The sequence below is a fragment of the Ensifer meliloti genome (assembly GCF_030064585.1).
Taxonomy (GTDB): Bacteria; Pseudomonadota; Alphaproteobacteria; order Rhizobiales; family Rhizobiaceae; genus Sinorhizobium; species Sinorhizobium meliloti.
This window is the reverse complement of record NZ_CP120365.1, coordinates 57672-113574: the sequence shown is the minus strand read 5'-3', so window position 1 is coordinate 113574 and position 55903 is coordinate 57672. Positions and strand designations below refer to the sequence as shown.

At 61.1% G+C, this 55903-nt stretch carries 55 protein-coding genes and 4 tRNA genes (2 of these 59 only partly in view); 16 read left to right on the top strand and 43 right to left on the bottom strand.

Annotation, left to right across the window (positions count from 1 at the left end; genetic code table 11):
- The 13 genes from rplP to rpsL all read right to left on the bottom strand — a co-directional run.
- Nucleotides 1-5: the 5' end (the start) of a 50S ribosomal protein L16 gene (gene rplP / locus PZL22_RS07590; RefSeq protein WP_003536531.1), read on the bottom strand. Its footprint begins 409 nt before the window's first position; the window shows 5 of its 414 coding nt (coding positions 1-5); it begins with the start codon at nt 3-5; the stop codon falls past the left edge of the window.
- Between the two features lie 38 nt (nt 6-43).
- Nucleotides 44-757, bottom strand: coding sequence for a 30S ribosomal protein S3 (gene rpsC / locus PZL22_RS07585; protein WP_003536533.1), 714 nt, complete (start codon nt 755-757; stop codon nt 44-46).
- Nucleotides 757-1146: a 50S ribosomal protein L22 gene (gene rplV, locus PZL22_RS07580; RefSeq protein ID WP_003536535.1), complete on the bottom strand. Its 390-nt coding sequence runs from the start codon at nt 1144-1146 to the stop codon at nt 757-759. The genes rpsC and rplV overlap by 1 nt, the downstream gene beginning before the upstream one ends.
- A gap of 2 nt (nt 1147-1148) precedes the next feature.
- A complete protein-coding gene (gene rpsS, locus PZL22_RS07575; RefSeq protein ID WP_002964358.1) occupies nt 1149-1427 on the bottom strand; it encodes a 30S ribosomal protein S19 in 279 nt (92 codons plus the stop codon).
- Nucleotides 1428-1442: 15 nt separating this feature from the next.
- The gene (gene rplB / locus PZL22_RS07570) at nt 1443-2279 is read right to left on the bottom strand and encodes a 50S ribosomal protein L2 (RefSeq protein WP_003536619.1); all 837 of its coding nucleotides are present in this window, start codon (nt 2277-2279) and stop codon (nt 1443-1445) included.
- Nucleotides 2280-2322: 43 nt separating this feature from the next.
- Nucleotides 2323-2616, bottom strand: a complete 294-nt coding sequence (locus PZL22_RS07565) for a 50S ribosomal protein L23 (RefSeq protein WP_003536621.1) — start codon at nt 2614-2616, stop codon at nt 2323-2325.
- Nucleotides 2613-3233: a 50S ribosomal protein L4 gene (gene rplD / locus PZL22_RS07560; RefSeq protein ID WP_003536623.1), complete on the bottom strand. Its 621-nt coding sequence runs from the start codon at nt 3231-3233 to the stop codon at nt 2613-2615. The genes PZL22_RS07565 and rplD overlap by 4 nt, the downstream gene beginning before the upstream one ends.
- A 12-nt stretch (nt 3234-3245) precedes the next feature.
- Complete coding sequence (rplC, locus tag PZL22_RS07555) at nt 3246-3932, bottom strand: 50S ribosomal protein L3 (protein WP_010969195.1); 687 nt, start codon at nt 3930-3932, stop codon at nt 3246-3248.
- Nucleotides 3933-4054: 122 nt separating this feature from the next.
- Nucleotides 4055-4363, bottom strand: a complete 309-nt coding sequence (gene rpsJ / locus PZL22_RS07550; protein WP_003507767.1) for a 30S ribosomal protein S10 — start codon at nt 4361-4363, stop codon at nt 4055-4057.
- Between the two features lie 142 nt (nt 4364-4505).
- On the bottom strand, nt 4506-5681 hold the full coding sequence (gene tuf, locus PZL22_RS07545) for an elongation factor Tu (RefSeq protein ID WP_010969189.1): 1176 nt from the start codon (nt 5679-5681) through the stop codon (nt 4506-4508).
- 71 nt (nt 5682-5752) lie between these two features.
- Nucleotides 5753-7852, bottom strand: coding sequence for an elongation factor G (gene fusA / locus PZL22_RS07540; protein ID WP_003536200.1), 2100 nt, complete (start codon nt 7850-7852; stop codon nt 5753-5755).
- Between the two features lie 29 nt (nt 7853-7881).
- On the bottom strand, nt 7882-8352 hold the full coding sequence (gene rpsG, locus PZL22_RS07535) for a 30S ribosomal protein S7 (protein ID WP_003536198.1): 471 nt from the start codon (nt 8350-8352) through the stop codon (nt 7882-7884).
- A 57-nt stretch (nt 8353-8409) separates the two neighbouring features.
- Nucleotides 8410-8781: a 30S ribosomal protein S12 gene (rpsL, locus tag PZL22_RS07530; protein WP_003507760.1), complete on the bottom strand. Its 372-nt coding sequence runs from the start codon at nt 8779-8781 to the stop codon at nt 8410-8412.
- Between the two features lie 685 nt (nt 8782-9466).
- Between rpsL and PZL22_RS07525 the strand changes: the two genes are divergently transcribed.
- Nucleotides 9467-9763, top strand: coding sequence for a hypothetical protein (locus PZL22_RS07525; RefSeq protein ID WP_003536197.1), 297 nt, complete (start codon nt 9467-9469; stop codon nt 9761-9763).
- A gap of 342 nt (nt 9764-10105) precedes the next feature.
- Here the strand turns inward: PZL22_RS07525 and rpoC are convergent, their stop codons facing one another.
- The 14 genes from rpoC to PZL22_RS07455 all read right to left on the bottom strand — a co-directional run bounded on the left by rpoC (nt 10106) and on the right by PZL22_RS07455 (nt 26644).
- A complete protein-coding gene (gene rpoC, locus PZL22_RS07520) occupies nt 10106-14311 on the bottom strand; it encodes a DNA-directed RNA polymerase subunit beta' (protein WP_003536196.1) in 4206 nt (1401 codons plus the stop codon).
- 185 nt (nt 14312-14496) lie between these two features.
- A complete protein-coding gene (rpoB, locus tag PZL22_RS07515; protein ID WP_003536195.1) occupies nt 14497-18639 on the bottom strand; it encodes a DNA-directed RNA polymerase subunit beta in 4143 nt (1380 codons plus the stop codon).
- A gap of 265 nt (nt 18640-18904) precedes the next feature.
- Nucleotides 18905-19285, bottom strand: a complete 381-nt coding sequence (rplL, locus tag PZL22_RS07510; protein WP_003536194.1) for a 50S ribosomal protein L7/L12 — start codon at nt 19283-19285, stop codon at nt 18905-18907.
- Between the two features lie 58 nt (nt 19286-19343).
- Nucleotides 19344-19862, bottom strand: a complete 519-nt coding sequence (gene rplJ, locus PZL22_RS07505; protein WP_003536192.1) for a 50S ribosomal protein L10 — start codon at nt 19860-19862, stop codon at nt 19344-19346.
- A 332-nt stretch (nt 19863-20194) separates the two neighbouring features.
- Entirely contained in the window at nt 20195-20893 is a 699-nt protein-coding gene (rplA, locus tag PZL22_RS07500) for a 50S ribosomal protein L1 (protein ID WP_003536190.1), read from the bottom strand.
- A gap of 4 nt (nt 20894-20897) precedes the next feature.
- On the bottom strand, nt 20898-21326 hold the full coding sequence (gene rplK, locus PZL22_RS07495) for a 50S ribosomal protein L11 (protein WP_003536188.1): 429 nt from the start codon (nt 21324-21326) through the stop codon (nt 20898-20900).
- A 216-nt stretch (nt 21327-21542) separates the two neighbouring features.
- A complete protein-coding gene (nusG, locus tag PZL22_RS07490; protein WP_003536182.1) occupies nt 21543-22073 on the bottom strand; it encodes a transcription termination/antitermination protein NusG in 531 nt (176 codons plus the stop codon).
- 16 nt (nt 22074-22089) lie between these two features.
- On the bottom strand, nt 22090-22290 hold the full coding sequence (secE, locus tag PZL22_RS07485; protein WP_003536180.1) for a preprotein translocase subunit SecE: 201 nt from the start codon (nt 22288-22290) through the stop codon (nt 22090-22092).
- Nucleotides 22291-22472: 182 nt separating this feature from the next.
- Nucleotides 22473-22548 (bottom strand) — tRNA-Trp (locus PZL22_RS07480).
- Nucleotides 22549-22992: 444 nt separating this feature from the next.
- The gene (locus PZL22_RS07475; protein WP_003536178.1) at nt 22993-23886 is read right to left on the bottom strand and encodes an NAD-dependent epimerase/dehydratase family protein; all 894 of its coding nucleotides are present in this window, start codon (nt 23884-23886) and stop codon (nt 22993-22995) included.
- A 125-nt stretch (nt 23887-24011) separates the two neighbouring features.
- Entirely contained in the window at nt 24012-24677 is a 666-nt protein-coding gene (locus PZL22_RS07470; protein WP_003536176.1) for a hypothetical protein, read from the bottom strand.
- 347 nt (nt 24678-25024) lie between these two features.
- Nucleotides 25025-26200 (bottom strand): elongation factor Tu, encoded by a 1176-nt coding sequence (gene tuf / locus PZL22_RS07465; RefSeq protein WP_010969189.1) that lies wholly within the window; start codon nt 26198-26200, stop codon nt 25025-25027.
- A 262-nt stretch (nt 26201-26462) separates the two neighbouring features.
- Nucleotides 26463-26536 (bottom strand) — tRNA-Gly (locus PZL22_RS07460).
- Nucleotides 26537-26559: 23 nt separating this feature from the next.
- Nucleotides 26560-26644, bottom strand: a tRNA-Tyr gene (locus PZL22_RS07455).
- A 216-nt stretch (nt 26645-26860) separates the two neighbouring features.
- Here PZL22_RS07455 and PZL22_RS07450 point away from each other — a divergent pair.
- Entirely contained in the window at nt 26861-27736 is an 876-nt protein-coding gene (locus PZL22_RS07450; protein WP_003533098.1) for a TrmH family RNA methyltransferase, read from the top strand.
- Here the strand turns inward: PZL22_RS07450 and PZL22_RS07445 are convergent.
- Complete coding sequence (locus PZL22_RS07445; protein WP_003533097.1) at nt 27726-28010, bottom strand: hypothetical protein; 285 nt, start codon at nt 28008-28010, stop codon at nt 27726-27728. The two genes, PZL22_RS07450 and PZL22_RS07445, sit on opposite strands and share 11 nt — an antisense overlap.
- A 108-nt stretch (nt 28011-28118) precedes the next feature.
- Nucleotides 28119-28739 carry an FMN-dependent NADH-azoreductase gene (locus PZL22_RS07440; RefSeq protein WP_003533096.1) on the bottom strand — a complete coding sequence of 207 codons (621 nt, stop codon included), beginning with the start codon at nt 28737-28739 and terminating at the stop codon, nt 28119-28121.
- Between the two features lie 207 nt (nt 28740-28946).
- On the opposite strand from PZL22_RS07440, the gene PZL22_RS07435 reads away from it, so the two are divergent.
- Both PZL22_RS07435 and PZL22_RS07430 read left to right on the top strand, forming a co-directional pair.
- Entirely contained in the window at nt 28947-29888 is a 942-nt protein-coding gene (locus PZL22_RS07435) for a LysR family transcriptional regulator (protein ID WP_003533095.1), read from the top strand.
- Nucleotides 29889-30003: 115 nt separating this feature from the next.
- On the top strand, nt 30004-30429 hold the full coding sequence (locus tag PZL22_RS07430) for a bleomycin resistance protein (protein WP_003533094.1): 426 nt from the start codon (nt 30004-30006) through the stop codon (nt 30427-30429).
- Nucleotides 30430-30602: 173 nt separating this feature from the next.
- Here PZL22_RS07430 and PZL22_RS07425 read toward each other — a convergent pair.
- Nucleotides 30603-30678 (bottom strand) — tRNA-Thr (locus PZL22_RS07425).
- 194 nt (nt 30679-30872) lie between these two features.
- On the opposite strand from PZL22_RS07425, the gene PZL22_RS07420 reads away from it, so the two are divergent.
- Together PZL22_RS07420 and PZL22_RS07415 are read left to right on the top strand one after the other, a co-directional pair.
- Nucleotides 30873-31646, top strand: coding sequence for an NAD kinase (locus PZL22_RS07420; protein ID WP_003533093.1), 774 nt, complete (start codon nt 30873-30875; stop codon nt 31644-31646).
- A gap of 86 nt (nt 31647-31732) precedes the next feature.
- Complete coding sequence (locus PZL22_RS07415) at nt 31733-32233, top strand: hypothetical protein (protein ID WP_003533092.1); 501 nt, start codon at nt 31733-31735, stop codon at nt 32231-32233.
- A gap of 500 nt (nt 32234-32733) precedes the next feature.
- Here the strand turns inward: PZL22_RS07415 and prfB are convergent.
- The 3 genes from prfB to PZL22_RS07400 all read right to left on the bottom strand — a co-directional run bounded on the left by prfB (nt 32734) and on the right by PZL22_RS07400 (nt 38014).
- A protein-coding gene (gene prfB / locus PZL22_RS07410; protein WP_100208899.1) for a peptide chain release factor 2 occupies nt 32734-33865 on the bottom strand; the annotation gives its coding sequence in 2 pieces (ribosomal slippage) (nt 32734-33795 and nt 33797-33865; 1131 coding nt in all).
- Nucleotides 33866-33963: 98 nt separating this feature from the next.
- Nucleotides 33964-36417 carry a penicillin-binding protein 1A gene (locus tag PZL22_RS07405; RefSeq protein ID WP_284718585.1) on the bottom strand — a complete coding sequence of 818 codons (2454 nt, stop codon included), beginning with the start codon at nt 36415-36417 and terminating at the stop codon, nt 33964-33966.
- 364 nt (nt 36418-36781) lie between these two features.
- Entirely contained in the window at nt 36782-38014 is a 1233-nt protein-coding gene (locus tag PZL22_RS07400) for an N-acetylmuramoyl-L-alanine amidase (protein WP_003533086.1), read from the bottom strand.
- 757 nt (nt 38015-38771) lie between these two features.
- On the opposite strand from PZL22_RS07400, the gene PZL22_RS07395 reads away from it, so the two are divergent.
- Together PZL22_RS07395 and PZL22_RS07390 are read left to right on the top strand one after the other, a co-directional pair.
- Nucleotides 38772-41543, top strand: a complete 2772-nt coding sequence (locus PZL22_RS07395) for an Rne/Rng family ribonuclease (protein WP_003533083.1) — start codon at nt 38772-38774, stop codon at nt 41541-41543.
- 160 nt (nt 41544-41703) lie between these two features.
- The gene (locus PZL22_RS07390; protein WP_003533081.1) at nt 41704-41919 is read left to right on the top strand and encodes a hypothetical protein; all 216 of its coding nucleotides are present in this window, start codon (nt 41704-41706) and stop codon (nt 41917-41919) included.
- A gap of 472 nt (nt 41920-42391) precedes the next feature.
- On the opposite strand, the gene PZL22_RS07385 is transcribed toward PZL22_RS07390, so the two are convergent.
- On the bottom strand, nt 42392-43549 hold the full coding sequence (locus PZL22_RS07385) for a pyridoxal phosphate-dependent aminotransferase (RefSeq protein WP_003533080.1): 1158 nt from the start codon (nt 43547-43549) through the stop codon (nt 42392-42394).
- A gap of 228 nt (nt 43550-43777) precedes the next feature.
- Here PZL22_RS07385 and PZL22_RS07380 point away from each other — a divergent pair, with 228 nt between their 5' ends.
- From PZL22_RS07380 to aat, 5 genes are all read left to right on the top strand, one after another.
- Nucleotides 43778-44545 (top strand): DsbA family protein, encoded by a 768-nt coding sequence (locus PZL22_RS07380; protein WP_003533078.1) that lies wholly within the window; start codon nt 43778-43780, stop codon nt 44543-44545.
- 139 nt (nt 44546-44684) lie between these two features.
- A complete protein-coding gene (gene aroQ / locus PZL22_RS07375; RefSeq protein ID WP_003533076.1) occupies nt 44685-45131 on the top strand; it encodes a type II 3-dehydroquinate dehydratase in 447 nt (148 codons plus the stop codon).
- Nucleotides 45132-45154: 23 nt separating this feature from the next.
- Nucleotides 45155-45631, top strand: coding sequence for an acetyl-CoA carboxylase biotin carboxyl carrier protein (gene accB / locus PZL22_RS07370; RefSeq protein WP_003533074.1), 477 nt, complete (start codon nt 45155-45157; stop codon nt 45629-45631).
- Nucleotides 45632-45643: 12 nt separating this feature from the next.
- Nucleotides 45644-46987 carry an acetyl-CoA carboxylase biotin carboxylase subunit gene (gene accC, locus PZL22_RS07365; protein ID WP_003533072.1) on the top strand — a complete coding sequence of 448 codons (1344 nt, stop codon included), beginning with the start codon at nt 45644-45646 and terminating at the stop codon, nt 46985-46987.
- A 9-nt stretch (nt 46988-46996) separates the two neighbouring features.
- Nucleotides 46997-47611, top strand: coding sequence for a leucyl/phenylalanyl-tRNA--protein transferase (gene aat / locus PZL22_RS07360; RefSeq protein ID WP_003533070.1), 615 nt, complete (start codon nt 46997-46999; stop codon nt 47609-47611).
- Nucleotides 47612-47705: 94 nt separating this feature from the next.
- Here the strand turns inward: aat and PZL22_RS07355 are convergent, their stop codons facing one another.
- The 4 genes from PZL22_RS07355 to gatB form a co-directional block, all read right to left on the bottom strand.
- Entirely contained in the window at nt 47706-48158 is a 453-nt protein-coding gene (locus PZL22_RS07355) for a DUF2155 domain-containing protein (RefSeq protein WP_284718584.1), read from the bottom strand.
- Nucleotides 48159-48276: 118 nt separating this feature from the next.
- A complete protein-coding gene (locus PZL22_RS07350) occupies nt 48277-48672 on the bottom strand; it encodes an NADH:ubiquinone oxidoreductase subunit NDUFA12 (RefSeq protein ID WP_003533066.1) in 396 nt (131 codons plus the stop codon).
- A gap of 167 nt (nt 48673-48839) precedes the next feature.
- Nucleotides 48840-49337 carry a GNAT family N-acetyltransferase gene (locus PZL22_RS07345; RefSeq protein ID WP_003533058.1) on the bottom strand — a complete coding sequence of 166 codons (498 nt, stop codon included), beginning with the start codon at nt 49335-49337 and terminating at the stop codon, nt 48840-48842.
- 2 nt (nt 49338-49339) lie between these two features.
- Entirely contained in the window at nt 49340-50842 is a 1503-nt protein-coding gene (gene gatB, locus PZL22_RS07340; RefSeq protein WP_003533056.1) for an Asp-tRNA(Asn)/Glu-tRNA(Gln) amidotransferase subunit GatB, read from the bottom strand.
- A gap of 334 nt (nt 50843-51176) precedes the next feature.
- Between gatB and PZL22_RS07335 the strand changes: the two genes are divergently transcribed.
- A complete protein-coding gene (locus tag PZL22_RS07335; RefSeq protein ID WP_003533053.1) occupies nt 51177-51431 on the top strand; it encodes a YjhX family toxin in 255 nt (84 codons plus the stop codon).
- 103 nt (nt 51432-51534) lie between these two features.
- Here the strand turns inward: PZL22_RS07335 and gatA are convergent, their stop codons facing one another.
- The 3 genes from gatA to PZL22_RS07320 form a co-directional block, all read right to left on the bottom strand.
- Nucleotides 51535-53016, bottom strand: coding sequence for an Asp-tRNA(Asn)/Glu-tRNA(Gln) amidotransferase subunit GatA (gene gatA, locus PZL22_RS07330; RefSeq protein ID WP_003533052.1), 1482 nt, complete (start codon nt 53014-53016; stop codon nt 51535-51537).
- A 49-nt stretch (nt 53017-53065) separates the two neighbouring features.
- A complete protein-coding gene (gene gatC / locus PZL22_RS07325; protein ID WP_003533050.1) occupies nt 53066-53353 on the bottom strand; it encodes an Asp-tRNA(Asn)/Glu-tRNA(Gln) amidotransferase subunit GatC in 288 nt (95 codons plus the stop codon).
- Between the two features lie 104 nt (nt 53354-53457).
- Complete coding sequence (locus tag PZL22_RS07320; RefSeq protein WP_003533048.1) at nt 53458-54162, bottom strand: metal-dependent hydrolase; 705 nt, start codon at nt 54160-54162, stop codon at nt 53458-53460.
- A 123-nt stretch (nt 54163-54285) separates the two neighbouring features.
- Here PZL22_RS07320 and ruvX point away from each other — a divergent pair, with 123 nt between their 5' ends.
- The gene (ruvX, locus tag PZL22_RS07315; protein WP_003533046.1) at nt 54286-54783 is read left to right on the top strand and encodes a Holliday junction resolvase RuvX; all 498 of its coding nucleotides are present in this window, start codon (nt 54286-54288) and stop codon (nt 54781-54783) included.
- Here ruvX and PZL22_RS07310 read toward each other — a convergent pair.
- Both PZL22_RS07310 and PZL22_RS07305 read right to left on the bottom strand, forming a co-directional pair.
- Nucleotides 54717-55052: a DUF6105 family protein gene (locus PZL22_RS07310; protein ID WP_003533044.1), complete on the bottom strand. Its 336-nt coding sequence runs from the start codon at nt 55050-55052 to the stop codon at nt 54717-54719. The two genes, ruvX and PZL22_RS07310, sit on opposite strands and share 67 nt — an antisense overlap.
- Nucleotides 55049-55204, bottom strand: coding sequence for a hypothetical protein (locus PZL22_RS07305; protein WP_010969169.1), 156 nt, complete (start codon nt 55202-55204; stop codon nt 55049-55051). The genes PZL22_RS07310 and PZL22_RS07305 overlap by 4 nt, the downstream gene beginning before the upstream one ends.
- A gap of 205 nt (nt 55205-55409) precedes the next feature.
- On the opposite strand from PZL22_RS07305, the gene PZL22_RS07300 reads away from it, so the two are divergent.
- Nucleotides 55410-55903: the 5' portion of an AEC family transporter gene (locus PZL22_RS07300; RefSeq protein ID WP_003533040.1), read on the top strand. 442 nt of this gene lie beyond the right edge of the window; 494 of the gene's 936 nt are visible here — the first part of the coding sequence; the start codon lies at nt 55410-55412; its stop codon lies off the right edge, out of view.

Sequence of the window (55903 nt, the reverse complement as noted above, 5' to 3'; positions counted from 1 at the left end):
AACATTTTTTTACTTCTCCGATATTGGCTGCCACGCGCGAATGTTACGCGTTCTCGCGGCGACGCTCTCTGCCGCTACCGCCCTGGTTGTCACTCTCGGTCGCGCGACGCTCGGAAGCCATCGGATCGTGCTCAAGGATTTCGCCCTTGAAGATCCAGACCTTGACACCGCAGATTCCGAAAGCGGTTTCGGCTTCGGCCGTACCGTAGTCGATGTCGGCGCGCAGCGTATGCAGCGGAACGCGGCCTTCACGATACCATTCGGTACGGGCGATTTCCGCACCGCCGAGACGGCCGGCGCAAGTGATCTTGATGCCTTCGGCGCCGAGCCGCATCGCCGACTGAACGGCACGCTTCATCGCACGACGAAACGCTACGCGGCGCTCGAGCTGCTGAGCGATCGACTGCGCAACGAGCGTTGCGTCGACTTCCGGCTTCCGCACTTCGACGATGTTGAGGTGCGTTTCCGAATTGGTCATCTCGGAAAGCTTCTTGCGAAGCTTTTCGATGTCGGCGCCCTTCTTGCCGATGATCAGGCCCGGGCGAGCCGAGTGGATCGTCACGCGGCACTTCTTGTGCGGACGCTCGATCACGACCTTGGCGATACCGGCCGACTTCAGCTCTTCCATCAGATAGGCGCGGATCTTCAGGTCTTCGTGAAGAAGCTGGCCGTATTCCGCGTTATCCGCGAACCAACGGCTATCCCAGGTCCGGTTGATGCCGAGACGGAAACCGATCGGATTAATCTTCTGGCCCATTATGCGGCCTCCCCTTTGGCTTCCACTTCACGAACAACGATCGTCAAGTGCGCGAACGGCTTTTCGACGCGCGATGCACGGCCGCGACCACGGGCGTGGAAGCGCTTCATCACGATCGACTTGCCAACAAAAGCTTCTGCGACGATGAGCGAATCAACGTCGAGATCATGGTTGTTCTCTGCGTTGGCGATCGCAGATTCAAGCGTCTTCTTGACCGTGCCTGCGATGCGCTTGCGCGAGAACTCGAGTTCGGCCAGAGCCCGGTCGACCTTCTTGCCGCGGATCAGCGCGGCAACGAGGTTGAGCTTCTGGGGGCTGACGCGGATCGTGCGCGCAACTGCCTGCGCCTCATTATCCTTCAGCCGGCGTTCGGCTTTTGCCTTGCCCATCGTTACTTCCTCTTCGCTTTCTTGTCCGCGCCATGACCATAATAGGTCCGGGTCGGAGCGAATTCACCGAACTTGTGACCGACCATTTCTTCGGACACCGAGACGGGAACATGCTTGTTGCCGTTGTAGACGCCGAAGGTCAGACCGACGAACTGCGGAAGGATCGTGGAGCGACGGCTCCACATCTTGATCACTTCGTTGCGGCCGCCTTCGCGGACCTTCTCAGCCTTCTTGAGAAGATAACCGTCAACAAACGGACCTTTCCATACTGAACGAGCCACTTGAGACTTCCTCTCTTACTTCTTGCGCTGGTGACGCGAGCGCATAATGAACTTGTCGGTCGACTTGTTGGAGCGCGTGCGCTTGCCCTTTGTGGGCTTGCCCCATGGCGTGACCGGATGGCGACCACCGGAGGTGCGGCCTTCACCGCCGCCGTGCGGATGGTCAACCGGGTTCATGACGACGCCGCGTACGTGCGGACGCTTTCCGCGCCAACGCGAACGGCCGGCCTTACCATCATTGATGTTGCCGTGATCGGGGTTCGATACAGCACCGATCGATGCGAGGCAAGAGCCGTGCACCAGACGCTGCTCGCCCGAGTTCAGGCGCAGGATCGCCATGCCCTGGTCACGGCCGACGAGCTGAGCGTAAGTTCCGGCGGAGCGGGCGATCTGACCGCCCTTGCCCGGCTTCATCTCCACATTGTGGATGATGGAGCCGACCGGAATGAACTGCAGCGGCATCGCATTGCCGGGCTTGACGTCGACGGCCTTTTCCGAGGCAATCACCTTGTCGCCGACAGCCAGGCGCTGCGGCGCCAGGATATAGGCCTGCTCGCCGTCCGCGTAGTTGACGAGCGCGATGAACGCCGTGCGGTTCGGGTCATATTCCAGACGCTCGACCGTGCCTTCGACGTCGAACTTGCGACGCTTGAAGTCGACCAGACGGTAGGTCCGCTTGTGACCACCGCCCTGGAAACGAACGGTGATGCGACCCAGGTTGTTGCGACCGCCCTTGGAGGACAGGCCTTCGGTCAGCGTCTTGACCGGCTTGCCCTTGTAGAGGCCAGCCCGGCTGACGATGACCAGTTGACGCTGGCTCGGCGTCGTCGGATTGAAACTTTTCAATGCCATTTTCTTGTTCCCTTTTGGGTTTTTACCCTAATGGGCCTATCCGTTAGAGACCGGTGGAAACGTCGATGGACTGACCGTCGGCGAGCGTTACGATCGCCTTCTTCACGTCCTTCTGCTTTCCGGCGAAGCCGCGGAAGCGCTTCAGCTTGCCCTTGCGGACGAGCGTGTTCACGGCCGTAACCTTCACCCCGAACAGCGCTTCGACGGCAGCCTTGATCTCAGGCTTCGAAGCACCCTTGGCGACATTGAAGACGACCTGGTTCTGTTCGGAGACCAGCGTCGACTTTTCGGTGATCGAGGGAGACACGATCACGTCGTAGTGGCGAAGATCCGTCATTTGAACCGCTCCTCCAGAGCTTCCACAGCAGCCTTGGAAAGCACGAGCTTGCCACGGCGCAGAATGTCGTAAACGTTGATGCCCTGAACCGGCAGAACGTCCACATTCGGGATGTTCTGGGCGGCGAGCTTGAAGTTGCCTTCGATCTCGGCTCCGCCGATGATCAGGGCGTTGGTGAGGCCGAGCGAGGCGAATGCACCGGCGAGCGCCTTCGTCTTTGCTTCGTTGGCTACGAGATCGTCGATGACGATGATGTCCTCGGCCTTCAGCTTGGCCGACAGCGCATGGCGCAGGCCCAGCGCGCGGATCTTCTTCGGAAGATCGTGCGCATGGCTGCGGACCACCGGACCGTGAGCCTTGCCGCCACCGCGGAACTGCGGAGCACGAGCCGAATGGTGGCGGGCGCGGCCCGTACCCTTCTGCTTGTACATCTTGGCGCCGGTGCGGGAGACTTCCGCACGGCCCTTGGACTTGTGCGTACCCTGCTGGCGCTTTGCGAGCTGCCAGCGAACGACGCGGGCAATGATGTCTTCACGAGGCTCGAGACCGAAAATGGCGTCGGAAAGGGAAACCTTTCCCGCGTCCTTGCCCTCGAGGGTTTTGACGGTGAGATCCATTATTCGGCTCCCTTACTTCGATTCTGCGGCGCGCACTGCGGCAGGGCGCGGTGCGCCTTCCGGAGTACCCGACTTGATGGCGTCACGGACGACGATCCAGGAACCCTTGGAGCCGGGAACTGCACCCTTGACCAGGATCAGACCGCGGTCTTCATCGGTCGATACGACTTCGAGGTTCTGCGTGGTGACGCGCGTCTGGCCCATGTGACCAGCCATGCGCTTGCCCTTCCAGACGCGGCCCGGGTCCTGGTTGGAACCTGTCGAACCATGCGAACGGTGCGATACGGACACGCCGTGCGTTGCACGCAGGCCGCCGAAGTTGTGGCGCTTGATCGCGCCGGCAAAACCCTTACCGATGGTGGTGCCGGTAACGTCCACGAGCTGCCCGGCGACGAAATGGCCCGCCGTAAGCTCGGCGCCAATGTCGATCAGGTTGTCGGCGCTCACGCGGAACTCGACCAGCTTTGCCTTCGGCTCAACGCTGGCAGCGGCAAAATGGCCGCGCATGGCCTTCGGCGTATTCTTGACCTTCGAACGGCCGGCACCCAGCTGAACTGCGGTATAACCGTTCTTCTCTTCGGTGCGGTGGGAAACTACCTGGCAGTTCTCCAGCCGCAATACTGTTACCGGGATATGCTCGCCGGCGTCGTTGTAGACGCGGGTCATTCCCACCTTCTGTGCAATCACACCTGAACGCATCGGTTCACGCCTCTTGTTTAGGGTTCCCGTCCGGTGCTTCACACACCTTCCGGTTTCCTGTTCCTGGAAGCCGTTGGAGAAACTCCACGTACCTTCCTTGTTATTTCGGCTTGCGCCGGGTCTTACAGCTTGATCTCGACGTCTACGCCGGCGGCCAGATCGAGCTTCATCAGCGCGTCCACCGTCTGCGGGGTCGGATCAACGATATCGAGAAGGCGCTTGTGCGTGCGCATCTCGAACTGTTCGCGGCTCTTCTTGTCGACGTGGGGCGACCGGTTGACCGTGAATTTCTCAATCCGGGTCGGAAGCGGCACGGGCCCGCGCACACTCGCACCGGTGCGCTTGGCCGTCGACACGATTTCGCGCGTGGAGGCATCGAGGATCCGGTGATCAAACGCCTTGAGGCGGATGCGGATATTCTGGCCGTTCATTCGACTTGTCCTTGCTCGTGTTTTCCGGTGTGCTCACGAAGCACACACTTGAAGTATTCGTTTCGCTTAGCCGCTTCTTTTCAAAAATCGCAGGGACATGGCGGACCATGTCCCTGCCGAAACGGCTCAAGCCGTTTTCTTGTTACTCGACGATGGAGGCGACGATGCCTGCGCCGACGGTGCGGCCGCCTTCGCGGATAGCGAAGCGCAGCTTTTCTTCCATCGCGATCGGCACGATCAGCTCGACGTCAACCGTGACGTTGTCGCCCGGCATGACCATTTCCGTGCCTTCCGGAAGCGTCACGATGCCGGTCACGTCCGTCGTGCGGAAGTAGAACTGCGGACGGTAGTTGGTGAAGAACGGCGTGTGACGGCCACCCTCTTCCTTCGTCAGGATGTAGGCTTCAGCCTTGAACTTGCGGTGCGGCTTGACCGAACCCGGCTTGCACAGAATCTGACCGCGCTCGACGCCGTTGCGGTCGACACCGCGAAGCAGCGCGCCGATGTTGTCGCCGGCCTGGCCCTGGTCGAGCAGCTTGCGGAACATTTCAACGCCCGTGCAGGTCGTCTTCGTCGTCGGACGGATGCCGACGATCTCGATTTCCTCACCGACCTTGACGATGCCGCGCTCGACGCGACCGGTCACGACCGTACCGCGGCCCGAGATCGAGAACACGTCTTCGATCGGCATCAGGAACGGCTGGTCGATCGGACGCTCAGGCGTCGGGATGTAGGCGTCGACCGCAGCCATCAGCTCGCGGATCGCGTCTTCGCCGATCTTCTTGTCCGAATCTTCAAGCGCGGCCAGAGCCGAACCCTTGACGATCGGAATGTCGTCGCCCGGGAATTCGTAGGACGACAGCAGTTCGCGCACTTCCAGCTCGACGAGCTCGAGCAGTTCCGCGTCGTCGACCTGGTCGACCTTGTTCAGGAACACGACGATCGCCGGAACGCCGACCTGGCGGGCCAGCAGGATGTGTTCGCGCGTCTGCGGCATCGGGCCGTCAGCGGCCGAAACAACCAGGATCGCGCCGTCCATCTGCGCCGCACCGGTGATCATGTTCTTGACGTAGTCGGCGTGGCCGGGGCAGTCGACATGCGCATAGTGACGGTTCGGCGTCTCGTATTCGACGTGCGCCGTCGAAATGGTGATGCCGCGGGCCTTTTCTTCCGGCGCAGCGTCGATCTGGTCATACGCCTTGAACTCGCCGAAATACTTCGTGATCGCTGCCGTCAGCGACGTCTTGCCATGGTCAACGTGGCCAATCGTGCCAATGTTGACGTGCGGCTTATTGCGCTCAAATTTGCTCTTTGCCATTTCCGGCTCTCCGTTTCCTGTCCCCTAGAGGGGAAATCTTTTCATTCTGTTTCAGCGCGAGGCTATTCCGGTCACTTCTGACCGGAATACTTCGCCTGGATTTCCTGCGCGACGTTCGACGGAACCGGCGCGTAGTGATCGAACAGCATCGTGTACTGAGCGCGGCCCTGCGACATCGAGCGCAGGTTGTCCACGTACTTGAACATGTTCGCGAGCGGCACGTGGGCATTGATCACAACGGCGACGCCGCGCGCTTCCTGACCCTGGATCTGGCCACGGCGAGAGTTCAGGTCACCGATAACGTCACCGACGTAATCTTCCGGCGTCACGACCTCGACCTTCATGATCGGCTCGAGGAGCTGAGCTCCAGCCTTCTTCGCGGCTTCACGGAAGCATGCACGGGAAGCGATTTCGAAGGCCAGGACCGACGAGTCGACGTCGTGGAATGCACCGTCGATCAGCGTCGCCTTGACGCCGAGCATCGGGAAGCCCGCGAGCGGACCCGAGGACAGGACGCTTTCGATACCCTTCTGAACGCCGGGGATATATTCCTTCGGAACAGCACCACCGACAATCTTCGATTCGAATGCGAAGTCTTCGCCTTCCGGGTTCGGTTCGAAGACGATCTTGACGCGCGCGAACTGGCCGGTACCACCGGACTGCTTCTTGTGCGTGTAATCTTCCTCGTGCTTGCGCGTAATGGTCTCGCGGTAGGCAACCTGCGGAGCACCGACCGAAGCTTCGACCTTGAACTCGCGACGCATGCGGTCGACGATGATGTCCAGGTGAAGTTCGCCCATGCCGGCGATGATCGTCTGGCCGGACTCCTCGTCGGTCTTGACGCGGAAGGACGGATCCTCGGCAGCCAGGCGGTTGAGCGCGAGGCCCATCTTTTCCTGGTCGCCCTTGGTCTTCGGCTCGATCGCGATCTGGATGACCGGCTCCGGGAATTCCATGCGCTCGAGGATAACCGGCTTCAGCGGATCGCAAAGCGTATCGCCAGTGGTGGTTTCCTTGAGGCCGGCCAGAGCAACGATGTCGCCAGCGAAGGCTTCTTCGATGTCTTCACGCGAGTTGGAGTGCATCTGCAGCATGCGGCCGACGCGCTCGCGCTTTTCCTTGACCGTGTTCATCACCGACGTGCCCTTTTCGAGCTTGCCGGAATAGATGCGTGCGAAGGTCAGCGAACCGACGAAGGGGTCGTTCATGATCTTGAACGCGAGCATCGAAAGCGGCTCGTTGTCGTCGGCCTTACGGGTGATCTCGCCTTCGGTCTTGACGTCGATGCCCTTGATCGCCGGAATGTCGATCGGCGACGGCAGGTAATCGACGACGGCGTCGAGCAGAGGCTGAACGCCCTTGTTCTTGAAGGCGGTGCCGCAGAACATGGGGTGGAACTTGACGTCGATCGTACCGCGGCGGACCAGTTCACGGATCTTGTCGTTATCCGGGTAGGTACCTTCCAGGTAGGCTTCCATTGCCGCTTCGTCGATCTCGACAACCGTCTCGATCAGCTTCTCGCGGTATTCTTCCGCCTTTTCCTTCATGTCGGCCGGGATTTCGACGACATCCCACTGGGCGCCGAGCGATTCGTCGCGCCATACGAGAGCATTCATCTCGATCAGGTCGATAACACCCTTGAAGTCGCTTTCAGCGCCGATCGGCAGCTGCATGACGACGGCCGTCGCGCCGAGGCGCGTCTTGATCATCTCGACCGAGCGGTAGAAGTCCGCACCGGTCTTGTCCATCTTGTTGCAGAAGATCATGCGCGGAACATGATACTTCTCGGCCTGGCGCCAGACGGTTTCCGTCTGCGGCTCGACACCGGCATTGGCGTCGAGAAGCGCGATCGCACCGTCGAGAACGCGCAGCGAACGCTCGACTTCGATGGTGAAGTCGACGTGGCCGGGAGTGTCGATGATGTTGAAGCGGCGCGTCTTGCCGTCGCGGCCCTTCCAGAAGGTCGTCGTCGCAGCAGACGTGATCGTGATGCCGCGCTCCTGCTCCTGCTCCATCCAGTCCATGGTCGCGGCGCCGTCATGGACTTCGCCGATCTTGTGGGACTTGCCGGTGTAGTAGAGGATACGCTCGGTCGTCGTCGTCTTGCCGGCGTCGATGTGCGCCATGATACCGAAGTTTCGGTAGTCTTCGATTTTATATTCGCGAGCCATGAGAGACTGCCTTTCGGAACCTGTTCTGATTACCAGCGGTAGTGCGAGAACGCACGGTTGGCATCAGCCATCTTGTGGGTGTCTTCGCGCTTCTTCACTGCGCTGCCGCGGTTGTTCGCTGCGTCCATGAGTTCGCCGCACAGGCGATCGACCATGGTCGTTTCATTGCGCTTACGGGCAGCTGCGATCAGCCAGCGGATAGCGAGAGCCTGACGGCGCTCCGGACGAACGTCGACCGGAACCTGGTAGGTAGCACCACCGACGCGGCGCGAACGCACTTCGACATGCGGAGCGATGTTGTCGAGCGCGGAATGGAACACGGCGACCGGCTCCTGCTTCAGCTTCGACTGGACCGCATCGAATGCACCGTAGACGATGCTTTCCGCAACGGACTTCTTGCCGTGCAGCATGATTGCGTTCATGAACTTCGTGACAACCAGATCACCGAACTTCGGATCCGGGTTGATCTCACGCTTTTCTGCTCTGTGACGTCGGGACATACTTCTCGTCTCTCAACTTTAAATCTTATGACCAGCGAAATGGCGCCGGTTGCGATGTTATTTCGGACGCTTCGCGCCGTACTTGGAGCGGCGCTGCTTACGGTTCTTCACACCCTGCGTATCGAGAACGCCGCGGATGATGTGGTAACGAACACCCGGAAGGTCCTTCACGCGGCCGCCGCGGATCATGACCACGGAGTGCTCCTGAAGGTTGTGACCTTCACCCGGAATGTAGCCGATCACTTCGAAGCCGTTCGTCAGGCGGATCTTGGCAACCTTACGCAGAGCCGAGTTCGGCTTCTTCGGGGTCGTCGTGTAGACGCGGGTGCAAACGCCGCGCTTCTGCGGGTTCTCCTGCAGTGCAGGAACCTTGTTGCGCTTTACCTGTGCCTGACGTGGCTTGCGGATCAGCTGGTTTACGGTAGGCATCTAACCATCCCTTACAAAAACTTGTCTCGTTACCCTTTCGGGCGGATCGCTTGCCGTCGCCGGCAACAACGAACGCCTGTGAAATGCGCAAAACGAGGGCCGATCCGCTTTTCCGCAGATGGCCCCACAAAAAGCAGAGGACGCACTATCTCGCGCGTCTTGCGTGCAGCATTATGTCGTCAGCGTACGTTTTGAACCTTGTTTGAGGCGAACTCCAGAACGCGTCGTTCCGAACCAGCCAGCCTCACATGGGCTCTGATGCGGCGGGGTGTACTGATTTCGGGGCGATCCGTCAAGGGCAATTAGGAAATAATCTGGGCGTTGCAGCCCTGATATGCCCGAGAAACAAGGCTTTGCGCGCTCGCTATGCCCGCGGGCTGGCCCGACGCCGGTTCGTGCCGCCGCATATTCCTTCGCACTTAAGGAATCAGCAACCTCTTTCTGTCGTTTTCCACGACCGCGAGTCGCGCCGTGCCGATGACCGAAAATGTTCAAGCGATCTGGCTGATTCTGGAACGGGTTTCGATCTGGCGCAATATGCAGTAGAGCAGGATGAAGGCAAAGTGTATCCGGTTTCCCCGCATCCCGCGTCTCAACGCTTGAGAATCGATCGCGACGGTTTCGGCCTCTTTCGACCTAAAATGAACGCGATCGCCCGCTACTATTCTTCAAAGAGGATGTTTCCATGTCTGTCACACCGGATAACGACAACGCACCCGACGAACCGCTGATCTTCATCGTTATCGGCAAAGCCTACGAGACCGACGGCGATGCCGAGGGCGTCGACATCCATGTGATGCTGCGGGCGCCGGATGACGATACGGCCGTGCGCGAAGCGCTGAATGCACTGGCCGAGGAGGGCTTCCTTGAAGCCGATCTCGACCAGATCGGCACCTTGGACGGCATACCGGAAGAGGAGCCGCACGCTTCCGCCTATCAGGGCGCACTCGAGGGCGAAGTCGCCATCATTCGCTTCGGTTGAGCGATCCGGCGGCGTCTGGTGCCGCCTTGGATCACGATGGTTTTTAGGTCGGGTCGACCTAAAAACATGAACGTGAACGACTAAGAAGTTAGCGGGATGCGGGCGGAAAACCGCACACACTTTTCCTCATCCCGCTCTACTGCATGTTTCCTTTAATCCTATCCGATCAAAGGACAAAAACATGCGGCAGATCAAAGTGTTACAGCGACCTTTGCGCGTCTGATAAGACGCGCGGCGCTGTAGCGCATCGACGCCAAACACATCGACCTGAAAAAGCCGCCCGGATCGCTCCAGGCGGCTTTATTGTTTCACCAGGGAGGGCAGATACCCTCCCCTTTCCGCTTATTCCGCCGCGGCGGGATCGTTCGCCATGTCGGCGAGCATCGGCGTGGCGCTTTCCGCACCGGTGCCCTTGCGTCGCTCTTCAAGGATCAACTCGTCGCGGGCCGTAGCGATGCGGCGGATCTGTGTCATCGTGCCGCCCGTACCGGCCGGGATGAGACGACCGACAATGACGTTCTCCTTCAGGCCCTGCAGATTGTCCGTCTTGCCTGCGACCGCAGCTTCGGTGAGGACCTTGGTGGTCTCCTGGAACGAAGCGGCCGAGATGAAGGACGGGGTCTGCAGCGATGCCTTGGTGATGCCGAGCAGCACCGGCTCGCCAAAGGCGGGCTTCTTGCCTTCGGCAAGCAGAGAGTCGTTGACGTCCTCGAGCTCGATGCGATCGACGTTGTCGCCGACGATATACGTCGAGTCACCGGCGTCGGTGATTTCGACCTTCTGGAGCATCTGCCGGACGATCACCTCGATGTGCTTGTCGTTGATGACAACGCCCTGCAGTCGGTAGACTTCCTGGATCTCGTTCACGAGATAGGAAGCAAGTGCTTCCACGCCCTTGATCGCCAGGATGTCATGCGGCGCCGGATTGCCGTCGAGGATGTAGTCGCCCTTCTCGATGTAGTCGCCATCCTGAAGATGGAAGGGCTTGCCCTTCGGGATCAGGTATTCGACCGGCTCGACACCGTCTTCCGCCGGCTCGATCATCACGCGACGCTTGTTCTTGTAATCGCGGCCGAAACGGATCGTGCCATCGATCTCAGCGATGATGGCGTGATCCTTCGGACGACGTGCCTCGAACAGTTCGGCAACGCGCGGCAGACCACCGGTGATGTCCTTGGTCTTGGCGCTTTCGAGCGGCGAACGGGCAAGAACGTCGCCCTGGCTGACCTTCTGTCCCGGCTCGACGGAAAGGATCGCGTCGACCGAGAGCATGAAGCGGGCTTCGCCGCCGCGGGCAAGCTTGGCGATGTTGCCGTTCTTGTCCTTGATGACGATCGCCGGCTTCAGGTCGGTACCGCGTGGCGTCGAACGCCAGTCGATGACCTGGCGCTTGGTGATGCCGGTCGACTCGTCGGTCGATTCCAGAACCGAGATGCCGTCGACCACGTCTTCAAAGTGAACGGTACCTTCCACTTCCGTCATCATCGGACGGGTGTAGGGGTCCCACTCGGCGAAACGCTGTCCGCGCTTCACCTTGTCGCCATCGTCGACGAAGATCTTCGAACCGTAGGCAACGCGCTGCGAGGAGCGCTCGACACCGCGTTCGTCGAGGATCTGGATCGCCATGTTGCGGCCCATGGCGACGAGTACGCCATCGGAGTTGCGCAGCATGTTGCGGTTCTTGATCTGAACCGTGCCCTCATAAGAGGCTTCCAGGAACGACTGGTCGACCACGGTTGCCGTACCACCAAGGTGGAACGTACGCATGGTCAGCTGCGTGCCCGGCTCGCCGATCGACTGAGCCGCGATGACGCCGACGGCTTCGCCCATGTTGACAGGCGTACCGCGAGCGAGGTCACGGCCGTAGCAAACGCCGCAGACGCCGGTCTGGATCTCGCAGGTCAGAGCCGAGCGAATCCGGACGGACTGGATACCGGCCTTCTCGATCGCGACGACGTCCGGCTCGAGAATCATCTTGCCGGCATCGACGATACGCTCTCCGGTGACCGGGTTGTCGATGTTGTCGAGCGCCGTACGGCCGAGGATACGCTGGCCGATCGAGGCCACGACCTGACCGGCATCGACGATCGCAGTCATGGTGAGGCCCTTGTCGGTGCCGCAATCCGTATGCGTGACGATGCAGTCCTGCGCCACATCGACGAGACGACGGGTCAGGTAACCGGAGTTCGCAGTCTTCAAGGCGGTGTCGGCGAGACCCTTACGGGCACCGTGCGTCGAGTTGAAGTACTCGTTCACGGTTAGGCCTTCCTTGAAGTTCGAGATGATCGGCGTTTCGATGATCTCGCCCGAAGGCTTTGCCATGAGGCCGCGCATGCCGCCAAGCTGACGCATCTGGTTCGGCGAACCGCGGGCGCCCGAGTGCGACATCATGTAGATCGAGTTCATCGGCTTCTGGCGGCCGCTGTCGTCGAACTCGACGGCCTTGATGCGCGCCATCATCTCTTCGGCGACCTTCTCGGTCGCCTTGCCCCAGGCGTCGACGACCTTGTTGTACTTTTCGCCCTGGGTGATGAGGCCGTCATTGTACTGCTGCTCGTATTCCTTCACGAGCGCTTCGGTGTCGCCGACGATCTTCACCTTCGTGTCCGGAATCACCATGTCGTCCTTGCCGAACGAAATGCCGGCGCGGCAGGCATGCGAGAAGCCGAGCTGCATGATCCGGTCGCAGAAGATGACCGTGTCCTTCTGACCGCAATGGCGATAGACCGTGTCGATCATCTTGGAGATGTTCTTCTTGGTCATTTCCTGGTTGCAGGTTTCGAAGGGGACGTTCGGGTTCTTCGGCAGGAGTTCGCCGATGATCATGCGGCCAGGCGTCGTTTCATAGATCTTCGAAACCGGGTTGCCCTCGGCATCGACGGTCTTGTAACGGCCACGGATCTTGGCGTGCAGGGTGACGGCCTTGGTCTCCAGCGCATGGTGCAATTCGCCCATGTCGGAGAAGGCCATGCCTTCGCCCGGCTCGTTCTGGTTCATGATCGAGAGATAGTACAGGCCGAGAACCATGTCCTGCGACGGCACGATGATCGGGGCACCGTTTGCCGGATGCAGGATGTTGTTCGTCGACATCATCAGCACGCGTGCTTCGAGCTGTGCTTCGAGGGACAGCGGCACGTGAACGGCCATCTGGTCGCCGTCGAAGTCGGCGTTGAAGGCCGTGCAGACGAGCGGGTGCAGCTGGATCGCCTTGCCTTCGACCAGGATCGGCTCGAAGGCCTGGATGCCCAGGCGGTGCAGGGTCGGCGCGCGGTTCAGAAGAACCGGGTGCTCGCGGATGACCTCGTCGAGGATATCCCAGACTTCCGGCTTTTCCTTCTCGACCAGCTTCTTCGCCTGCTTGACGGTCGAGGAGTAACCCTTGGCGTCGAGGCGGGCGTAGATGAACGGCTTGAAGAGCTCGAGCGCCATCTTCTTCGGCAGACCGCACTGGTGCAGCTTGAGTTCCGGACCGGTCACGATGACCGAACGGCCGGAATAGTCGACGCGCTTGCCGAGCAGGTTCTGACGGAAGCGGCCCTGCTTGCCCTTGAGCATGTCGGAGAGCGACTTCAGCGGACGCTTGTTCGCACCCGTGATGACGCGGCCGCGGCGGCCGTTGTCGAACAGCGCGTCCACGGATTCCTGCAGCATCCGCTTTTCGTTGCGGATGATGATGCCGGGCGCACGCAGTTCGATCAGCCGCTTCAGGCGGTTGTTGCGGTTGATGACGCGGCGGTAGAGATCGTTGAGGTCCGACGTTGCGAAACGGCCGCCGTCAAGCGGCACGAGCGGACGCAGGTCCGGCGGGATCACCGGAACGACCTTCATGATCATCCATTCCGGACGATTGCCGGATTCCATGAAGTTCTCGACGATCTTCAGCCGCTTCATCAGCTTCTTCTGCTTCAGATCGGACGTCGTCTCGGCCATCTCCGAACGCAGATCGCCCGCGATCTTCTCGAGATTCATCGATGCGAGCATCTCGTAGATCGCTTCGGCGCCGATCATCGCGGTGAACTGGTCCTCACCGAACTCGTCGACCGCGATCATGTATTCTTCTTCGCTCAGGAGCTGGTTTTCCTTGAGCGACGTCAGACCCGGCTCGGTGACGATGTAGTTCTCGAAGTAGAGGACGCGCTCGATATCCTTGAGCGTCATGTCGAGCAGCGTTGCGATGCGGCTCGGCAGCGACTTCAGGAACCAGATGTGAGCAACGGGCGCGGCGAGCTCGATATGGCCCATGCGCTCGCGGCGAACGCGCGACAGCGTGACTTCGACGCCGCACTTTTCGCAGATGATGCCCTTGTACTTCATGCGCTTGTACTTGCCGCACAGGCACTCGTAGTCCTTGATCGGACCAAAGATGCGGGCGCAGAAAAGACCGTCGCGTTCCGGCTTGAAGGTACGGTAGTTAATCGTCTCCGGCTTCTTGATCTCACCGTAAGACCAGGAAAGAATCTTCTCCGGGGACGCTATCGAAATCCGGATGGAATCGAAGGTCTGTGCAGGCACCTGCGGATTGAAAAGATTCATGACCTCTTGGTTCATGCCTGTCTCCTTTGCGGGCATTTAAGCCCTGAGCTTGGCGAGGGTGCCGGCAAATCCCGGGCGCCGGCCCCTGCCCCATAAACAGCTAAAACCGCATCGGGTGCGGCCCTGTTCCTGCCGCGGACAATCAGGTGCCCGACGGCGGAAACGGTGCGCGCCGCTTAGCGGCACGCACCTGATGACTCTTATTCGGCCGCGTCCGGCAGCTGCGCCGTGCTACCGACGTCGTCGACCTTGGAGTTCTCCAGCTCGACCGAAAGGCCCAACGAGCGCATTTCCTTGACGAGAACGTTGAAGCTCTCCGGAATGCCCGCTTCGAAGGTATCGTCGCCGCGGACAATCGCCTCGTAGACCTTGGTGCGGCCGGCCACGTCGTCCGACTTGACCGTCAGCATTTCCTGCAGCGTGTAGGCGGCACCATAGGCTTCCAGAGCCCAGACCTCCATTTCGCCGAAGCGCTGACCGCCGAACTGCGCCTTGCCGCCCAGCGGCTGCTGGGTAACGAGCGAGTAAGGACCGATCGAACGGGCGTGGATCTTGTCGTCGACCAGGTGGTTGAGCTTCAGCATGTAGATGTAGCCCACGGTCACCTGACGGTCGAAAGTCTCGCCGGTACGGCCGTCATAGAGCGTCGACTGACCGGTTACCTTCAGGCCAGCCTGCTCCAGCATCTCGTTGACGTCCGCTTCGACGGCACCGTCGAAGACCGGTGTCGCGATCGAAACGCCGCGGCGGGTCTGCTCGGCAAGCCGGACGATCGATTCATCGTCGTACTGCTTGATCGGCTCGCCCTTCGGGCCAGATCCGATGACGCTGTCGATGGTATCGCGCAGCGGCTGGATATCAGCGCCCGCCTTGTATGCATCGAGCATCGCTCCGATCTTCTTGCCCATGCCGGCGCAAGCCCAACCGAGATGGGTCTCGAGGATCTGACCGACATTCATGCGCGACGGCACGCCGAGCGGGTTCAGAACCACGTCGACATGCGTACCGTCTTCCAGGAACGGCATGTCTTCGATCGGCACGATCCGCGACACGACACCCTTGTTGCCGTGACGGCCGGCCATCTTGTCGCCCGGCTGGATCTTGCGCTTCACGGCGACGAAGACCTTGACCATCTTCATGACGCCCGGAGGCATCTCATCGCCGCGCTGAACCTTCTCGACCTTATCCATGAAGCGCTGTTCAAGGCGCGACTTGGATTCGTCGTACTGCGCGCGAAGCGCTTCGATCTCGCCCTGAGCCTTCTCGTCCTCGATAGCGAACATCCACCACTGCGAGCGGGGATATTCACTGATGACGACGTTGGAGAGCTCGGTGCCCTTCTTGAAGCCCTTCGGACCGGCAACGGCGACGTGGCCGCGAAGCATGTCGACCAGACGCGCATAGACGTTGCGGTCGAGGATCGCCTGCTCGTCGTCGCGGTCCTTCGCGAGACGCTCGATTTCCTCGCGCTCGATCGCCATCGCGCGCTCGTCCTTCTCGACGCCATGGCGGTTGAAGACGCGCACTTCGACGACCGTGCCGAAGGTGCCCGGGGGCATGCGCATCGACGTGTCGCGAACGTCCGACGCCTTCTCGCCGAAGATGGCGCGCAGAAGCTTTTCTTCCGGCGTCATCGGGCTCTCGCCCTTCGGCGTGATCTTGCCGACGAGGATGTCGCCCGGCTGAACTTCGGCGCCGATGTACACGATACCGGCTTCGTCCAGGTTTTTCAGCGCTTCTTCCGAAACGTTCGGAATGTCGCGGGTGATTTCTTCCGGACCAAGCTTGGTGTCGCGCGCCATCACTTCGAATTCCTCGATGTGGATCGAGGTGAAGACGTCGTCACGCACGATCCGCTCGGAGAGCAGGATCGAGTCTTCGTAGTTGTAGCCGTTCCAGGGCATGAACGCGACGAGGGCGTTGCGGCCGAGCGCCAGATCGCCGAGGTCGGTCGACGGACCGTCCGCGATGATATCGCCCTTGTTGATCACGTCACCGACGGTGACCAGCGGGCGCTGGTTGACGCAGGTGTTCTGGTTGGAACGCTGGAACTTCTGCAGGCGGTAGATATCGACGCCCGACTTGGACGGATCCAGGTCTTCGGTGGCGCGGATAACGATACGGGTCGCGTCCACCTGGTCGACGATACCGCCGCGGCGGGCAGCGATCGCAGCACCGGAGTCACGCGCGACGACCGGCTCCATGCCGGTGCCGACGAAGGGAGCTTCCGCACGCAGCAGCGGCACGGCCTGACGCTGCATGTTCGAGCCCATCAGCGCGCGGTTGGCGTCATCGTTCTCGAGGAACGGAATGAGCGCGGCCGCGACCGAGACGAGCTGCTTCGGCGAAACGTCCATCAGGTTGATGTTGTCGCGCGGCGCCAGCATGACTTCGCCGGCGTGGCGGCAAACGACGAATTCTTCAGAGAAGGAGCCGTCGTCATCCAGCACCGAGTTTGCCTGTGCAACGTGATACTTCGCTTCTTCCATCGCCGACAGATAGACGACGTCGTTCGTCACCTTGCCGTCGACGATCTTGCGGTACGGGCTCTCGATGAAGCCGTACTTGTTGACGCGGGCGAAGGTCGCAAGCGAGTTGATCAGACCGATGTTGGGGCCTTCCGGCGTTTCGATCGGGCAGATACGGCCGTAATGCGTCGGATGCACGTCGCGCACTTCGAAGCCGGCACGTTCGCGGGTCAGACCGCCCGGACCCAGTGCCGAAAGGCGGCGCTTGTGGGTGATTTCCGAAAGCGGGTTCACCTGGTCCATGAACTGCGAGAGCTGCGAGGAACCGAAGAATTCGCGAACGGCTGCGGCAGCCGGCTTCGCGTTGATCAGGTCCTGCGGCATCACGGTGTCGATCTCGATCGAGGACATGCGCTCCTTGATCGCACGTTCCATACGCAGGAGACCCAGACGGTACTGGTTCTCCATCAATTCGCCGACCGAGCGGACGCGGCGGTTGCCGAGGTTGTCGATGTCGTCGATCTCGCCCTTGCCGTCACGCAGTTCCACGAGCATCTTGACCACGGCCAGGATGTCTTCCTTGCGCAGCGTGCGAACCGTGTCCGGAACGTCCAGATCGAGGCGCATGTTCATCTTCACGCGGCCGACGGCCGAGAGATCGTAGCGCTCGGCATCGAAGAAGAGCGCATTGAACATGGCTTCGGCCGAATCCATGGTCGGCGGCTCACCCGGACGCATGACGCGGTAGATGTCGAACAGCGCGTCCTGACGGTTCTCGTTCTTGTCGGCCGAAAGCGTGTTGCGGATATAGGCGCCGATATTGATGTGGTCGATGTCGAGCACCGGGATCTCATCGAAGCCGGCGGAAAGAATGACCGGAAGCGTCTTCTCGTCGATCTCGTCACCGGCCTCGAGATAGATCTCGCCGGTCTCGAAGTTGACGACGTCCTCGGCGAGATAGTTGCCGTAGAGATCGTCGTCGGTCGCCTTGAGCGCCTTCAGGCCCTTTTCCTGCAACTGCCGGAGCAGGCGCGGCGTCAGCTTCTTGCCGCTCTCGACAACGACCTCGCCGGTATCGGCGTCGATCATGTCTGCCAGTGTCTTCTGGCCCTTCAGCGCATCCGGCTGGAACGGCACGCGCCAGCCCTCGCCGTCGCGCTGGTAGAGCGACTTCGTGTAGAAGGTGTCGAGGATTTCTTCGCCGTCCATTCCGAGCGCCATCAGAAGCGACGTCACCGGAATCTTGCGGCGGCGGTCGATACGCGCATGGACGATGTCCTTCGCGTCGAACTCGATGTCGAGCCACGAACCGCGATAGGGGATCACGCGCGCGGCGAAGAGCAGCTTGCCGGACGAGTGGCTCTTGCCCTTGTCATGGTCGAAGAAGACACCCGGCGACCGGTGCATCTGCGAGACGATGACGCGCTCCGTGCCGTTGACGATGAAGGTACCGTTGTCCGTCATGAGCGGCATGTCGCCCATGTAGACGTTCTGTTCCTTGATATCCTTGATGGACTTGGCGCCGGTGTCCTCGTCGATATCGAACACGATCAGCCGCAGCGTCACCTTGAGCGGCGCCGCATAGGTCAGGTCGCGCTGACGGCACTCCTCGACGTCGAACTTCGGTGCCTCGAATTCGTAGGAAACGAACTCGAGCATCGAAGCGCCGGAGAAATCCTTGATCGGAAATACCGATTTGAAAACGGCTTGAAGCCCCTCATCCGGCCGTCCGCCTTGGGGCTCGTCCACCATGAGGAACTGGTCGTAAGACGCCTTCTGAACCTCGATGAGGTTCGGCATCTCCGCGACTTCGGGAATTTTACCAAAAAACTTGCGTACGCGCCTACGACCGTTAAACGAAAGGGTCTGAGCCATCGTCGCTCCTTGTCAATCTTGCATCCGGGCCTGCAACGGACGGGAACCGATGGCCAGTCGACCCCGTCAATCAATGGGTAGTTCAATCTCGTCCAGCATTCGAAAGACGCCAGCGCGGAATGCTGTGCTGTCCTTCGATCGGGACCATCCTCTTGAAGAACCCATTACCCAAAAGCCGTTTTCGACAGGCTTTTGGGTAATATGTTCTAAAAACGGTCAAAGAGAGGCGGCCACGAGGGCCACCTCCCTTTCGCATTTCGTCGAATTACTTGACGTCGACCTTCGCGCCAGCGTCTTCGAGCTTCTTCTTGAGGTCAGCAGCTTCAGCCTTGGAAACGGCTTCCTTGACAGCCTTCGGAGCGCCTTCGACGAGGTCCTTGGCTTCCTTGAGGCCGAGACCGGTGATAGCGCGGACTTCCTTGATGACGTTGATCTTGTTCGCGCCGGCATCCGTCAGGATGACATCGAACTCGGTCTTTTCTTCTTCGACCGGAGCAGCAGCGCCAGCAGCACCACCGGCAGCAGCAACGGCTACCGGAGCAGCGGCGGAAACGCCCCACTTTTCTTCGAGAAGCTTGGAAAGCTCAGCAGCTTCCAGGACGGTCAGCGAGGAGAGGTCTTCAACGATCTTTGCGAGATCAGCCATTTTACTTTTCCTTTTGTTCGGTTCGAACTGGTTTTAAATACAACAGCGAAATTCCGCCTCAGGCGGCTTCGTCCTTCTTGGCATAGGCCGAGAACACGCGGGCAAGCTGGCTTGCCGGTGCTGCGACAACCGTCGCGACGCGGGTTGCCGGGGCGTTGATGAGGCCCAGCAGCTTCGCGCGCAGCTCGTCGAGCGAAGGCAGGGTCGCAAGCGACTTGACACCTTCGGCGTTGAGCGTGGTTGCCCCCATGGCGCCGCCCAGAACAACGAGCTTGTCGTTGGTCTTTGCGAAATCCATGACGACCTTCGGAGCCGTTACGGGGTCTTCGCTGAAAGCGATCAGCGTCTGCCCCTTGAAGAGATCGGTCATCCCTTCAGACTCCGTGCCCTGAAGAGCGATCTTGGCCAGGCGGTTTTTCGCGACTCTGACGGTGCCGCCAGCAGCGCGCATCTTCGAACGGAAGTCGTTCATCTGCGCAACTGTGACACCAGCATAGTGGGCCACGACAACCGAACCGGAAGCCTTGAAGACTTCGTTCAGCTCCGTGACGAATTCGCGTTTTTCCGCTCTTTCCACTGTCTGTCTCCAGTTGGCAGGGTTGCTCATCGCAGCCCTGCCGGGTTTGCCTTTGTCACCCGGGATCATTCTCGATCCCAAGCAACGCTTGAGGATCCTGTCCCTTGGCGTTCCCGGGGAGCCGGGTCTGACACAAGGCAAGCGAGGTTCGAACCGAATTCCGACGCGTCCGCGTCTTCGTGAAATTCAGATCTTACCCGTCTCATGCGGGCCAGGTGATTAAGGTAAAACCACCCGCAATCTCGGACAGGAGTTCCGGGCGGTAGGCCCGGAATTTCCGGCCCCGAAAGGCCGGAAATCTGGTTACGGGCCGAAGCCCGTCAAACTATCTATCAGGCAGCGCTGATCGTTGCCGGGTCGACCTTGAGGCCGGGGCCCATCGTCGAAGAAACAGCTACGCGCTTGACGTAGTTGCCCTTGGCGCCGGTCGGCTTTGCCTTGATCACGGCATCTGCGAAGGCACGGATGTTCTCTTCGAGCGCCTTGGCGTCGAAAGAAGCCTTGCCGATGCCGGCGTGAACGATACCTGCCTTCTCCACGCGGAACTCGACCGCGCCGCCCTTCGAAGCCTTCACGGCTCCGGTGACGTCCATGGTGACGGTGCCGACCTTCGGGTTCGGCATCATGCCACGGGGGCCGAGAACCTTACCGAGACGGCCGACGAGCGGCATCATGTCGGGGGTCGCAATGCAGCGATCGAAGTCGATCTTGCCGCCCTGGACGATTTCGACGAGCTCTTCCGCACCGACGACGTCGGCGCCGGCAGCCTTGGCTTCGTCAGCCTTCGCGCCACGGGCGAAAACGGCGACGCGAACCGACCGGCCGGTGCCGTTCGGCAGATTGACCACGCCGCGGACCATCTGGTCGGCATGGCGCGGATCGACGCCGAGGTTCATCGCGACTTCGATCGTTTCGTCGAACTTGGCCGTCGCACGCTCCTTGACCAGCGTTACGGCTTCGGTGAGGCCATAGAGCTTCGTCGGATCGACGCCCTCGCGGGACTTCTGTACACGCTTTGCAATCTTCGCCATGGTCTTAGCCCGTCACTTCCAGGCCCATGGAGCGGGCCGAGCCCTCAACCATCGCCATTGCGCCATCGATATCGGCCGCGTTGAGGTCCTTCATCTTGGCCTCTGCGATCGTGCGGATCTGAGCCTTGGAGATCGAGCCGGCCTTGGCCTTGCCCGGGGTCTTGGAGCCCGCCTGGACCTTCGCTTCGCGCTTCAGGAAGTAGCTGACCGGCGGCTGCTTCATGACGAATGTGAAGGACTTGTCCTGGTAATAGGTGATGACGACCGGGATCGGCATACCCTTTTCCATTTCCTGCGTGGCGGCGTTGAACGCCTTGCAGAATTCCATGATGTTAATGCCACGCTGACCAAGCGCAGGACCGATCGGCGGCGACGGATTCGCCGAGCCGGCCTTTACCTGCAGCTTGAGCTGGCCTGCAACTTTCTTAGCCATTTCTCTCTGCCTTTCACTGCTCCTTTGCGGCGAGGCCGAAAAGGGAGCTCATCAGCCGGTTGCCCGGCCATTTGCCGATCGATCGATCGGCGGCTGCGGTTGCGTGGTGCGGATGAACCGACCCGGCTTAAGGTCGGAAACCTCCCACGCGATGCGGATCGCTCCGCCGAACAGGCCGATGAATCGACCTGCCCATTCCTATTGGCTTACGCTCTATCAGACCTTTTCGACCTGGCCGTATTCCAGCTCGACAGGCGTCGCGCGGCCAAAGATCGACACCTCGACCTTCAAGCGCGACCGCTCTTCATCGACATCCTGAACGGTGCCGTTGAACGATGCGAAGGGGCCGTCGGAAACGCGGACCTGCTCGCCGATCTCGAACGAGACCGAAGGCTTCGGGCGCTCGACGCCGTCCTGCACCTGACCGAGAATGCGATCGGCCTCATGATCAGGAATCGGCACCGGCTTGCTGTCCGTACCAAGGAAACCCGTCACTTTCGGCGTGTTCTTGATAAGGTGATAGGCCTCGTCGGTCAGATCGGCGCGAACGAGAACATAACCCGGAAAGAACTTCCGCTCCGCATCGACTTTTCGTCCGCGACGGACCTCGACCACCTTCTCGGTCGGCACGAGAATCTTCTCGAACAGATGTGTGAGACCCTTCTGCTTGGCCTTCTCCTCGATCGATTCGGCGACCTTCTTTTCAAAATTCGAATAGGCGTGAACAATATACCAGCGCGCAGCCATGCTACTCTCCACCCAATCAAGCGCCAACGTTGAGGATCAGGCTCATCACCCAACCCAGCAACTGGTCCGCACCAAAGAAAAAGGCGGCGGCAAAAGAGACCATGACGAAAACCATCAGCGTCGAGATCGTCGTCTCGCGCCGTGAAGGCCAAGTCACTTTCGACGTTTCAGCGCGCACCTGCTGCAGAAACGCAAATGGATTTGTTTTGGATGCCATATAATGCTCACGCCATTACGGCGCGTAAAGCCGACGTGTCAGCCCCACGCACCGCGTGTCTGTTTGGACCCTACATAAAGACCGATTGCGAAAACCACAAGAGCCAATCAGCCTTTTTTGTGAATATACAAAGACGGCCGTGCCGCCTTCCCACGCATCCCAACACGGCAGGATCGGGAGAATGGCAGGGGCAGAGGGGCTCGAACCCCCGACCTGCGGTTTTGGAGACCGCCGCTCTACCAACTGAGCTATACCCCTACGGTGCCGCGACGCAACCCGAACCGGCTGCGTCCCAAGTCAGCGGCTTAATATTCAGTTTGCCGGACGCTTTCAAGCGCATTCGCAGCAAAAGCCAAAAAAGATTCGACAAAATTTCAGCGGACGCTCGATCGGCGGCAGCGACGCAGAGTGTGTGCGGTTTTCCGCTGCACCCGCGTCTCAACGTAACAGAATCGATCACCTTCATGATTTTGAGTCGACCCGACCTAAAATCCTCATCCCTGTGCTCGTCACAGGGATCCAGCCAGACCAAGTCCTTGGGCTGAAAGAACGCTTCCCGCGCCGCAGACGCGGCGCTGCTCTCATCTCTGTGACAAGCACAGAGATGAGGAGAGATTGCAGGCGACAAAACCCACTAGAGCGCCAACGCCATTATCCATCTCGCAGCAGCCGTCATAAACTCAAGATGAATCTCAACATACCCTAGTCGTTCAGCCGCACATATTTACGCCAATCATGCTCTTCCTTGAAACCAAGGACCTCGCGGATCTTGCGATTGGAAAGCAGCCCTTCGAATTCGCCGATCTCGCGCGTGAAGGGAACATTCGGATAGAACTGCCTGGCCAATTCGCGCGAAGGCGTGTTGGCCGAGACCGTGTCGTTCGCGGCGTTGAATATCGCGAAGCCCAGGCCGTCCTTCTCAACGCAGAGCTTCACGATCTGGCCGAGGTCGCGGGCATCGATATAGCTCCAGGCGATCCTTTTGCGGATCTCCGGATGGGCGAAATAATGCGGGAAGTCTGCATATTCATGCGGCTCGATCACGTTGCCGATGCGCAAGGCGTAAATATCGAAGCCGGAGCGCTCCGCGAAGGCCCTCGCCGTCTTCTCGTTCACCACCTTGGAGAGCCCGTAGGAATCCATCGGATCGACATCGTAATCCTCTTCGAGAGGAAAATGATGGAAGTCACGGTGCCCCTCCGCAAAGCAGACGCCATAGGTCGTCTCGCTGGAAGCGACGATGATCTTTCGGATGCCGAGCTTCACCGCCGCCTCGATGACGTTGTAGGTCCCCATCACGTTGACCCGGAAGGTTTCGTTGTCGGGCTTGATGAGGATGCGCGGAATGGCCGCGAAATGCACGACGGCATCGAAGGGCTGCGTGCCGCGGTCGAGATCGGGGAAGTCCCGGTGCATCGACAGCGCATTGAACATCTGGCCGCTGTCGGTGATGTCGGCGATCAGATTGGTGACGCCGGGGCTGTCGAGCGGCACGAGATCGACATTGTGCACGTCATAGCCGGCCTCGACGAGATAGGGCACGGCGTGCCGCCCGGCCTTCCCCGAGCCGCCGGTAAACAGAATTCGCTTTTTCATGATATATCCCCACGCAGAAGAAGACGTGCTGCAGCGACTGTACTGTATGCGCCGCTCCGTAGGTTAGGTACTTTGCGCCTTTGCGCAAGATCGATCGTGCGTGCCACCGGGTGTTCCTGCCGGATTCACCACTTCAGACTATAGCGGACATCGACCACGCTCCGCGGCGCCAGCAACGGATCGGCGACCGCCGCGCCGAGGCGCAGATTTCCGAAATTCTGTTCCACCCCAATCCGGCTCACACCACTGATGCCGTCACGCGAAACCTGGCTCTGCACGGTGAGCGACGTTCGGCTTGCGGGAGACACGAGCTTGGCGGATTGCGTCAGCCTCGGTTCGCTGCACCGGTTCTCATAGGCGTTGCATTGGAGAGCGATGCTCCTGTGGACCTCCGCATCAAGCGTGGGCGTGACGATCCAGCTGCGCGCGGTACCGGCGCCGAAGTTGCCGGTCCCTCGCAAGGCATTGTAATCCACGCTGACCTGAGAGGAACGCGTGACCGCCCCTCGCCCGCTCCCGCGCGAAACCGTTCCCCAGAGGCGGACCGGCGTGCCGGGCGGATTGATCTTGCCCGAGCGTGTGGCGTCCATCGAGACTTCGGCGCCGGCGGACGTGTTCCATCGCCCCGTCCGGCGAACGCCGAACCGGAATTTGTAGGCGTTGGCTCCGGTCTTGGAGGGCGACCAGATAAGCGGGCGGTCATCGGCGGCCGAGGCGAATTGCGGGGACTTCCCGACGCAGATCAAAACGATGCCAGCCGCGGCAAGCCGCGTGGAAATACGTCTTCTCATTGGATTCCGATCCTGCTGCATATGTCCTTTGACCGGAACCGATCGAAGGACAAGACATGCACCAATTTCAACGCGCTACGGTGAAACCTTTGCGCGTTTGGCAAAGACGCGCGGCGCTGTAGGCCGCAACCGTTGCCATTCGCAAGTCGTCAGGACCGGAAGGTAACACGGACCGGCGGCAAGGTCCCGTGATAATCGGACGTCGCGTGTGGGACTATGCAAACACTGTTGCAGACATCACACGCGAAAGAGATCGCCCCACCGCTTCAAAAAGCGTTGATTTGGTAATCCGCCATAAAAAAACCCCGCGGTTGCCCGCGGGGTTGGAAGTCCGATCCGAACCGGAATTACTCGACGATGGAGGCGACGATGCCTGCGCCGACGGTGCGGCCGCCTTCGCGGATAGCGAAGCGCAGCTTTTCTTCCATCGCGATCGGCACGATCAGCTCGACGTCAACCGTGACGTTGTCGCCCGGCATGACCATTTCCGTGCCTTCCGGAAGCGTCACGATGCCGGTCACGTCCGTCGTGCGGAAGTAGAACTGCGGACGGTAGTTGGTGAAGAACGGCGTGTGACGGCCACCCTCTTCCTTCGTCAGGATGTAGGCTTCAGCCTTGAACTTGCGGTGCGGCTTGACCGAACCCGGCTTGCACAGAATCTGACCGCGCTCGACGCCGTTGCGGTCGACACCGCGAAGCAGCGCGCCGATGTTGTCGCCGGCCTGGCCCTGGTCGAGCAGCTTGCGGAACATTTCAACGCCCGTGCAGGTCGTCTTCGTCGTCGGACGGATGCCGACGATCTCGATTTCCTCACCGACCTTGACGATGCCGCGCTCGACGCGACCGGTCACGACCGTACCGCGGCCCGAGATCGAGAACACGTCTTCGATCGGCATCAGGAACGGCTGGTCGATCGGACGCTCAGGCGTCGGGATGTAGGCGTCGACCGCAGCCATCAGCTCGCGGATCGCGTCTTCGCCGATCTTCTTGTCCGAATCTTCAAGCGCGGCCAGAGCCGAACCCTTGACGATCGGAATGTCGTCGCCCGGGAATTCGTAGGACGACAGCAGTTCGCGCACTTCCAGCTCGACGAGCTCGAGCAGTTCCGCGTCGTCGACCTGGTCGACCTTGTTCAGGAACACGACGATCGCCGGAACGCCGACCTGGCGGGCCAGCAGGATGTGTTCGCGCGTCTGCGGCATCGGGCCGTCAGCGGCCGAAACAACCAGGATCGCGCCGTCCATCTGCGCCGCACCGGTGATCATGTTCTTGACGTAGTCGGCGTGGCCGGGGCAGTCGACATGCGCATAGTGACGGTTCGGCGTCTCGTATTCGACGTGCGCCGTCGAAATGGTGATGCCGCGGGCCTTTTCTTCCGGCGCAGCGTCGATCTGGTCATACGCCTTGAACTCGCCGAAATACTTCGTGATCGCTGCCGTCAGCGACGTCTTGCCATGGTCAACGTGGCCAATCGTGCCAATGTTGACGTGCGGCTTATTGCGCTCAAATTTGCTCTTTGCCATGGGTACGCTTCCTGTGGTCAAATCGGATGGATCAGCCGGCGGGGCCGGTTTGTCGAGCCGTTTAAGGGTTTCGTCGCATTTGCGCAAGACTTAATTGCGTGCGCCGGAACGGCAAGGTCTCGCCTCCTTAGAAAGGCAGCGGCAAGCGGCGGCAGAAGCACCCAAAGCGCAACGCCTCAGGCCGGAAAACAGAACGTAAACAGGCGCATGCGGCACAAACCTAAAGTGCAGCGGAATTTTTGTTATGCTTTGAAAAAGAAGCTGGAGCGGGTAGCGGGAATCGAACCCGCGTATTCAGCTTGGAAGGCTGCTGCTCTACCATTGAGCTATACCCGCGGGCCTTCGATCCTGAAGCAGAATGGTGGAGGGAGTTGGATTTGAACCAACGTAGGCTGAGCCAACGGATTTACAGTCCGTCCCCTTTAACCACTCGGGCATCCCTCCATTTTTCTGTCGGGATCAATCGACCAAGCATTTGAGATCGCGTAAGAACCGGCGCCGTTTGTCGCCGCCCCTCGATCTGCGCCGGGTATATGACCGCCTGCATTCGTCCTGTCAACACGGCGAAATGCAAATTTTCAGAATTTCTCCACAGGCGGCCGCAGCGGCGATTTTCCGAAATCAGTTTCAACCCGGGGCGAAGCTCACTATAAGACCGGCATGAGCAAGGACAAGACCGGCGACAAGAGCGCCAGAGACACCCATTATGCAAATCTCCGCCGTGCGCACCGGGACGCAAGGCGCGAACGCGGGGAGATTCCAACCCCGCGTCAGGACAAGCGCGGAAAGCCCCCCGCCGACTGGAAGCCGCCGGCACTCGCCCCGGACCAGGTGCTCCTCTACGGCCTGCACACGGTCCGCGCAGCCCTCGACAATCCGGAACGCCGCATCATCCGCCTCTCGGTCACGCAGAACGCCGCCGCACGCCTGGATCTCGGAGATCTCACGGCGCTCCCTTTTCCGACCGAGACCGTAATGCCGCAGGAACTCGACCGGATACTCGGGCCCGATGCCATTCACCAGGGCGTGATGCTGGAGACGCAGCCTCTGCCGCACCGCAAGCTCGAGGCTCTTCGCGACTGCCCCTTGATTCTCGTTCTCGATCAGGTGACCGACCCCCACAATGTCGGAGCGATCATGCGCTCGGCGGTCGCCTTCGACGCAGGCGCACTCATTACGACGATGCGCCACAGTCCGACCGAATCGGGTGTTTTGGCGAAATCGGCCTCGGGTGCGCTGGAACTCATTCCTTATATCCAGATCACCAATCTCGCCGACACCCTCGAAGAGCTCCACGAACTCGGCTTCATGACGATCGGCCTCGATTCCGAGGGGCCGCAGCCGCTCGAAGGCACATTCGCCGGCGACAAGATCGCGCTCGTGCTCGGATCGGAGGGCAAGGGCCTGCGCCAGAAGACGCGGCAGACGGTCAAGGCGCTCGCCCGGCTCGACATGCCCGGCGCGATCAAGTCGCTGAACGTGTCGAATGCCGCCGCCATCGCGATGTACGCGGCGAGACATCATCTTAAGGGATAGGAGCCGACGGGACGATCGTCACGGCGAGCCCCGCCGTCGGGCAGCCGTCCTGCAATCTTTTCCATGTCGTGACGTTGAGGTTCATTTCGCAGCGCGCGAGATAGGAGATATCGCCGATGCGGATGCAGGCAGTCTGCCCGAGTTCGTATTTCGCTCCGTCGCGGTGTCGGCAGGTGCAACGCCCGCCCGGCGCAGACGCGGAAACACTTCCGGCCACCAGGGCGACGGCCGCGAGCGACAACGCCAGAAACCGCAGGGCGCGCACGCATTTCATGCCCGACAGAATAGCGCAGTTTCGACCCGATCAGAAACGGAGAATGCCGGCTGATCGCTCGGCCGGCATCCTCCGCAACGAACCGGCGCCACAGCGCCGGCCGAATGGTTAGCTCGCGAGCTTCAGAACGTTGCCCTCGGCAATCGTCTTTTCGGCTTCGGCGATGGCGAACTGCTTCTGGTCGGGGCCGAGATTCAGGCCCTCTGCGCGGATGAACTCGATGTCCGTTATGCCGAAGAAACCGAAGACCGACCGCAGATAGGTTTCCTGGTGGTCCATGGCGGAAGCCGGGGCGACCGAATAATGACCGCCACGGGTGGAGGCGACGATCAGCTTCTTGCCCTTGGCGAGGCCTTCCGGTCCTGCTTCGGTGTAGCGGAAGGTTTTGCCGGCAACGGCCAAGCGGTCGATCCACGCCTTGAGCTGGCTCGGGATCGAGAAGTTGTACATCGGCGCACCGACGACGACCGTGTCGGCAGCCAGGAATTCCTCGAGCATCTGGCGGCCGATGCGAACATCAGCGGCCAAAGCGGCGTCGACACCTTCGAGATCTGCAGGCGCCATGATCTGTGCGCCGGTCAGGTGCGGAACGCGTTCGGATGCGAGATCCCGATAGGTGATCTCCGCATCGGGCCGGTCGGCCTTGAGCTGCGAGACAATTGCCGATGTCAGGCGGCGGGAGACGGAGTGTTCGCCGAGAATGCCGGAGTCGATGTGAAGGATTTTCATGGGAAGCACCTTTGCTTACGTTGCGGTGCATCACATATGATCTGCAAACAATCCTTCGATAAGTCAGCGAATATTTGACATTCCGTTTCCCCAGGGAAACAATTCGGCATATATCGCGAACAGGTGGCCGCCTGGGCTCCAATCGTCGCCCTCCAATGGACGACGAGCTGCACCGATCGTCGATACCGCCTTTGATGGGAGGCACTCATGCAGGATCTCAACGATATCGCGCTCTTCGCCGCAGTCGTCAAACACAACGGCTTCAGCGCCGCCGCGCGCGACCTGAACGTGCCGAAATCCAAGCTCAGCAAACATGTCGCACGCCTGGAGGAGCAATTGGGCGTGCGCCTGCTCGAGCGCTCGACGCGCAAGCTTCGGATGACCGAGGTCGGCCGCATCTTCTACGAGCACGCCCAGGGGTTGCTCGACGGCGTGGCCGCAGCCGAAGCCGAGATCGCCGCAGTGCGCGCCGAGCCGACGGGCGTCGTCCGGCTCGCCTGTCCTATCGGCTTCACACCGATGCTCGCCGACATCCTGCCCGCCTTCCACCGCCGATATCCGGGCGTCCGCCTGCTGATCACCGCCTCCAACCGGCGGATCGATCTCATCGAGGAACGGATCGACGTGGCCTTGCGCGCGCGCGACCAGCTCGACACCGACAGCCAGCTGATCGTCCGCAAATTCGGCGAGGTGCGCCAACGCCTCGCCGCCAGCCCGACGCTTCTCGCGCGCCTCGGCGGGATCACGACCGACAATCTTTCGCAAATGCCGACGCTGTCGATGAACGAACAGCACCCCAATGATGTCTGGCGGCTCGTACACGCAACCGGGGGAGCGATCGAGATCGCTCACCGGCCCGTCGTCGGCTGCAGCGATTTTCTCATCCTCGAGCGCGCGGCCATCGAAGGCATGGGCATAGCGCTGCTGCCCGACCATATTTGCGAGCGCGCCTTCCGAACCGGCGCCCTGGTTCCGGTCCTGCCGGAGTGGACCTCCGGCAACGTTATGGTCCACCTCGTCTTCCCCTCGCGCCACGGCCTGCTGCCCGCGACCCGCGCCCTCATCGACTTTCTGGCGGAAAATCTGATCAAGGCGCTGGAGCGCTGCCGCGAGGTCGATCCGAGGCCAGCGGCATCGTTCGAGATTTGATGATATTGCTTCGTACCTCCCGCCCGTATCCGCCTCGAAGCCAAGGCATTCTCAAGGCGCAGAGGGCGCCGGTGATCGGTATGGGGAGGCATTTGGGAAACCCGGAGACTTCAAGATGAGCAACGCGCTGGTGCCAGAGTTCGCTGTCTCCGATTGGCAGGCTTCCAAAGAACTCTACTGTAATATCCTCGGTTTCTCGTGCGACTACGAACGGCCGGAAGAGGGCTTTTGTTATCTAAGTCTGGACGGCGCGGAACTCATGATTGATCAGATCGGCACGGGGCGTACCTTCGAGGACGGCCACCTTCCGCAGAGTTATCCCTTTGGAAAGGGGCTGAACGTCCAAATTCGGGTTGCCTCAGCCGACGCCCTGGTCCGAGCATTGACCGACAGGGGAATCGCGCTCTACCTCCCCCTCGAAGAACGCTGGTATCGAAGGGGTGAGGAAGAGGTCGGCAATCGCCAGTTCGTGGTCGCGGATCCCGACGGATACTTGCTACGGTTCTATGAGCCTTTGGGGCGCCGCCCCCGAACTTCATGAGGCTGCTTCTCATCTTGGCCCGCTGAAGCGGAGTTCAGCAGGGCCATATGAGAGCCTGTTGGCCCTAGTACGCAGCCGAACCAGACAAATCGGCGAAACGATTTGCCGCATCTCCAATTCCGAGTGCGGATCAACACCAAAACCGAAGCAAAAATAACCGCGAAAAAGAGATATGGTGCCCCCAGAGAGACTCGAACTCCCGACCTACTGATTACAAATCAGCCGCTCTACCAACTGAGCTATAAGGGCATATTAGCGCTGGGAGTTACCATATTCTCCCCCGGTGTAAAGCAAAAATGCAGCTTCTCCCAATTTTTCGGATGCGTTCGCGCCGAGGCCGTGCCAGAAAAAGCGACCGTGGCGTCTACAGCGCCGCCCGCCTAAATTGATGTGAAAACAAGCGGAAGCGCCCCTGCCCCCGCAATGACAGACGGACTGAGTTCATGGCCCGCAAGTTCAACTCCCTTGCCTTCATCGCATCGCCGGCGGAGGAAGCGCAGAAGGCGGCCGAGGATCTCCGGGCCGTCTATGGGGATCATGATCCGGACAAGGCCGACGTGATCGTTGCGCTGGGCGGCGACGGCTTCATGCTGCACACGCTGCACAGGACGATGAATACCGGCAAGCTCGTCTACGGGATGAACCGCGGCTCGGTCGGGTTCCTGATGAACCGCTACAGCACCGAGAACCTGCATCAGCGAATCGCCAATGCCGACGAAAACGCATTTCATCCGCTCGAAATGCGCACAACGGACGTCAACGGCGATAAGTTCACCGCGCTTGCCATCAACGAGGTTTACCTTTTTCGCCAGTCCTACCAGGCCGCGAAGCTGAAGGTCATGGTGGACGGAAAGACGCGGCTCGACGAATTGACCTGCGACGGGCTGCTTCTGGCAACGCCTGCGGGCTCCACCGCCTATAATCTTTCTGCGCACGGGCCGATCCTGCCGTTGGAAGCGCCGCTTCTGGCGCTGACGCCCGTCAGCCCCTTCCGGCCGCGGCGCTGGCGCGGGGCGCTGTTGCCGAATCACGTAACAGTGGACATCGAAATCCTCGAGGCCGACAAGCGACCGGTCAACGCCGTGGCCGATCACCAGGAAGTCAAGTCCGTCGTGCATGTCCGCATCGCCGAATCGGAGAAGCTCACTGCGCGGATCCTTTCGGATCCGGACCATTCCTGGTCCGATCGAATCCTGGCCGAGCAGTTCTCCAATTGAAATCACACGTTGCACGAGCGATATGGTATGATCACGGGCGGTAGCGTGCCTCGCGGTCCCGGCGTTCGGTTGCGAAGGATATCCACATGCACAAGGCCCTGCTGATAACGCTCTGCCTGACCCTGCCCGCAGGCGGGCTATGCGCCCAGGAAAGCGACCTCCTGCCCCCGAATGTCATCTTCGTGACGAGCACGGGCTTTTGGGAGGAGAGCGGCGGCGCGCTGCAGCCGGACGAAAACAGCGACGGCGACAAGAGTGCGAAGTCTGCTGCGCCCGGGGGACGGCGCGGCTATTATAAACTGATTGCCATTCGACAGGAGGACGGCACCGCGCAGGTCCATCTGCAACAGATCGCCTCAACTCCGACCGGCCCCGAGGTGGTTTCCTCCGCGGAACTCGAGGAATTCACGGCGCTGAAACCCTATGTCACCGATATTCGCCCCGAAACCTCGACGGGGATCACGCCGCAGCCGGGCATGTTCGCGACGGTTTATCTGAAGACCGACGCTGGCGCGACCGAGCCCGAGTCCTGGACGGTCCTCATCGATGAGCTCGGCGACATCAAGATCGAGCGGGCGACGAATTGAGGGTTAGATGTGAGCACCGAACTTCGCCCCTCATCCGCCTGCCGGCACCTTCTTCCCGCAAGCGGGGCGAAGAGACAAGCCGCAAAATCCCAGCCCCCTCTCCATCGTAGAAGGAGCATAGGACGGGCGTAGAAGGAGCACAGGGAGGAACCCGCATGTCCCTTCTCCCCGTCAGAACGCTACGGCATGCACATATCTCTTGCGCGCCGGTGCGGCGGATACTGCTCATGAAAGGGATCCCTCGCGAACCCAACCGCCTCAACCCCGCTCGGTCGGGATTGCCCCTCAACCGGCTGCCGCCACCTTCTCCCCGCAGGCGGGGAGAAGGGATATGCCGCGCCCACTCGCTCCCTCGGGCGGGCGGTGAATGCGGGGTTCAGTTGGCGCCGCTTGTCCCTTCTCCCCGCCTGCGGGGAGAAGGTGCCGGCAGGCGGATGAGGGGCGGCTTTCAGCGTAGGCCGCACGCCGCGCATGCCCCCTCAACACCGGAGCACTGGCAATCAGCTCAGGTCGTCGACGGCCGCATCCGCGCCGCCGCTGACGCGATGCGCAAGGGCTGCCTCCATGAATTCATTCAGTTCACCGTCGAGCACGTCGCCCGGGCTGCTGCTTTCGACTCCCGTCCTCAAATCCTTCACCAGCTGGTAGGGCTGCAGGACGTAGGAGCGGATCTGGTGACCCCAGCCGATATCGGTCTTCGATGCCGCCTCGGCGTTGGCCGCCTCCTCGCGCTTCTTCAGTTCAGCCTCGTAGAGCCGCGCGCGAAGCATGTCCCATGCCTTGGCGCGGTTCTTGTGCTGCGAGCGTTCCTGCTGGCACTGCACCACGATGCCGCTCGGCATATGCGTGATGCGCACGGCCGAATCGGTCGTATTGACGTGCTGACCGCCGGCGCCCGAGGAGCGGTAGGTATCGATCCGGCAATCGCTTTCGTTGATGTCGATCTGGATCGATTCGTCCACGACGGGATAGACCCAGATGGACGAAAAGGACGTATGACGGCGAGCATTGCTGTCATACGGAGAAATGCGGACGAGGCGATGCACGCCCGATTCCGTCTTCAGCCAGCCATAGGCATTGTGCCCCTTGACGAGGAGCGTGGCCGATTTGATGCCCGCTTCTTCCCCGTCCTGGATTTCCATGAGCTCGACTTTGTAGCCCTGGCGTTCGGCCCATCGGGTATACATGCGAAGCAGCATGTTCGCCCAGTCCTGGCTTTCCGTGCCGCCGGCGCCCGAATGGACTTCGAGATATGTGTCGTTCTGGTCGGCCTCGCCCGAAAGCATGGCCTCGACCTGCTTTTTCGCCGCCTCGCCGCGCAGTTGGCGAAGCGCTTCCTCGGCCTCCGCGACGATCGCCGAATCGCCCTCCTCGTCACCGAGTTCGATGAGCTCGATGTTGTCGTTGAGCTGCTGCTCGAAGCGGCGCAGGCCATTGATGCCGTCATCGAGCTGCTGGCGCTCCCGCATCAGCTTCTGCGCCTCGGCCGCGTCGTTCCAGAGCGACGGGTCTTCCGCCTTGTTGTTCAACCAGTCCAGTCGTCTTACCGCCTGGTCCCAGTCAAAGATGCCTCCTCAGCAGGCTTATGGCCTGCTTGATTTCGTCGACGATGTTCTCGATTTCGCTGCGCATGATCCTGCTTCTTCAGGTGATTTTTCGAACGTGACGGTCAAATAGCGATGCCCGCCGCCGATGTAAAGGCGACGGGCATTGCGTGCAATGGAAAGGGGTCAGAACAGTCCGTTGGAGCCGGAGGTTACCGCCTGGTTGGCCTGCGGAGAGGTTCTCAATATCTCTTCCGGCGGCGCATATTCGTCGAGGTCGCCGATGACCGAGAAGGTGTCCGCAGGGCCGGTTCCCGGCTTGAAGGCTTCGATGATCGTGTCCGGCTCGCCCTCGACGGCCGCCATGCCGGTCTTGCGGTTGACGGGAATGAGGCTCATGCCTTCCGGCACCACGAACTTGCCGGGGCGGGTACCCTCCACGGCCTTCTGCATGAAGGCGTTGAAGATCGGCGCCGACAGGCCGCCGCCGGTCGCCCCGCGCCCGAGCGGTGCCGGATCGTCGAAGCCGAGATAGAGCCCCGCGACGAGGTCAGGAGTGTAACCCACGAACCAGGCGTCCTTCTCGTCATTGGTCGTGCCGGTCTTGCCGGCGACAGGGCGATCGAGCTTGATCTTGCCTGCCGCGGTCCCCCGCGCGACGACGCCTTCCATCATGGAGGTGATCTGATAGGAGGTCATCGGATCGAGGACCTGCTCACGATTGTCGATCAGCACCGGCTCTTCCTGCGCTTCCCAATCGTCGGCATTGCAATTCTCGCAGGCCCGGTCCTCGTGGCGGAAGATGGTCTTGCCGTAACGGTCCTGGATCCGGTCGATCAGCGACGGCTTGATCTGCTTGCCGCCATTGGCGATGACGGCATAGGCGGAAACGAGACGCAGCACTGTCGTTTCGCCGGAACCGAGCGACATCGCAAGAAGCGGTGCCATCTTGTCGTAGATCCCGAAACGTTCGGCATATTCGGCGACGATGTTCATGCCCAGGTCGTTGGCAAGCCGGACCGTCATCAGGTTGCGCGATTTTTCGATGCCGAGGCGGAGCGTCGACGGTCCGGCAGAGCCGCCGCCGTAGTTTTCGGGGCGCCAGACCTGACCGCCCGCGACGATCTCGATGGGCGCATCCAGAATGACCGATGCCGGCGTATAGCCGTTGTCGAGGGCGGCCGCGTAGACGAAGGGCTTGAAGGCGGAACCGGGCTGACGCATCGCCTGCGTCGCGCGGTTGAACTCGGACTGTCCGTAGGAGAACCCGCCGACCATCGCCAGCACGCGGCCGGTATGCGGGTCCATCGCGACCAATCCGCCCTGAACCTTCGGCGGCTGGCGCAGCCGATATTCGCCGGCCTCATCCAACGGCTCGACATAGACGACGTCGCCCGGGCCGAAGACCTCTTCCGGCGACTTGGCGCTCTTGCGCTTGCCGCCGGCGGAGCGGTGGGCCCACTGCATGTTCTTGGCGGCAATGCGCCCGGTCACCCGTTCAGGAACGATCTTGCCCGAGACTTCCTTGTCCGGCTGGATGCCGATTTCGGCGCCTTCGCTGTCTACCGAGAGCACGACCGCCAGTTTCCATTCCGGCACGTCGCTGAGCATGGGGATCTTGCTCAGCGGCTCGCCCCAGTCGCCGCCGATCTCGATCGTTTTCACCGGTCCGTGGAAGCCCCGCCGCTCGTCGTAGCTCAAAAGCCCGTCCTGAAGCGCCTTGCGCGCCGCAATCTGCAGCCGCGGATCCAGCGAGGTACGCACGGAAAGCCCGCCCTCGTAAAGGGCCTTGTCGCCGTATTTCTCGATGATCTGGCGGCGCACTTCCTCGGCGAAGAAGTCGGAGGCGAAGAGGTGCGCGCCGCCGCGGCGCGGCTTGACGCCGAGCGGTTGCTGCTTTGCCTCCTCGCCGTCAGCCTTGGTGACGTAACCATTTTCGACCATCCGATCGATCACCCAGTTGCGGCGCTCGATCGCAGCCTCGACCTTGCGGAACGGGTGATAATTGGCCGGCCCCTTGGGCAGGGCCGCAAGATAGGCGGTCTCGGCAATCGTCAGTTCCGTCACCGACTTGTCGAAATAGGTCAGCGCCGCGCCGGCGATGCCGTAGGAATTCAGCCCGAAGAAAATCTCGTTGAGATAGAGCTCGAGAATGCGGTCCTTGCTGTAGGCCTGTTCGATGCGGAAGGAGAGGATCGCTTCCTTGATCTTGCGATCGAGCGTCTGGTCGGAGCTCAGAAGGAAGTTCTTGGCGACCTGCTGGGTGATCGTCGAGGCGCCGACGGGGCGCCGACCGGAGCCGAAATTCTGCAGGTTGACGGCGATGGCGCGCGCGAGGCCCGTCACGTCGATGCCCGGATGCTGGTAGAAGTTCTTGTCTTCCGCCGAGATGAATGCGGCCTTGACGCGATCGGGTATTGCCTGAATGGGCAGATATAGCCGGCGCTCGCGCGCATATTCGGCCATCAGCGCGCCGTTACCCGCATGGAAGCGTGTCGTCACCGGCGGAGCATAATTGGCCAGAACCTCGTAATCGGGGAGGTCCTTCGTGATGGCGCCGAGATAGATCGCGACGGCCGCGGCTGTGCCAAGCAGCAGAAACGCACCAATGCCGAAAAAATATCCAATCAGTCTGATCATCAGTCAGGTACCGGTATCTAATTATCGTCCCATTGCGAGGTCGCCGAATGCCCGAACGCTCGTTTTCCGCGAAGGAAGCCGACCTCGCCAAACTCTTCCAAAGAAATCGTCTGGCATTTGCAGTTATACGCGTTTGGGCTCCCTCATATGGCCAGGAACCTGAAGCATCAACACCGTTTCCCAACAAATCGGGACGCCCTCCCCCTAAGGGGCCCGGATTGTGAGTAAAATAGGGCTGTTATCGGATTATACGGTGCGCATCTGCTGAAAAGCATATCGCTGTTACCGGCTCGACACAAATCACATCCCCACTCAGTGGCGTCGGGCAGGCGCGAAATCAAGGATCCCGGAACGCCCTGCGCATTCAACCGCCGTTTGCAACCGCGGAGTTCCGGTAGCGCTGCACGGCGTCCGCAAGCAGCGTGGATACCTTCTTCCTCCATTCCGCATCGAGCAGTTGCTTCTCATCTTCCTTGTTCGACAGGAAACCGAGCTCGAGCAGCACCGAGGGCACGTCCGGCGCCTGCAGGACGCGGAACCCCGCATGACGGTGGGGATTGTTGATCAGCTTGATCTGCCCTTCAAACGAGGAAATGACGCTTCGGGCGAGATTGACCGAGAAAGCCTGCGTTTCGCGGCGGGTGAGATCGATGAGGATATCCGCGACTTCGGCCGGCTCGCTTTCGAGCGGAATCCCGGCAATCTCGTCGGAGAGATTCTCGCGTGCGGCAAGATCGGCCGCGAGGTGGTCGGACGCCTTGTCGGAGATCGTGTAGACCGTGGCGCCCCGAATTTCCTTTTGCCGCAACGTGTCGGCGTGAACCGAAATGAACAGGTTGGAGCCTCGCTGGCGTGCGATCTGCACGCGTTGAGGCAGGGAGAGAAATTCGTCGCGCTCCCGCGTCAGAAACGCCTCGATGCCGGGTTCGTGATTGAGCCGTTCCACCAGCTCCTTCGCGAAGGCAAGGGTCACATGTTTCTCTTCGGTTTTCGTGACGCCGCCGATCGCACCGGTATCGATTCCGCCATGCCCGGCATCTATCGCAACCACGAAAACGCCGGCCTTCGGGGGCGGCGCGGCGGCCGGCCGGTCGGTCTTGGCGGAGGGCACCGTGCCCGTCCACTGCTGCTCGGCCAGGAGCTTGTCGAAGCGGTCCTGGCCGATCCTCTCAGCATCGAGCACGAGGCGAAAGCCCTTCCCGTCCTCCACCGGCTTCACTTCCGCATGGGTCACCTCCGTCGGCCCGTTGGCGGAGAGCACGAGCCGCGAGGCCCCTGCCCCCATTCCGCCATAGCGGATGGCGTCGAACAAGCCGCGAGGCTGCAGGCTCTCCGGCTTCAGTCCGAACGACGTTTCCGGCAGGTCGACGATGACGCGAACGGGATTGGCGACGTAGTGGATGGAGAAGGCCGGCTCGCGATCGAACTCGATGACCAGGCGCGTGCGGGCATCGTCGCCGGCAATCCGCGCGGCATAGGCGAGGAGAGGCACCGGCTCGCCGGCGCGCACGACCGCCACGGGTGACAAGAGAAGCAAAACGGCACCAAAGGCAGCGACGAACATGCGCATGCCGCGATGACGCCCGATCGCCTCCATTGAACACAGCCTAGTCGCCGAACGCTTCACCTGAAACCCCGCATCCATCCAATCGATATACCGGCGAAGGTCTCCCCGGCTGCCCTTATCCGCCCCTCAACCAATGAACCCTCAGGGTTAACCAAAGCTTGACACGGGGGCCGCCGCACCGCCCCTCAGCGGCGCAGTCTTCTCCTGAAGGTCCGGTTACACCCGCGCAAGCGAATCGATCAATATTGTGGCGGCAAAGGCTTTTCCCTTGCCAATGTGACATGGAAAACATAAAAGCGTCACAAGGAGAAAGTGTTGACGGGATAGAATCGTCGGCCGGGCAGCCGGAGCTTTTAGACGAGCTTGGCGCCAGGGAGTGATCGAGCCGGAACAACCGGTTGCAACCGTATCAAGCTTCCGCGGCCGCAGGAATTCATCCGCCGTCGCCGCATTTCCTCCTCCGTATACTGGTTCGCAAATTTCCGGCGGTGGCCGGAGTTCTTGATGGTGAATTTCACCGGATGCCCGGAAGCGGGCGCATTCATCGGGCCTCTTCCAGAGGTCCAGGACATTGGCATTCTTGTTTGGTCTTTGATGTGACTCAGCAGTATCGGTCAGAAGTAGAGCGGCCCCGGGACCTTAGCGTTCCGGCTGCCGTCTGGCTGCTGCACCATCGCTTGCGCCAAACAGGACCTTTTATATCCGGCGCAGCCTCCGACGTCTTCGACAGCCTTCTTGAAAAAGGCACTCTGTCTGTCGTCCCGCCGCGCCGAGGAGCACAGCTTAGATGGCAGAGAAAATGCTTATCGATGCGTCTCACTCAGAGGAGACGCGCGTCGTTGTCGTACGCGGAAACCGCATAGAAGAATTCGATTTCGAATCGGAACATAAGAAGCAGATCCGCGGCAATATCTACCTGGCGAAGGTAACCAGAGTGGAGCCGTCGCTCCAGGCGGCCTTCGTCGATTACGGCGGCAATCGCCACGGGTTTCTGGCCTTCGCCGAAATCCATCCCGACTACTACCAGATTCCCCTCGCCGATCGTCAGGCCCTGTTGAAGGCGGAAGCCGAAGAGGCTCGCCGCGACGATGACGAGCCGAACGACACCGTGGCGGAACAGAAATTCGCGCCGGCTGGCGATACGGTTGCCGAAGTCGTGGCACAGGCCGAAGCCGCCGAGGCCGCCGGAGAAGCCGCTGAGGCCGCTGCGGAGAAGCCCAAGCCCAAGGCCAAGGCCAAGCCGAAGCGTACCCGCCGCGCGAAGCCGAAGGCCGGCGAAGAGGCCGTGGCGCCTGAAAGCGGCCCGTCGGAAGACGGCGAAGGCGACAAGAACGAAATGGCCGCGGTGGTCGATACCGACTCGATCTCCGAGGATATCGACGCGCGCCGTCAGCGTGACGACGACGATGACGACGACAATCACGACGGCGAAAAGGAAATCATCGAATCCGTCGGCGCCGAAGATGCCATGGAAGAGGTGGCGGATCGTCATATCCGCAAGCCTCGCAAGCAATACCGCATCCAGGAAGTGATCAAGCGCCGGCAGATCCTGCTGGTGCAGGTCGCAAAGGAAGAGCGCGGCAACAAGGGTGCGGCACTCACGACCTATCTTTCGCTCGCCGGCCGCTACTCCGTTCTCATGCCGAACACGGCGCGCGGCGGCGGTATTTCGCGCAAGATCACCAACCTGCAGGACCGCAAGCGTCTGAAGGAGATCGCCCGCGGTCTCGACGTGCCGCAGGGGATGGGTGTGATCCTGCGCACCGCCGGAGCCAATCGCACGAAAGTCGAGATCAAGCGCGACTTCGAATATCTCATGCGCCTGTGGGAGAACGTCCGCACGCTGACGCTGAACTCGACTGCCCCCTGCCTCGTCTACGAGGAGGGCAGCCTTATCAAGCGATCGATCCGCGACCTCTACAACAAGGACATCAGCGAGATCGTCGTTTCGGGCGAGGAAGGCTACAAGGAAGCCAAGGGCTTCATGAAGATGCTGATGCCGAGCCACGCAAAGGTGGTGCAGCCCTATCGCGACGTGCATCCGATCTTCTCCCGCTCCGGCATCGAAGCACAGCTCGATCGCATGCTGCAGCCGCAGGTGACTCTGAAGTCGGGCGGCTACATCATCATCAACCAGACCGAAGCTCTGGTTTCCATCGATGTGAACTCCGGTCGTTCGACGCGCGAGCACTCGATCGAGGATACGGCTCTCCAGACGAATCTCGAGGCAGCCGAGGAAGTAGCGCGGCAATTGCGCCTTCGCGACCTTGCCGGCCTGATCGTCATCGACTTCATCGACATGGAAGAGAAGCGGAACAACCGCTCCGTCGAGAAGAAGCTCAAGGATTGCCTGAAGAACGATCGTGCCCGTATCCAGGTCGGCCGCATCTCGCATTTCGGCCTGCTCGAAATGTCTCGCCAGCGCATCCGCGCCTCGGTGCTGGAAAGCACGATGCAGACCTGCCCGCACTGCAACGGCACGGGCCACATTCGCTCGCAATCCTCCGTTGCCCTGCATGTCCTGCGCGGCATCGAGGAACATCTGCTCAAGAACACCACGCACGACATCAGCGTGCGGACGACACCCGATATCGCGCTCTACCTGCTCAATCAGAAGCGCAGTTCGATCACGGACTACGAGCAGCGCTTCGGTGTCTCCATCTTCATCGAAGCGGACGCTCATGTCGGTGCGCAGCACTTCGCGATCGATCGCGGTGAACCGGTCGAAAATCCGGTGAGGATCGACCAAATCCTGCAGTTCGAGCCGGAGCCGGAAGACGAAGAAGAGGTCCTCATCGAGGAGGAATCCGACGAAGAGGAAGTGGAAGAGATTGCTGCCGAGCGTCAGGACCCGAAAAAGGGGCAGACCGACGAACAAGGCGGCCGCAAGCGCAAGCGTCGTCGCCGCCGGCGCGGCAAGGGTGCGGGTCAGGGGGCGGACGAGGCCTTCGCTGACGCCGCCGACGCGGCTGAGGACGAGACCGGCGACGAAGCCGCCGTGGACGATGCCGAGGATGAAGTCGACGCTACGGATGCCCTGAATGGCGATAGCGAGCAGAAGCGCAAGCGTCGCCGCCGCGGCAAGCGTGGCGGCCGCCGCAGTCGTCAGGACGAACTGGCCGAAGCCGAGGGCGAGACCGGCATGGCTGCAGACGCCGGCGAAGGGGTCGTCGACGACGCAGAGGCGGAAGTCGCCCCAGCCGAGGAGACGTCACCGGATATCGCGGCAGCCGCTGCCGTCGAGGCAGCAGCGGAGGAGCCGAAACCGGCAAAACCCCGGCGCAGCCGCAAGAAAGCAGTCAAGGCCGAGGAGCCGGCCGAGAGTGTCGATGAAGTAGCCGAGAAGACCGTCGAGGCCCAACCCGAAGCAACCGAAGCCGCCCCCGAGGCCGTGGAGGAAGCTGTTGCCGATCTGGAAGGCGCAAAGCCCGCGCGCGCAAACCGGGATCTGTCGGCGATCGCTACCGAGCCGGTCGTGACGTCCAGCAAGGGCGAGGGCGAAGAGGAGCCGACAAAACCCAAAAAGGGCGGCTGGTGGCAGCGCCGCGGCTTCTTCTAAGAAGAATAGGAAAAAGCCCGGAGCGATCCGGGCTTTTTCATGCTGCGCGTGGCGGCTCAGTTGTGACCTGCCTCTTTGAAAACTCCGCACTTTCCGGACGGAAAGCGGCACACGCTTTTCCTTATCCCGCTCTATACTTTCCCGCAGGGAGGACGAGGCCATGCGCAAGTTCACAGTCATCGTTACGGAAGAGTTCGAAGCCGACACTGCCGAGGAGGCCGCCTTGCTCATGTATCAGCAACTGGCCAACGGGCCGGCACCTCTGCATTATTCGGTCACGGATGAAACGAAGATTGCAACCAGCCTGGCACTGGACCGGAAAAAGGCAGATGAATTTGCCAGTGTCGATCACACTGCAGACCCCGGCAATTGGTAAGCCACGCGTAACCGGCCGATGTGCGGATACCCATGTCTGGAGCAGCGCACTTCCACGCAAAGCATGACAGCTCTCCGTCCGGAGGTGCTTGGTCCAACGACCGAAAGCGTTTCGCCGTCCAGTGAAACGTGAAGCGCTCTAATGGCCTGTTGAGATCCGGGATACCCGGGGCGGCTTGTTTGATTACCTCATCCCTGTGCTCGTCACAGGGATGAGGTGAGGAGAGATTGCAGTCCTCCGATAGGTTTCACAGGCCGGTTAGAGCCAGGCCATGCGCGCCGACAAAACAGCCCAGAGCTCCAACGCCATCACCCATCTCGCAGCAGCCGTCATAAACTCCGGATGAACCTCAACAGGCCTTAGAGCGGGATGAGGAAAAGTGTGTGCGGTTTTCCGCCCGCATCCCGCTCTAAACTATTGGAATCGATCACGTTCATGTTTTTAGGTCTACCCGACCTAAAAACATCGTGATCTAGGCCAGCCAGCGCGCGATGCGGTTCATCGCCTCCTCCATCTCGGTAGCCGCGCCCGCATAGGAAAAGCGCATGGTGCGATGCCCTTCGAGGGGATCGAAGTCGAAGCCGGGCGTTGCCGCAACGTCGATCTCGGCCAGCATCCGACGGGCGAAGGCCATGCTGTCATTGGTGAAGCGGCTGACATCCGCATAGGCGTAAAATGCGCCGTCCATCGGCGAGGCGATCGAAAAGCCGATCTGCGGCAGCCGTTCGAGCAGCAATGCGCGGTTCGCGGCATAGGCGCGCTTGTAGCCGTCGAGCTCCTCATGCGCGCCGAGAGCCGCCTCTGCGGCAATCTGTGATAGCTCCGGCGGCGAAATATAGAGGCTCTGCGCGATGCGCTCGAAGGCACGCACCCGCGCCTCGGGCAGAACCATCCAGCCGATGCGCCATCCGGTCATACAATAATATTTGGAGAAGGAGTTGATCACGACGGCGTCGTCGGCGACTTCAAGCGCCGTCGTCTCCTCCCCGGCGAAAGTAAGGCCGTGATAGATCTCATCGGAAATGAAGGCGATCGAGTGGTCCCGGCAATAGTCGGCGAGCGCCTTCAGCTGCGCCTTGCCGGTCACCGTTCCCGTCGGGTTCGCGGGGCTTGCGAGAAGCACGCCCTTCAGCGGTTTTCCGGCACGTGCCGCGGCGCGCTCGAGGCTGTCCGGGGTCAAAGTGAAGCCGGCCTCGGCATTGGCTTCGATCTCGACCACTTCGAGGCCGAGCGCAGCCATGATGTTGCGATAGGCGGGATAGCCCGGCCGGGCGATGGCCACGCGATCGCCCGGATCGAACAGGGCGAGAAAAGCGAGATTGAACCCGGCCGACGATCCGGTCGTCACCGCAATCCGCTGCGGATCGAGCGTGATGCCGTGCCGGCTGTGATAATGAGCGGCAATCGCCCTCTTCAGGGAGAGTGTGCCAAGAGCGTCCGTATAGCCGAGCCGACCGTGATCGAGCGCCCTCCTTGCAGCATCGAGTGCCGCTTTCGGCGCAGGATGCGCGGGCTGACCGACCGCCATGGATATGACCGGGTGGCCGCAATCGCGCCGCCGCGTGGCTTCGGCCAGCACGTCCATGGCGTGGAACGGCTCGACTGCGCTGCGTTTCGACATCTGTGCCAAATGACTGGTCCTCACGAGTTTCTCTATGCCCTTTGCCCCATCGCTTACGGCTTCACAAGTCCGCGAACGCCGCAATTCGGCCCATTTTGCCGTTTCGTTTGCCCGCGCCAGGTCCTATGGTTCAACCAATCGGCGCAAGCCGGGACTTGTCGTCGTCTTCAAACTGGCGCATTGACGCAAGCGTGCGGACTCTACGACCGACATAGAACAGCAGACCACGAGGAAAGAATGACGCTCAAGATGAAGATGATTGCCGCAGCATCCCTGATCGCGCTTGCTGCCGGCGTCGCCCTGCCCGGGCCGGCGGCGGCGCTCGATGCCAAGCAGAAGGAGGAATTCGGCGCCTTCATCAAGGAGTACCTGCTCGCCAATCCGGAGATCATGCTGGAAGTGCAGGAAGCGCTCACCTCCAAGCAGCGGGCCAAGCAGCAGGAAACCGCCCAGGCGGCAATCGCCGACAACAAGAAGGCGATCTTCAACTCTGACTACGACATAGCCCTCGGTAATCCGGATGGCGATGTGACGATCGTCGAATTCTTCGATTACAACTGCGGCTATTGCAAACGGGCCATGTCCGACATGGACGACATCCTCGCCAAGGACAAGAATGTCCGATTCGTTCTCAAGGAGCTCCCAATTCTCGGACCGGATTCGCTCGCGGCCCACAAGGTCAGCGCCGCCTTCCGCGTGATCGCACCGGAGAAATACGGCGATTTCCATCGCGCCCTGCTCGGGGCAGAGGAACGGGCGACGGAGGAAACCGCGATCGCCGTTGCGGCCAAGCTCGGGGTGACGGAAGCGCAGTTGCGCGAAAAGATGGATGACGGGCCGTATGATGCCTCGGTGCGCGAAGCCTATACGCTCGCCAACGAGCTCGGCATCACGGGAACGCCTTCCTATGTCGTCGGCAACGAGGCGGTCTTCGGCGCTGTCGGGGCGCCTGAGATCGAACAGAAAGTCGCCAACATGCGTGCGTGCGGCAAGACGGTCTGCTGACGGCCGGCCGGCACGCCGGCGGCTTTCGCCCTATCGGAACAGCACGACTTGTGGACAAATCCCGCGGGAACCCAGGGGGCTTTTCCTCGGGGAACCATCAGTCTATAGGTAACCCTCCATCACCGGACCGGAATCCTTTATGCCTTCGACTATCTTTGTGCTGAACGGCCCAAACCTGAACGCGCTCGGCAAACGCGAACCGGGTATCTATGGCGGCAAGACGCTTGCCGACATCGAAGCCATGTGCAAGGAGGAGGCCAAACTCCTGGGCTTCGACGTCGACTTCCGGCAGTCAAACCATGAGGGCACCTTGGTCGACTGGTTGCACGAGGCTGGCGAAAAGGCAGTCGGCATCGCCATCAATCCCGCCGCCTACGGACACACCTCCATCGCCATGCACGATGCCATTCGGGCGATCACCGTCCCCGTGGTGGAGCTGCATCTTTCCAATATTCATGCGCGCGAAGAATTCCGGCACAAGTCGATGATCGCGCCGGCCGTCAAAGGCGTTATCTGCGGTTTCGGCGCACAGAGTTACATTCTGGCGCTGCATGCGCTAAAGAACCTGACGGAAAAATCCAAATAAGAAGAACACGAGGCTCATATCCCATGGCTGAAAAGAAACCGGGTATCGATCAGGCGCTGATCCGTGATCTCGCCAATATCCTCAACGATACCGACCTGACCGAGATCGAAGTGGAACAGGACGATCTGCGCATCCGCGTTTCGCGGAACGGCACGCCTGTTGCCATGTCCATGCCGGCGATGCCCGCCTACCAGGTGCCGCCCGCCATCGCCGCCGGCCAGCCGGCTGGTGCGCCCCAGGGTGCCGCCGAAGGCGGTCACAATGCCAAGAACGCAGTGACGGCCCCCATGGTCGGCACCGCCTATCTCGCCCCGGCTCCGGGTTCCCGCCCCTTCATCGAAGTCGGTGCGGTGGTAAAGGAAGGTCAGACGATCCTGATCATCGAGGCAATGAAGACGATGAACCAGATTCCCGCCCCCCGCTCCGGCAAGGTGACGGAAATTCTCGTGCAGGACGCCGCTCCGGTCGAATATGGCGAACCCCTGATCGTGATCGAGTAGGGTACGGTGGCGATGATCTCGAAAATCCTCATTGCCAATCGCGGCGAAATTGCTCTGCGCGTTCTGCGCGCCTGCAAGGAGCTCGGCATCGCGACCGTAGCCGTGCACTCAACGGCGGACAGCGACGCCATGCATGTCCGGCTCGCCGACGAGAGCGTCTGCATCGGCCCGCCGCCTTCGCGCGAGAGCTATCTGAACATCCATCAGATCGTTGCCGCCTGTGAGATCACCGGTGCGGATGCGGTGCATCCGGGTTACGGCTTCCTCTCGGAGAACGCCAAGTTCGCCGATATCCTCGATGCGCACGGCATCACTTTCATCGGACCGACTGCCGAGCACATCCGCCTCATGGGCGACAAGATCACCGCCAAGAAGACGGCGGAAGAACTCGGCATTCCGGTCGTTCCGGGCTCCGATGGCGAAGTGAGGCCGGAGAATGCCCTGGAGATCGCCCGCCAGATCGGATTCCCCGTGCTGATCAAGGCGACGGCGGGTGGCGGTGGCCGCGGCATGAAGGTCGCCCGCACCGAGGAGGAACTCGAAAATGCGGTTGCGACGGCACGTTCCGAAGCCGCGGCCGCATTCGGCAACGACGCGGTCTACATGGAGAAGTTTCTCGGCAAGCCGCGCCATATCGAAATACAGGTCGTCGGGGACGGCGAAGGCAATGCGATCCATCTCGGTGAACGCGACTGCTCGCTGCAGCGCCGCCATCAGAAGGTATGGGAAGAAGCCAACTCCCCGGCCCTGAACGTCGAACAGCGCATGAAGATCGGTCAGGTCTGCGCCGACGCGATGAAGAAGTTGAAGTATCGCGGCGCCGGCACGATCGAATTCCTCTACGAGAACGGCGAGTTCTACTTCATCGAGATGAACACGCGCCTGCAGGTCGAACACCCGATTACCGAAGCGATCACCGGGATCGACCTCGTGCACGAGCAGATTCGCGTGGCGTCCGGAGCCGGCCTCTCCGCCAAGCAGGAGGATATCGTCTTCTCCGGTCACGCCATCGAATGCCGCATCAATGCCGAAGATCCGCGCACCTTCGTCCCTTCCCCGGGCACGATCACGCATTTCCACGCCCCGGGCGGCCTCGGTGTGCGCGTCGACAGCGGCGCCTATCAGGGTTACCGCATACCCCCCTACTATGACAGCCTGATCGGTAAGCTGATCGTCCACGGCCGGACGCGCGTCGAGTGCATGATGCGGCTGCGCCGCGTGCTTGACGAATTTGTCATCGACGGAATCAAGACGACTCTTCCCCTTTTTCAGGACCTGATCAACAATCAGGATATCGCAAACGGCGATTATGATATCCATTGGCTGGAGCACCATCTGGCCACAACATCCGCATAGGATACGACATTGAAGGAGACGCGCAGCAAACAACCGGATATCACGCCGGACATGTTGTTGCGCGCCTACTCGATCGGTCTCTTCCCCATGGCCGACTCGGCCGACGATCCGGAACTTTTCTGGGTCGAGCCCGAGATCCGCGGCATCATTCCGCTGGACCGGTTTCACGTCTCGCGCAGCCTCGCCAAAGCGATCCGCAGGCGCCCCTTCGACATTCGCTTCGATACGGCCTTCGCTGAAGTCATGGAGGGGTGCGCGCAGCCCGCACCGGACAGGCCGACGACCTGGATCAACGACACGATCCGCTCCCTCTATGCGGCCCTGCACAATATGGGCCATGCGCACAGCGTCGAGGCCTGGGAGGGAGATGCGCTCGTCGGCGGCCTCTACGGCGTTTCACTCGGCGCAGCCTTTTTCGGCGAGAGCATGTTCTCGCGCCGCACCGGCGCATCCAAGATCTGCCTCGTCCATCTGGTCGAGCGATTGAGGTCGAAGGGGTTTCAGCTCCTCGACACGCAGTTCACGACCGAACACCTGAAGTCCTTCGGCGCAGTCGACGTGCCGAAGGCTCAGTACGAAGTTCTGCTCGCGAAAGCGATCGCCTCGCCAAATCTCGAATTTTGAGGATTATGCCTTCTCAAAGGGAAGGCTTACGCTTTGCGTCGCTCCAGTGACACGCACAGGGAGAACGATCGCAGAAGGCGCCTTGTCAAGTGCTCTATTGCTTTGCCGCAGTGTCGGGCGGCGGAACTTCGGAGGTGGACTTGCAGGATTGCAGCCAAACGTCATAGACGGGGTGCTCGACGGCGTTGAGCCCCGGGCTGTCGGCAAACATCCAGCCGGTAAAGATGCGGCGGATCTTCCGGTCGAGCGTGATTTCGTCCACCTCCACAAAGGTGGTCGTCTTCGGCGCTTCCGTTTCGTCGCGGCTGTGGCAAACGCGCGGAGTTACCTGCAGCGCACCGAATTGCACCGTTTCGCCGATATAGACGTCAAAGCTGGTGATGCGGCCGGTGATCTTGTCGATGCCGGAGAAGACCGCCACGGCGTTGGAAAGGCGTGCCGCCTGCGCGGTTTCGACGGCAGACGTCACCGGAGCGGCAAGGAGAAGGGCAATGGCCGCAAACCGCCCTCCCCGGCCAATCAAATCCCGCAGACCGAAACCCGCCATTACCGCCAATCCCCCGCACATTGCTGTTAGTCCCGGATGGACTTCAGGCGCTAAACCCGAAATGTGGCTGCGCCGTGATCGTCCCGCAAGTCGCGGGACGATGCCCGAGAAGCCCGGCTCAGGAGCGCGGCGTCCAGGCGTCGTAGTCGCCGGTCACACGCGGGCGCTTGCCGGCACCGGCAATCGACCCCTTCGGCCGGTAGGCATTGGGCGTACCGGTCGGGTTGGCGCGGTGCGGCTTCTGCCATTCGCGGACCGCATATTTCTCGTCGGCGGGGGAGACGTCGGTGCGATGATGCATCCAGCCATGCCAGCCCGGCGGGATCGCAGACGCCTCGGCGGGACCGTTGTAGATCACCCAACGCCGCGTCCGTCCCTCGGAGTCCGTGCCGCCCTGATAGTAGACGTTGCCGAATTCGTCTTCCCCGACGCGCTGGCCATGGCGCCAGGTGTGAAACCGGGTACCGATCGTCTGTCCATTCCACCAGGTGAAAATCTGCAGCAGGAGCTTCATATGCATCGTCCTTTACCGGCCGATGGGAGCCGGCCGGATATCAAAATCTCGCCCCCGCTTATGCCGCGCCGCTTTCGCCTTGTCCAGTGATTCCGCTCCCGGCTCGGGTCTTTCACCCGCATCTCGAGGCCGAAGCGCCTGTGTTCGCATCGATGCGGCGTGAAAGGTCAGGAAAGGCGCTTTTCCAGGATGAGCGCCGGTATGCCGGACTGCTCGTCGCCGCAACTGGATGTTTTTGCGACTTCCACAAATCCGTGCGCGCGATAAAAGGCGAGCGCGTGCAGGTTCTGCGGCTCCACCTCCACCCGCATGCGTTCCGCATCCGGGAAGCAGGTCTCGAGCTCCGCGAACATGTCGCGGCCGACGCCATGGCGTTGATGCTTCGGCAGCACATAGAGCTGGTGCAGCACGGCTGTCTTTTCCAGCGACTCGGACATGGCGGCATAGCCCATGCCGGCAAGCTCGCGGCCGTTGTCGGCGACGACAAACTCGGAATGCTTGCGCTGCAGGCGCGCGCGAAGGGCCTCGATCGAATGCCACTTCGCCGTCAGTTCATTGACCTTTTCGGCACCGTAGAACGTATCGTAGGTCGCGTGCCACGTCTCGGCGAGCAGAGCGCGAACCTTCTCGAGGTCACGCTCGCTCGCGGTTCGGACGAAGAACATCGTCACTCCTCGATGCCGAGTTTGGATTTTACCAGGGCCTGCACCGCCTGCGGATTGGCCTTGCCGCCGGTCGCCTTCATCACCTGCCCGACGAACCAGCCGGCGAGCGACGGCTTCGCCTTGGCCTTTTCCACCTGGTCGGGATTGGCGGCGATGATCTCGTCGACCGCCTTCTCGATCGCACCGGTGTCGGTGACCTGCTTCATACCGCGGCTCTCGACGATTTCGGCCGGATCGCCTCCCTCGTTCCAAAGGATTTCGAAGACGTCCTTTGCGAGCTTGCCGGAAATGGTGCCATCCTTGATGAGATCGATGATGCCGCCGAGCTGCGCCGGCGAGACCGGCGTTTCCTCGATGGTCTTGCCGGCCTTGTTCAGCGCGCCGAGAAGATCGTTGATCACCCAGTTCGCCGCCGCCTTGCCGTCACGGCCTTCGGCCACGGCTTCGAAGTAATCGGCAATCGCCTTTTCCGAGACGAGAACGGACGCATCGTAGACGGACAGGCCGAGATCGCGAACGAAGCGTTCCTTCTTGTCGTCCGGCAATTCGGGAAGGTCGGCCTTGAGCGCTTCCACGAAGGCATCGTCAAACTCGAGCGGCAGGAGATCCGGATCGGGGAAGTAGCGGTAGTCGTGCGCCTCTTCCTTCGAACGCATGGAGCGGGTCTCGCCCTTGTTGGCATCGAAGAGCCGGGTCTCCTGGTCGATCGCGCCGCCGTCTTCAAGGATCGCGATCTGGCGACGGGCCTCGTACTCGATCGACTGGCCGACGAAGCGGATCGAGTTGACGTTCTTGATTTCGCAGCGCGTGCCGAAAGCTTCGCCCGGACGGCGAACCGAGACGTTGACGTCCGCGCGCATCGAGCCCTCGTCCATATTGCCGTCGCAGGTGCCGAGATAACGCAGGATCGAGCGAAGCTTGGTGAGATAGGCTTTCGCCTCGTCCGACGAACGCAGGTCCGGCTTCGAGACGATCTCCATCAGCGCGACGCCCGACCGGTTGAGGTCGACATAGGACATGGCGGGATGCTGGTCGTGCATCGACTTGCCGGCATCCTGCTCCAAGTGCAGGCGCTCGATGCCGATCTCGACGTCTTCGAACTGCCCCTGGCGGTCCGGACCGACGGAAATGATGATCTTGCCCTCGCCGACGATCGGGTCCTTGTATTGCGAGATCTGGTAGCCCTGCGGCAGGTCCGGATAGAAATAGTTCTTCCGGTCGAAGATCGAGCGATTGTTGATCTTTGCCTTCAAGCCCAGGCCGGTGCGCACGGCCTGCTTGACGCATTCCTCGTTGATGACCGGAAGCATGCCCGGCATTGCGGCATCGACGAGCGAAACATTGGCATTCGGCTCCGATCCGAACTCGGTCGACGCACTGGAGAACAGCTTCGAATTGCTCAGCACCTGCGCATGGACCTCCATGCCGATGATGACCTCCCAGTCGCCGGTGGCGCCTGGAATGAAGCGTTTCGGATCAGGAGTGCGGACGTCGACGATGCTCATGTCATGCTCTTCTTTGAAGCCTGAATTCGTGGTTTCTCGGTAGAGCAATTGATCCCACGGTGCAAGCTTGTAAGGCGCGGCCGCACACATGGGGCACTGGACAATGCCGGCTCTGGCAGCCGGTCTTTGCAACCTTGACGATTGCGCGACGATCTCCTAGAAAGCGCGAGATCCGACAGGAGTCTTTATGTTCCATCAGTCTGAGTCCCGGTAAGGGCCCTGCCCGCTTCCACTGAAAAGCGTGCATGGGCCGGAAACGTAAACCCCGCTCTTCTCACGAAGAACGGAACGTTTTCCTGCGTTCTGATGAACGCTATTCCGGAATACTCTAACGATGGACATTTCGCGCGCCGAACAGCGCATTCTTCACCATTTGGCCCAGGGCGGCCGCATTGAAATCACCCGCGAAGGCAAGGCGATCGCGGAAATTCGCTGCTTTACGAGAGACGGCTGGGTCTATCCCGGCGTAGATCTCGAGCTTTTCCGTAAGCTGAAACGGAAGAGAGCGATCAAGTCATCCGCCGGTAAGCCGTATCGCATTACCGAACGCGGACTGCATCTGGTCAGATCGGAGCTCAACAACCGCTGAGCGCCGGCGATCCGCATCGCATCGATACCGGAGATATCGTCTCCGGTGTTCGATGCGGTCGGTATCGCCGCGATTTCCGGCAGCTTGCGGTCTCTTTACGCCGTCACCACCATTTGGACGCCGTGAAGCGGCCGGCTGCCTGTTCGATGACATGGGCCGTCTTGAACAGCGTTTCTTCCTCGAAGGGCTTGCCGATGAGCTGCAGACCGAGCGGCAGCCCCTTGCGGTCGAGCCCGCCCGGCACCGCAATGCCCGGAAGGCCGGCCATGTTCACCGTCACGGTGAAGATGTCGTTCAGGTACATCTTCACCGGATCGGATGCGAGGTCCTCGTCGGCAATGCCGAAGGCGGAGGAAGGCGTGGCCGGCGTCAGGATCGCATCGACGCCCGCCTGAAATGCGAGCTCGAAGTCGCGCTTGATCAAAGTCCGGACCTTCTGCGCGCGCAGGTAATAGGCATCGTAGTAGCCGGCGGAAAGCACATAGGTGCCGATCATGATACGACGCTTGACCTCCTGGCCGAAGCCGGCGGCGCGCGTCTTCTCATACATGTCGATGATGTCCTTGCCGTCGACGCGCAGGCCGTAGCGAACGCCGTCGTAACGCGCGAGGTTGGACGACGCTTCGGCCGGAGCGACGATGTAGTAGGCGGGCAGCGCGTATTTCGTATGCGGCAGCGAGATATCGACGATTTCGGCGCCGGCGTCCCTGAGCCAGGCGATACCCTGCTGCCAGAGCGCCTCGATGTCCTCCGGCATGCCGTCGACGCGGTATTCCTTCGGAATGCCGATCCGCATGCCCTTGATCGACTGGCCGATCGCGGCTTCGTAGTCCGGCACCGGCAGATCGACGGACGTCGTGTCCTTCGGATCGATGCTCGCCATCGACTTCAACAGGATCGCCGCATCGCGCACGTCGCGGGTGATCGGGCCCGCCTGGTCGAGCGACGAGGCGAAGGCGACGACGCCCCAGCGCGAGCAGCGGCCATAGGTCGGCTTGATGCCGACGGTGCCGGTGAACGCCGCCGGCTGGCGGATCGAGCCGCCGGTATCGGTCGCGGTGGCGCCGGCGCAAAGACGCGCCGCGACCGCGGCCGCCGATCCGCCGGAAGAGCCACCCGGAACCAGGTCCAGATTCGAGCCCTTAGCGCGCCACGGGTTCTTGACCGGTCCGTAATAGGAGGTCTCGTTAGACGAGCCCATGGCGAACTCGTCCATGTTAAGCTTGCCGAGCATGACGGCGCCGTCGTTCCACAGGTTCTGGGTCACGGTCGACTCGTAGCGCGGCTCGAATCCGTCCAGTATGTGGCTGCATGCCTGCGTGTGGATGCCCTCCGTGCCGAAGAGATCCTTGATACCGAGCGGGATGCCCTCGAGCGCGCCGGCCTTGCCGGCTGCGATGCGGGCGTCCGAGGCCTTCGCCATCTCGCGGGCCTTTTCCGGCGTAACGGCGACATAGGCGTTGATCGTCTCGTTGGCTGCCTCGATCGCGCCAAGATAGGCGTCGGTCAACTCGACCGCGGTGATTTCCTTGGCGGAAAGCTTCGCGCGGGCTTCGGCGATCGTGAGGCTCGTAAGGTCGGTCATGGTGTAATCGGACTTTCGCATTCGGAACGGCGGGACGGGCGGCGGGTGGTTACTCGACCACCTTCGGAACGAGGAAGAAGTTGCGATCCGAATTCGGCGCATTGGCGACAATGTCGTCCGCCTTGTCACCATCCGCGACGATGTCGTCGCGCTTTTTCATCTTCATCGGCATCACCGACGTCATCGGCTCGACTCCGTCGACATCCACTTCGGAGAGCTGCTCGACGAAGCCCAGGATACCGTTGAGTTCGCCGGTCATCCGCTCGGCTTCCTCATCGCTGACGGCGATGCGGGCAAGGCGCGCGACGCGCTTCACGGTGGCAAGGTCTACGGACATGATCGTCTCCGGTATCGCAAAGTTTCCCCCGCTATAAAGGCGAGTTGCACAACGTGCAACTCGCGAATGGCGCCGACCGGCTTCCGGCTGGGCTGCGCTCCTCTTCAGAGGGTTACTGCGCCACCGACCTCGGGGGTGGCGACCAATGTCGAGGCGCCGTCCATGCCGGCAATGAAGGTCTCCGGCGTCTGGTCGATGATCGGGAAGGAGCCATAGTGGCAAGGGATCGCCGTGTTGAACTTGAAGTAACGCTGGCACGCGAGCGCGGCCACGGCACCGCCCATGGTGAAACGGTCGCCGATCGGCACGATGCCGATTTCCGGCTCGTGCAGTTCCTGCACGAGCGCCATGTCGGAGAAGATGTCCGTGTCGCCCATGTGATAGAGCGTCGGCTCGTCGTCGAAATGGAGAACGAGGCCATTGGCATTGCCGAGCGAATGCGAAACGCCGTCGTCGGTGATCTGCGCCGATGAATGCAGCGCGTTGACGAATGTGGCGGTGAAGCTCCCGAGCTGGATGGTTCCGCCCGTATTGCCCGGCTCCAGCTTCGAAATGCCCTGCCGGCCGAGCCACATGCAGAGGTCGAAATTGGCAAGGACCGTCGCGCCGGTTTCCTTGGCTATGGCAACGGTGTCGCCGACATGGTCGCCGTGGCCGTGGGTCAGCAGAATGTGGGTCAGTCCCGCCGTTGCGGCCTTGCGCTCCTCGTCCCGAAAGGCCGGATTGCCGGTGAAGAACGGATCTATCAGTATTTTGGCTTTCGCCGTTTCGATATGGAAGGCGGAATGTCCCAGCCATTTGATGTTCATGATGTTCTCCTCAGATCGCGCGCGGCACCCCAGGCGAGTCGGGCGATAAAATTGATCGATTTATGTCTAGGACAAGCATATGGATCAGACCAGCGCACTGGAAAGATCGAATCGGTAAATCCCATGGCAATTCTCACGATGGAGGAACTCGCGGAGCGGCTGCCGCCCTATCAGTCGGTGGCAGGCCTGGACCTCGGGACGAAAACGATCGGCATTTCGGTTTCCGATCTGGGGCGGCGCTTTGCGACGCCGCGCGAGGTGATCCGCCGCGTCAAGTTCGGCGCCGACGCGCAGGCGCTCCTGTCTTTTGCGGAGAAGGAAAAAATCGCCGCCTTCATCATCGGCTTGCCGGTGAATATGGACGGATCGGAAGGGCCGCGCTGCCAGGCGACGCGGGCCTTCGTGCGCACTATGGGAGAAAAGACCGATATCCCCTTCGTCCTCTGGGACGAACGCCTGTCCACGGTGGCAGCCGAGCGGGTACTGATCGAAATGGACGTATCGCGGAAAAAGCGGGCCGAACGCATCGATTCGGCCGCCGCTTCCTTCATCCTTCAGGGAGCGCTGGATAGATTGGCATCGCTGGCGAGAGGCGCTTCCGGCGATCGGGACGCGCCGTAACGGCGCCGATACCAGGCCGCGATCTGCCTCCGCTTCCTGAGCGCGACAAGGCCGAACACGATCAGGCTGTCGACGATCATGGCCCGGGCGACGAGCGGCGGAATGGTTTCCGGCGGGATTCCCAGGATACTCCCGTAAACCCGGAAGACGAGCTCATGCGCCTCTCGCGTCAGCATGAAGACGCCGAAGCTCATGTCATAGTAGGAGAGCCCGTACCAGCCCGTAAGCAGCATCACGGGACCGCCCCAGAAGATCAGCAACCACTTCATGAAGCGCCCCTCTCCGGCTGGTGACCGCTAAGAAGCGGAAAGATTGCACGATCAAGCAGGACGAACGTGGTCAGGACGGCCGCGAGGCTCGCTATGTCGAGCGCCAAGCCGGCGAAAAAGATCACCATGATGATCAGCAAGGCAGCTCTCACCGGCCGCTCCGTTCCATCCTTAAAAAATCACACCGCCAGTATCTCCGCTTCGGAGGCAGAAGCGCAACGTAAACCATTTGTTAAGGTTAATATTCACAGTGAAAGCCGGCTTGCGGCCGCCTGTCCAGCGCTCTACAGCGAGTTCTGCGCACCTCATAGGGCGCGCGGCGCTGCGTGCGTGAACCTCCGTCTGCCTGGAGCCCTGATGACCATCGTCTTCGAAAGCATTCTGCCGGTCTTCCTGCTCGTGATCCTTGGTGTCGCGCTCCGGCGCTCGACGCTTGTCGACCAGGGGCTATGGATCGGGCTCGAGCAGTTCGGCTATTATTTTCTCTTTCCCGCTCTGCTCTTCTCGACGCTGGCGAAGGCGGACCTGGCCGGCCTCGAGGCTGATGCGACGGCCGTCGCTACGGTCGGCAGCGTCACATTGATGTCGGCCGCCCTCCTCTCGGCCTGGCCTCTGCTGCGCCGAGGCGGCATTTCCGGCCCCACCTTCACGTCGGTGTTCCAGACGGCCACGCGATGGAATGCCTTCATTGCACTGGCGGTCGCTGAAAAACTATTCGGCACGGCTGGACTCAGCCTGACGGCTCTCGTCATGGCACTGCTCATCATCCCGATCAATTTCTACAATATCGCCGTTCTGACCTGGTTCGGCGGCGGCAGCCGTGGCATCGGTTTTTTCTTTTTGAAGATCAT

Bases quoted from the DNA above. Each gene is read 5' to 3' on its own strand.
- PZL22_RS07390 (WP_003533081.1), top strand. From the start codon at position 41,704: ATGCGCAAGTTCACAGTCATCGTTACGGAAGAGTTCGAAGCCGACACT.
- ruvX (WP_003533046.1), top strand. From the start codon at position 54,286: ATGGCAATTCTCACGATGGAGGAACTCGCGGAGCGGCTGCCGCCCTAT.
- rpoB (WP_003536195.1), bottom strand. From the start codon at position 18,639: ATGGCTCAGACCCTTTCGTTTAACGGTCGTAGGCGCGTACGCAAGTTT.
- rplA (WP_003536190.1), bottom strand. From the start codon at position 20,893: ATGGCGAAGATTGCAAAGCGTGTACAGAAGTCCCGCGAGGGCGTCGAT.
- PZL22_RS07400 (WP_003533086.1), bottom strand. From the start codon at position 38,014: ATGGAGGCGATCGGGCGTCATCGCGGCATGCGCATGTTCGTCGCTGCC.
- rpsJ (WP_003507767.1), bottom strand. From the start codon at position 4,363: ATGAACGGCCAGAATATCCGCATCCGCCTCAAGGCGTTTGATCACCGG.
- rpoC (WP_003536196.1), bottom strand. From the start codon at position 14,311: ATGAACCAAGAGGTCATGAATCTTTTCAATCCGCAGGTGCCTGCACAG.
- PZL22_RS07355 (WP_284718584.1), bottom strand. From the start codon at position 48,158: ATGGCGGGTTTCGGTCTGCGGGATTTGATTGGCCGGGGAGGGCGGTTT.
- PZL22_RS07345 (WP_003533058.1), bottom strand. From the start codon at position 49,337: ATGTTCTTCGTCCGAACCGCGAGCGAGCGTGACCTCGAGAAGGTTCGC.
- rplB (WP_003536619.1), bottom strand. From the start codon at position 2,279: ATGGCATTGAAAAGTTTCAATCCGACGACGCCGAGCCAGCGTCAACTG.
- PZL22_RS07435 (WP_003533095.1), top strand. From the start codon at position 28,947: ATGCAGGATCTCAACGATATCGCGCTCTTCGCCGCAGTCGTCAAACAC.
- PZL22_RS07475 (WP_003536178.1), bottom strand. From the start codon at position 23,886: ATGAAAAAGCGAATTCTGTTTACCGGCGGCTCGGGGAAGGCCGGGCGG.
- PZL22_RS07470 (WP_003536176.1), bottom strand. From the start codon at position 24,677: ATGAGAAGACGTATTTCCACGCGGCTTGCCGCGGCTGGCATCGTTTTG.
- PZL22_RS07380 (WP_003533078.1), top strand. From the start codon at position 43,778: ATGACGCTCAAGATGAAGATGATTGCCGCAGCATCCCTGATCGCGCTT.
- tuf (WP_010969189.1), bottom strand. From the start codon at position 5,681: ATGGCAAAGAGCAAATTTGAGCGCAATAAGCCGCACGTCAACATTGGC.
- accC (WP_003533072.1), top strand. From the start codon at position 45,644: ATGATCTCGAAAATCCTCATTGCCAATCGCGGCGAAATTGCTCTGCGC.
- rplL (WP_003536194.1), bottom strand. From the start codon at position 19,285: ATGGCTGATCTCGCAAAGATCGTTGAAGACCTCTCCTCGCTGACCGTC.
- PZL22_RS07525 (WP_003536197.1), top strand. From the start codon at position 9,467: ATGTCTGTCACACCGGATAACGACAACGCACCCGACGAACCGCTGATC.
- fusA (WP_003536200.1), bottom strand. From the start codon at position 7,852: ATGGCTCGCGAATATAAAATCGAAGACTACCGAAACTTCGGTATCATG.
- PZL22_RS07415 (WP_003533092.1), top strand. From the start codon at position 31,733: ATGCACAAGGCCCTGCTGATAACGCTCTGCCTGACCCTGCCCGCAGGC.
- rplK (WP_003536188.1), bottom strand. From the start codon at position 21,326: ATGGCTAAGAAAGTTGCAGGCCAGCTCAAGCTGCAGGTAAAGGCCGGC.
- PZL22_RS07450 (WP_003533098.1), top strand. From the start codon at position 26,861: ATGAGCAAGGACAAGACCGGCGACAAGAGCGCCAGAGACACCCATTAT.
- gatB (WP_003533056.1), bottom strand. From the start codon at position 50,842: ATGAGCATCGTCGACGTCCGCACTCCTGATCCGAAACGCTTCATTCCA.
- PZL22_RS07445 (WP_003533097.1), bottom strand. From the start codon at position 28,010: ATGAAATGCGTGCGCGCCCTGCGGTTTCTGGCGTTGTCGCTCGCGGCC.
- rpsC (WP_003536533.1), bottom strand. From the start codon at position 757: ATGGGCCAGAAGATTAATCCGATCGGTTTCCGTCTCGGCATCAACCGG.
- gatA (WP_003533052.1), bottom strand. From the start codon at position 53,016: ATGACCGACCTTACGAGCCTCACGATCGCCGAAGCCCGCGCGAAGCTT.
- PZL22_RS07350 (WP_003533066.1), bottom strand. From the start codon at position 48,672: ATGAAGCTCCTGCTGCAGATTTTCACCTGGTGGAATGGACAGACGATC.
- secE (WP_003536180.1), bottom strand. From the start codon at position 22,290: ATGGCATCCAAAACAAATCCATTTGCGTTTCTGCAGCAGGTGCGCGCT.
- aroQ (WP_003533076.1), top strand. From the start codon at position 44,685: ATGCCTTCGACTATCTTTGTGCTGAACGGCCCAAACCTGAACGCGCTC.
- rpsL (WP_003507760.1), bottom strand. From the start codon at position 8,781: ATGCCTACCGTAAACCAGCTGATCCGCAAGCCACGTCAGGCACAGGTA.
- rplC (WP_010969195.1), bottom strand. From the start codon at position 3,932: ATGCGTTCAGGTGTGATTGCACAGAAGGTGGGAATGACCCGCGTCTAC.
- nusG (WP_003536182.1), bottom strand. From the start codon at position 22,073: ATGGCTGCGCGCTGGTATATTGTTCACGCCTATTCGAATTTTGAAAAG.
- rplV (WP_003536535.1), bottom strand. From the start codon at position 1,146: ATGGGCAAGGCAAAAGCCGAACGCCGGCTGAAGGATAATGAGGCGCAG.
- PZL22_RS07310 (WP_003533044.1), bottom strand. From the start codon at position 55,052: ATGAAGTGGTTGCTGATCTTCTGGGGCGGTCCCGTGATGCTGCTTACG.
- gatC (WP_003533050.1), bottom strand. From the start codon at position 53,353: ATGTCCGTAGACCTTGCCACCGTGAAGCGCGTCGCGCGCCTTGCCCGC.
- PZL22_RS07335 (WP_003533053.1), top strand. From the start codon at position 51,177: ATGGACATTTCGCGCGCCGAACAGCGCATTCTTCACCATTTGGCCCAG.
- PZL22_RS07430 (WP_003533094.1), top strand. From the start codon at position 30,004: ATGAGCAACGCGCTGGTGCCAGAGTTCGCTGTCTCCGATTGGCAGGCT.
- rplD (WP_003536623.1), bottom strand. From the start codon at position 3,233: ATGGATCTCACCGTCAAAACCCTCGAGGGCAAGGACGCGGGAAAGGTT.
- tuf (WP_010969189.1), bottom strand. From the start codon at position 26,200: ATGGCAAAGAGCAAATTTGAGCGCAATAAGCCGCACGTCAACATTGGC.
- PZL22_RS07420 (WP_003533093.1), top strand. From the start codon at position 30,873: ATGGCCCGCAAGTTCAACTCCCTTGCCTTCATCGCATCGCCGGCGGAG.
- PZL22_RS07440 (WP_003533096.1), bottom strand. From the start codon at position 28,739: ATGAAAATCCTTCACATCGACTCCGGCATTCTCGGCGAACACTCCGTC.
- PZL22_RS07405 (WP_284718585.1), bottom strand. From the start codon at position 36,417: ATGATCAGACTGATTGGATATTTTTTCGGCATTGGTGCGTTTCTGCTG.
- accB (WP_003533074.1), top strand. From the start codon at position 45,155: ATGGCTGAAAAGAAACCGGGTATCGATCAGGCGCTGATCCGTGATCTC.
- PZL22_RS07395 (WP_003533083.1), top strand. From the start codon at position 38,772: ATGGCAGAGAAAATGCTTATCGATGCGTCTCACTCAGAGGAGACGCGC.
- PZL22_RS07565 (WP_003536621.1), bottom strand. From the start codon at position 2,616: ATGACGGATCTTCGCCACTACGACGTGATCGTGTCTCCCTCGATCACC.
- rpsG (WP_003536198.1), bottom strand. From the start codon at position 8,352: ATGTCCCGACGTCACAGAGCAGAAAAGCGTGAGATCAACCCGGATCCG.
- PZL22_RS07320 (WP_003533048.1), bottom strand. From the start codon at position 54,162: ATGAACATCAAATGGCTGGGACATTCCGCCTTCCATATCGAAACGGCG.